This window comes from Longimicrobium sp. (assembly GCA_036389135.1).
Lineage (GTDB): Bacteria > Gemmatimonadota > Gemmatimonadetes > Longimicrobiales > Longimicrobiaceae > Longimicrobium.
In genome coordinates, this window is the sequence record DASVQP010000030.1 from 1 (window position 1) to 56,341 (window position 56,341).

The following is a 56,341-nucleotide window of genomic DNA, read 5'->3' on the forward strand; positions in this document are numbered from 1 at the left end:
TGGAGGACCGTTGTCCGGACGGCTCGGTGTCTCCCGTCGCCGGTCGCCACCCGCCCGTAGCTACGGAGGTGTACCGTCAACTCCTCCGGCGGGACTTTCACCCGCAAGAACACGCCGCCTTTGCACGGCGCACCACAGAGGAACCAGCAAGAAAAAACGAAAACTCCGATTCCCTCCTCTGTGCCCTCTCTTTTTCCTCTGCGTCTCTGTGTGAAACAGCAGTTCCGCCGTCGCTGGCATCAGCTTCCGGGCGACCACGCGGTGCCGTGGCGGTCGCGGGGCCAGAGGGTGATGGTCTGCTCGAGGGCGCTCGTGCCGTCATCCGTGTAGCGCGATGGAAAGACGACGCGCACGGTGAACTCCGCCATCGGCCCGGAGCCTGCGCCGCACCCGGCCTGCATGCTGGGCGCGGTGGCGTTGTCGCGCACCTCGCCGCCGCCCAGGCAGCGGATTTCGCGGGAGACGGTCACCGCCTGCGAGCCGGGCTCCGCCGCCGCGATCTGGTTTCCCGCGCGATCGGTGAAGAAGCTGACCGGGAACATCCCCGACGCGGGACTGGCCATCGGGTCCGACGCGCGCAGCCGCTGCACCTCGTTGCGCAGGGTGCGGTGCGCCACCAGCCGCGCCGCCCGGTCCGCGTCGGCGCGCGTGTTGTCGGCCGAATGCTGCACCAGCGTCAGGAGCGAGATCCCCAGCAGCGCCAGCGCCAGGACCACCTCGAAAAAGGTGAAGCCCTCCTGGCCACACCGAGTCCGACGAACGCTCGCCCACCTCATCGCGGCGCCTCCGTGCTCCACGCGGCGCCGTTGGGGATGTAGCGGTACAGGTGGGCGATTCCGTCCGGCGTCAGCACCACGGCGGCGACGGCGGATGCGTCGCGGGCGTGCGTCAGGTAGTATGTGACCGAGCCTCCCACGCCCACGTTGCACCCGCGTCCCGCCGAGCATCGCACCAGCCGGGGAACGGGTCCGCCGTTCGTGGCCTCGCCCAGCGGTCCGGCCACGGCGGAGCCGGCGCCCCACTGCACCCCGGCGTTCAGGCTCGTCCGCTCGCGGTCCAGCACGTCCGCCTCCCGCATGCCCATCGTGTCCGCCGTCGCCAGGAAGGACCCGCCGACCCTGCTTCTCACCGTGGCGTTCGCCACCAGCAGCGCGTCTCCGCCGCGGGCCTCGGAGGTAGAGACGGCTTCGGTGACGTCCGCGCGGATCTGCTGCGCCTCGTGATAGACCAGGCGGTGCGGGTTCTCGCGGTTGGAGGCGAGCGCCACCGAGGTCAGCGCGACGATGATCATCGCCACCATCATCACCTCGATCAGTGTGAAGCCGGCGCGGGGGTCCCGCGTGGGGGGAGCTTTCATGGGCCGGGGAAGCGGGTCGTGAACCGGATCGGCGGATGCTCGGTATCTGTAGATACCCCGGGCCGCGAAGCGCGGTTTCCGAAACGGGCAAACAGCTCCATCACCTCGCCGCAGAGCCGCCGTGTTCACCGACAGGATCCGCTCCCTCCTCCCCACGCGCCGGGGCAACGCCCGCGCATCCGTCTTCATGGGCGTGGACCTGGGCGAGCGCCGCACCAAGCTGGTGGGCGTCGCGCGCGGCGATGAAGGGGTGTGGGTGACGCACGCCGCCGACGAGCCCACCCCCGCCGGCCTCTTCCGCGACCGCCGCATCGCCGATCCGGCCGCGGCGGGCGCCTTCCTGGGCGGGCTGGTGCGCGCCCGCGGAATCACCGGCGCCTCCGCCGCCCTGGCCGTCTGCGCGGGCGACGCGCGTGTGCAGCGGCAGCAGCTCCCGCGCATGGAGGAGCCGGCGCTGCGCAACGCGGTGGAGGCAGACCCGGCTCTGCGGCTGGGGGGGATGGAATCGGTCGCGGCCCGCTACGCCTTCGCCGAGGTGGAGCCCGACGCGCGCCGCGGAGACCCGGCGCTGGTGTCGCTCCTCACCGTGTCCGCGCGCGAGGAGACGATCCGCGCGCTGCAGACGGCGGCGGAGCTGGCCGGGCTCGCCCCCGGGCCGGTGACGGTGGCTCCCGTGGCGCTGGCCAACGCGTGGACGGCGGCCTTCCCGGAGCGGGTGATGGCCGGGTCGCGCTCCGTTCTCCTGCACGGCGGCTTCGGCGGGATGCTGATCGCGGTGTTGGACGGCGGCTTGCCCGTGACAGCGTACGAGGCCAACCTGGGCGTCGACTACCTGGCCGAGCGCTCCGGGCGCGGCGGTGAGGGGCTCCTCTTCGAGCCGGGCGGGATGGACGAGCTGGTGCTGGAGGAATGGGTGCGCCGCGTGGTGGGCGACGCTCGCCGGGCCGCCGGCGCCACGTCCGCCGGCTACGGCGTCCTGGGCGACGCGGACGGCAGCGGCGCCGTGTGGATCTCCGGCGGAGTCGCGCGCCTTCCCGGCATCGCGGAGCGCTTCCGCGCCGCGCTGGGGGTGCCGGTGCACCTCTTCGACCCGCTCGCCCCCTTCCCCGCCACCGGCGACGCCCCCCTCCCCTTCGCGCCCGCTCTGGCCGTGGCCGCGGGGCTGGCGCTGGAGAACCTCACGCTCGCACCGGTGCACCCGTGATCCACCTCGACCTGCGGATCCACAACGCGGGGCGCGCCGAAGGCCCCGTCACCCCCCGCGAATCGCTCCACGCCGCCGCGCGCGACCCCCTCCTGATCGGCGCCATCCTGGCCGCGCTCGCCGCGCTCGCCGGGGTCAAGATGGGGAACGCCCGCCTGGATGCCCACGAGGCGCGCGTGGAGGAGGAATCGGCGGCGGCGGCGCGCGACGCGGTGCGGCTGCGCGGGTCGCTGAAGCGGGTGGCGGCGCTGACGCGCGAGCAGGCGCGCCTGGCCTCCACCGTGAGCGCCATCCGCGCGCTGGACCCGGAGCGCTTCGCGTGGGTGCGGCTGATGGACCGCGTGGGGAGCGCCGCGCCGGAGAACGTGTGGGTGGACCGCATGGAGATGACCTCGCAGGACCACACCACCGGCGGCCTCGGCTTCCGCGTGACCGGCTTCGCGCCCTCCGTGGAGCTGGCCGCCGCCTTCCAGCGCCGCCTGGGCGCTTCGGCGGGAGTGCGGGACGCGGTGCTCTCCGGCACCACCAGCACGCAGATCGCCTCCTTTCCGGTGGTGCGCTACGAGATCACGGGCACCGCCGGGGACGGCACGTCCGACCCGGGGTATCCCGAAGAGCAGACCGCCGCAGCCACCCCGGAGCCCACGCCGTGACCCTCTCACCCTGCCTGCGCTCGCGAATCGCGCTGGGAGTCTTCCTCGCCGCCGCGGTCCTTTCGGGGATGTGGTTCTGGAAGACGTACCGCCCGCGCGCCGCCGAGCTGGCCGAGCGCGAAGCGGCGCTCGCCGAGATGCGCACCGCCAACCGCGACGCCCGCGCCCGCGAGATGGCGATGGGCGCGGACAGCGTGGAAGCGCTCCGCCGCCGCTCCCGCGGCGAGGCCGACCAGCTCGCCATGCGCGTTCCGCCGCTGGGCGGAAACGCGGGGAGCACGCAGCCCTTCGTGGAAGCGCTCTCCGAGGCGGCCCGCCGGCTGGGCGTGCGCGTGCACAACTACCAGCCGCTCCAGCCTGCAACCGAGGGGCAGTTCCAGGTGGATGGGCTCAAGGTGCTGGTGGCCGGCCGCTACCACGACGTGGGCGCGCTCATGGCCGAGCTCCTCTCGCAGCCGCGCCTCACGCAGATCCGCGGCGCACGGCTGGCCGTCGTGCCGGACTCGCTGATGAACGCCTCCGTCGAGGCGCCGCGCCCCGGTGCCGGCCCCGCCTTCGCCACGGCGCCCACCGACTCGGTGCTCACCATCCCATCCGGCGAAGCTCCGTTCAACGTGGTCGCCGCCTTCTCGCTGCACTGGTTCTCCGTAGTTGGCGCCACGAGCCCCGCGGCCGACTCCACCGCACCCGAGCCCGCCGCGCCGGCCCTGGTGCAGCAGGTGGGCGAAGAGGTGACCGTCCCCCTCTCCGGAGCCACCCGCTGATGCGCGCCCTCCTCGTTCTCGCCGCGCTGGCGGTGCTCCCAGCGGCCCATGCGCACGCGCAGGGACCCGGCCCCGCCGAGTGGAGCTACCCGCGCTCCGCCACCCGGCGCGACCCCGTAATCCCCCCGGAGGCGCTGTACACCGGCGAAGGATTTCCCGAGCTGCGTGTGCACAGCATCGTGCACGACCCGCGAGACCCGCGCGACTCGCGGGCGCTGGTGGTGCTCACCGGCAGGAACGGCGGGCGCTCCGTGGTGCGCGCCGGCGACCGCGTGGGCCAGTACCAGGTGGTGGCGGTGCAGCGCGGCTGCATCACCGCACGCCAGAACGTCCTCGGCAGCACCCGGAACGTCGTGCTCTGCCTCCCCCGCCCGGGCGAAGCGGCCCGGCCGTGAACCTCCTGCGCAACACGCCCATGCCCACCCAACTCGCCCCCGCGCCGCACCTCCGCGCCGCCCTCGCCGCACTGGCCCTGGCCGTCGTGGCGGGCGCCTGCGCGTCGGCGGCTCCCCGCCAGGGGACGTTCGTGACGCTCGACCAGATGCGCGCCCGCGCCGCCGCGGATTCGTCCGTGGTGGCCCCCGTGGCGCCCCCGCCGCGCGCCTCCGAGCGCCGCGCCGCCGAAGAGGTGGAGCTGGAGCTGCCCTCCGCCGCCCCCGCGCCGCGCAACCCGCCGCGCCGCGACAGGCAGGCGCAGCAGGAGGCGCCGCGGCAGGAGCGTCCCCAGCGTGGCCGCTGGATCACCCCCCCGCCGGGGCGCGAGCCGCCGGTGGTGGACCTCTCCGTCTACGAGCGCCCGCTGGCCGACGTCATCTCGCTGATCTCGGCGCGCGCCGGAGTGGCCATCGTCCCCTCGGACGAGAAGGCCGTGCGCGAAAAGGTCGTGACGGCCGAGATCCCCGGGTACCCGTGGCACATCGCGCTGGAGGCGCTCCTCTCCGCCCATGGGCTGCGCGCGGTGCAGGAGCCGTCGGGGATCATCAAGGTGGTGACGGAGGGGCGCGCGGAGGTGGAGCGCACCCCCATGCCGGTGCGCCTCAAGTTCCTGTACGCGCGCGACTTTCTCCCCTCGCTGGAGCGGGTGGTGGCGGCGGGGGACAGCAGCGAGAACAGCGTGGAGGTCTTCGGCGACCCGGAGAACAGCCGCGACCTGATCGTCTACGCCTCGCCCGACCGGCTGGACAAGGTGCGCGCGCTGGTGGACTCCATGGACCGGCGCCCGGCCACCATCACCGTGGAGGCGCGGCTGGTGAGCGTGAACCGCTCGCGGCTGCACAAGCTGGGGTTCAGCTACTCCTTTGTCCCCTTCAGCAACGACAGCACCGGCCGCCTCACCACCGGGGTGGACGTGCGCCAGAGCAGCCAGTCGCCGCGCGGCGGGCTCAGCAGCGAGGGCGGCCCCGCCTTCCGCGTCCTGCGCCGCCTGGCCGGGCTTGGAACGCTGCGCCTGGACGCCTTCGTGGACGCGCTGGACGACAACGGCATCGCCGAGACGGAGACGACCCCCATCATCACCGCCACCTCGGGACGCACCTCCGAGATCCTGGTCGGCGACCAGATCATCCTCCCCAACCCGGGCTACGGGGTGTTCGCGGGCGTGGGCGGCGGGGCGGTCCCCTTCCAGGGTCCCGCGCAGGGCGGCGGCCAGAGCGGCTACCCCGGTGGCGGGCAGACGGGCGGGCTCGGCGGCTCGGCCGGCACCCCGGCGGGAACGCAGCTCGGCGGCAGCGGGGGCGGCGGCGGGTTCAGCCAGTTCGAGACGGGCACGCGCCTCAAGGTCACCCCGCACTACCTGGGCGACGACATGGTGCGCGTCAACATCGAGCTGGTCCGCGACGGCGGGCAGCTGGACCCGGCGGGCCGCTCCATCACCGGCGGCAAGCAGACGGCCTTCACCGAGGTCACCGTGCGCAACGACGAGCCCATCGTCATCGGCGGGCTCACGGTGAACGGGCGGTCGCAGACCGCCAGCGGCTTCCCCCTCCTGTCGCAGCTTCCCGTGGTCGGCCGCGCCTTCCGCAACGAGTCGACCAGCGAGAACCACAACGACCTGGTCATCATCATCACCCCCCACGTGCACGCGGACGGTGCGGTCACCGTCACTGGGGCGAGGGAACAACGATGAATGATGTGGATTGAGGTTGAATGACGCGCCCGGTGGAGTGAGCTGCTCCTTCCGCGCGAGATCCAACCCGGGTGCGTCTACATCTCCTGGTCCCTGCATCGCTTCCGGCTTTCTGGATGGGCTCAGATCACGCCAGGCAGCGATAGTAATTCCATAGATCGTACAACGGCATCATCGGATCGACGGCAAATACTGGCATGCCTTCATGGGAGCCCGCGTCCTCCTGGACGCGGGCTCCATCCACTGCGGGAGACTTCCACAAGCCGGCCCAGTGAACGAGCATGACCGGAGCGGGACGTCCCTCGAACGTCAGCCTGCCTCCTTCTACGCGGATGCCTTCCTGGATGTTGCCGGCCCAGTGCTCCAGCAGCGCCTGCGGATTGCGGGTCTCCCGCCAGATTTCCAGCAGGCTGCTGTAGCGCTTCCCCGACGTGACTATCAGGAAGTTGAGCACGGGTTGTTCGACGCAGTAGAACTCCATGTGGTCCGCGAGGGCGACGGCCCCGGCGAGCTGCGCGTCCAGCTCCCTGATCGAGAGGACGCCCCTCCGAGAGCCCAGGAACCCGGTGTTCGCGGAGTAGGCGATCTGCGGCTCCGACAGCGCGCCCGCCCCTCTGATGGAAGGTTTCCAAACCCATCGGACCAGCTCGGGGAGCCGCGAATGGGAAGCCAGGAAGTCCAGGCCGGACAGGAAATCGAACGCGAAGCCGAGGTCCGCAAGCACAACCGTGTCGACGTCGATGTAGAAGAACTCGTCGAACTCGCCCTCCCATGCTGCCAGCTTCCGGTAGTGACCCATGGTCCGTTCGTGGAACCGGCGGCTGATCGTATCGCATTGGCGGAGCGTGTCCTGGTTCGAAAAGACACTGAACGCGTATCGCGGCTGCAGCGACATCAGCTTCGACACATGGTCGTCGAACGGGATGAGGCAGACCGGGAGGTGCGGGTTATGGGCACGCACGCTGTTCAGGAAGGCCACTGCAAGCTCATACGTACCATCGTTGGCGAGAAAATAGAGCCCTCTGGACATCTCTTCGGCCCGGTTGTACTGTGATGATCGTGATCCAACAGTTTGCCCCACCGGTGAGAACGCGGACCGGGCCCTCTCCTCAGGCGCGGTGCGACCGGGGAGACTTGCCGCCCTGGTTCTTCGCTCCTGCTCCGCCGTGCCGACGCCGAGTATCATAACCAGGCAGGAGACCGCCGGATATTGCTCGCACCCCCTGCTATAGGGACCGTCTGGAGGAGGTGCGCACTGGGTGGTGTGTGGCGGGCTCCGTTGATCCAGGCCGCTGGAGCCGCCGCGGCCCGGCCGCGCGGCACTTGAAGCTCCTCCTGTGCCCGGGCAAGCGCTCGGTAGCTCCCGGCTCCGCGCTCCGAACACTTACTGACATATTATCAGGTGGGCGCCGGTCCTGCCGCGGACAGTGAAGTTTCTGTACCGACCGGCTACAAGGAGTTTGCACCTGGCTCCAGCCGTTCTCCGGTGAGAGCTCCGATCACCCACCCAATCGTTACGCCGAGCGTTCGTCGTATGCGCCGCACCAACATCGAGCCGGAGCGAAGTGGCGGCGGTGAGCCACGCACTCCCCACTCCAGAACCGATGCGCCGTCCGACATCCCTTCCCTACGTATCGCGTTCTCTCAGTTCTGGCGCCTGACGCTGCTGATCCATCCGTACTGGGGGAAGCTGGCCAAGGGAATGGTGGTGGGGCTGGCGATCGGGCTGCTCGGCATGGTTGGGCCCTACCTCACCAAGCTGCTCATCGACCACGTCTACCCGACCCAGGACGTGGAGCTGATGCACTTGCTGGTGGGCGGGGTACTCGCGATCAGCATCACCACCGGACTCCTGTCGGGCGTGCAGAGCTATTACAGCCTCTGGGTGACGTCCCGTCTGAACAACGCCACCACGCTGCTGTTCTTCAACCACCTGCAGCACCTCCCCATGCGCTTCTTTGAAGAGCAGCGCGTGGGCGAGCTCATGAGCCGGTTCGGCGACCTTCGCATGGCGCTGCAGAACGTCGCGCGCGTGTTCCAGACCCTGTTCGTGCAGGGCGTCTACCTGTTCCTGGTTCCTCCGTTCCTCCTGATCCTGGAGTGGCGCCTGGGCCTGATGGTGCTGGTCACGGTTCCGCTCTCCACCATTCTTGTAGCGCTCGCGGGCCGGCCCCTGCGCGACCGCTGGAAGCAGTCCGCCGAAGCCTACGGCAGCCTGAGCGCCCTGCAGGTCGAGACGCTGAGCCAGATCCGGACGTTCAAGTCCATGGGGATGGAGGCGGAGGTTTTCGAGCGCGCCCGGTCGCGCACCACGGAAGCCATGGAGGTGGAGCTCAAGGCGGGCGTGGTCGGCCAGCTCGTGGGCACGGGGAACGGGATTCTCAACGCGCTGAACATCGCCCTGATCACCTGGTACGGCTGGCGGCTGATCCTGTTCGGCGAAATGTCGCTTGGGGATTACATCGCGTTCACCATGTACATGGGCTTCTTCCATGGTCCGCTGACCCAGTTCGTCGCACTGTACTCGGAGTTCCAGCAAACATCGGTGAACCTGCACCGGATCTTCGAGTACCTGGACCTCCGTCCCGAGCAGGACCCCACCCTGGCGTACGACCCCGCGGCCGTGCCGTTGCGCACGACGATCGAAGCGGGGGAGGTGCAGATGGAGCACGTCGCGTTCGGCTACAGCGCGGACGAGCTCGTGCTGCACGACGTTTCGCTGGAGATCCCGGGGGGGAGCACGCTCGCGGTCGTGGGGGCGAGCGGCTCGGGAAAGACGACGCTGCTCCGCCTCCTATCCGGCCTGGAAGAGCCGGGCGCCGGCCTCATCAGCATCGACGGGCATCCGATCGAGGAAATCTCCCTGCGCGATCTGCGGAGGCAGGTGGGTACCATCTGGCAGGAATACAGCCTGCTCTCTGGAACCATCCGGGACAACCTGACGATGGGCGCGGAGAACGTCCCTGGCGCGCTCATCACGCAGGCCGTGCGCGTGGCCCAGCTGGAGGAGTTCATCCGCTCCCTCCCCGACGGCCTCGATACGCCGGTCGCGGAGTTCGGGGCGAGCGTTTCTGGAGGCCAGCGGCAGCGGATCGCCATCGCCCGGGCCCTGCTGCGGCAGCCGCAGCTGCTGCTGCTGGACGAGGCCACGGCGAACATCGACCCGGAAACCGAATGGAGCCTGCTGCGGGACCTGCTCTCGCTGCGGCGGGGGCTCACCACCGTGTGGGTGACGCACCGCGTCAACACGGCGCACCTCGCCGACCGGATCTGCGTCATGGAGCACGGCCGGGTGGTGGGGCTGGGCAGCCACGACGAGATGCTGCAGAGGTGCGAGGCATACCGGGGACTGTGGCACGCCTCCGGGGGGAGGCTTTCCGAGCTCCAGGGCGGTTTCCGAGTCTCCCCAGCCGGAGTGTAGCGCGCGATGCGAACGGTTCGTGACCCGAATGCGAAGATCCCGGCCGCCCCCGTTCATGGACGCCGCTCCCGGGCGGATCTGGAGCGGTTCTCCGAGGTACGGCTCCCCGAGCTGCCGGAGTCGCGCGGGTGGGGTCCCCGTGCCGTGCGCAGGATCGTCAGCACGACGATTCTCCTGTTCGCGGTGCTGGGGGGTGGGGCGGTGCTGGTGGTTCTGCTGGCCCGGGCCGACCTGACGGTGCGCGGAGCCGGCGAGCTCAAGCCGGGGCGGATCTGGCCCGTGCGCACGCTGGAGCCCGGAGTCGTTTCCCAGGTGCTCGTCAACAGCGGCGACACCGTGCAGCAGGGCGCCTTGCTGGTCCGGATCGATTCCCTCCAGGCTACCGGGATGCTCAAGCAGCTGCGCGTGGACCTTCAGGCCCGCGAGCTCGCCCTGCTGCGCAGCGCCCGCTCGATCCCGGTGCAGGCGCTTCGGTCTCGGGCCGCGCGGGACGAGGCGGAAGCGCAGCTGGCGCGCGCCCGGGCCGCTCTGAGCGTCCAGGCCGCGGACTTCGGACTCTCCGGCAGCCTCGACTCCCTCGTTCGCAACCACCGGCCAGGGACGAACGCCCTCATCGACCGTGCCATGGCGGACCTGCGCATGACGGAGGCGGCGCTTCGCACCGCCGCGCTTCAGGACCAGGTGAACCAGCTGGAAACGATCGAGGTGTCCCGCCTGCGCACGGACATGGACCGCCTGCGGGCCGAGATCCAGATGCGCGAGGCGCAGATGGAGCGGCTGAGCATCCGCGCGCCCGCTGCAGGAATCGTGAAGACCGAGAACCTGGAGCGGCTGCCAGGCGCGGCGGTCGACGCCGGCGACCAGCTGCTCGAGATCTCGGAGCGGGAGCTCTGGAAGGCCGATCTCTTCGTCTCCGAGCAGCACGTGTACGAGGTGAAGGTCGGAGATCCCGCACGGGTGGAGGTCGCCGCGTTCAGGACGGCACGCCGCGACGCGGTCTCGGGAAAGGTCCTTTCCGTGGCTTCCGAGCCGCTTCCGCAGGAGGGAGGCGCCAAGGGCGGGGGCCGGCTGCTGTACCGGGTCACCATCGCCCTGGACGCGGCAGACGTGGAGCGGCTGGGCGTGGAGCGGCTGCGGGCGGGATACCAGGTCGAGGGATGGGTGATCACGGGATCCGGACGGATCATCGAGCACATCATCCGATACCTCCGCAAGTAGATGTAGCGGGGGCTCCGACGAGCACGACGCCGCCCGTGCTACGCATCCGTGGCTATGAGGACCCTATGCTGGCACCAGGACCGAGCCTGGCCACCCTCCTGCAGCCCGCTTCGTATTCGCCGCGCTTCCGGGAACGGATCGGGCCGGCGACGGGGCGGGGAGTTCGGATCGCGGTGATCGACAGCGGGTGGGACCGGGGGCTGGCCGGCACGTCCGCCAGAGTGACGGATGGGATCTGCCTGGCGTGGACGGGGTCGGCCATGGAGTTCAGCAGCGACGTTCAGGACCGGATCGGGCATGGGACGGCCTGTATCACCCTGCTCTCCCGGGTCGCGCCGGAGGCGGAGATCTATCCGGTTCGCGTGTTCGCGCGCGAGCTGTCTTCCTCCGTCGCGGCCCTGTGCGACGCGATCCGTTGGTCGGTGCACCGGGGGTGCGATGTCGTCAACCTGAGTCTCGGCTCGTTCAGCCCCGATTCCGCCCTGCCCCTCTACGCCGCGTGCGAGGAGGCGCGAAGCGCCGGGGCCATCGTGGTCGCCGCGTCATCGGGAGACGGCAGCCCCTGCTACCCCGCCGACTTCGACAACGTGCTGAGCGTGGGCGTGGGCACGTTCTCCACGCCTTTCGATTTCGCGTACCAGGCCGACGCGGCGGTGGAGTGCCTTGCCGCCCCCGGCGCCCTGGGCCACGCGGTCTGGCTGGAAGGCCGGATCCTCCCGACGGACGAGCCGAGCTTCGCGGCACCGAACATCGCCGGGGTGGTCGCCCTGATCCGTGAGCGTAATCCCGGGGCGGGGCTCGACGAGGTTCGCTGCCAGCTCCGGCATCTTGCCGTGTCCGTATCTGCTTGAGAGAGGCGGTGCAGGGAAGGGCTCCGTTCAGCCGGCGTCAAACCCGCGGTCGTACAGCACCAGCACGCGGCGGCCGGACGGGATCACACGGGCTCCGAGACCCGGACCCCCGCGGCGCGCAGGCTGTACGCCGCCTCCACGATGTCCGGCCATGCGGCCAGGAGATCCCCGTACCGGGCCAGCAGCACCTGGAACCGCCGCTGCCGGCTCCCCGCGTCGCCGGGAAAGTCCACCGGGCTGGCCGGGTCTGCGCCGGCGACCAGGGCGGTCACTTCGCGCTGGTACTCCGCCATGCGGGCGTGCCAGAACGCCGGCGCCTTCGCCCGGGTGTTGCGGAGGTCCTCCAGGGCACGCGAGTGGGGAGCGAACAGCGCCACCACCGCGGTCCGCGCGTAGTCGGCGAACGCCGGAGCCGGCAGCGCCGCGACCTCCTGGAAGAAGCTGCCGATGGCCCGCAGCGTGGAGTTCCCCCCGGCGGCCGGCCAGACCTGGAGAAACGCGGCCGACAGGTGGCGAATAACGTCGTTCGCCGTGAACTCCAGCGGAACGTGGCCCTGGCAGTTCGGCCGGAAGCTGGTGGGGTCGTGAAGGGTGCAGAACGGCAGGAACGCATCGTAGGAATACGGCTGCATAACGGTGCGCAGGACCCCAAAGAACGTGTCCTCGCCCGTGTGGACAGGCGGGTAGGGCGGCAGGAGGACACGGTTGTCGAACCCCATGTTCGCCGTGATGCAGAAGCCGCCCTCGGTCAGGGTGAGCGCCGGCGCACAGCGGATGAGCTGGCGGGAGAAGTACACGGAGTCGAACTCCTCCGCGTCTCGCACCAGGCGCTCGAACGACTCGTCGCGGAGGAGGAGCTTGTACTGCGGGATCCCCTTGCCGCCACAGTCTCCGAGCAGCCCTCCGTAGCTCACGATGATCCTCGACTCCGGGTGCTCCGCGTTGGTCACTGCGCGGCTCGTGACCACCGCGTCGAACACCGGCGTCGCCCCGCTCCCGGCGAGGACCTCCGCCGGCCGCTTTCCCAGCACGCGCTCGTGCAGCCCGAGCAGGTCGCCGTCGAACTCCGCGCCGGCGGACACCGCCTGCGCGAGGTCCGGGTAGTACCAGTACTCGTGAACGTCCGGCCGCGAGGAAATGCGCGCCTCCTGCCGCACCGTGGGAGGCCGAAAGAGCTGGCACACCGTGTCGTCGTCCACCTGCACCACGAGCTCCCCGAGCGTGTCGAGCAGCAGGGTGTTGCGCGTCGCCCCGAACCGGGCCTCGCACTCGCCGTCGCCAACGAGAGCGAAGGCGCAGACCTCCGGCGGGAGCCCCGCGTGCTCCGCCAGCTCTCGCGCGTAGCTCTTTCGCCGCTCCGGAGAGATGATCCGGGTCTGCTTCCCGAAGCGCTGTGCCGCGGCGCGGGCGCTGGCCAGGTTCTCGCGGCGGATCTCCGGGTCGTCACTGTCGTCGGACAGGACGAACTCGGTCTGGCGTCCGACGCGCACGTCGGCGTGCATGTAGCTTTCCAGCGCGCGCCGCAGGACGGCGGGCCGGTTCCGGGTGGGGATGCAGATGGTCCCGATGGCCGGGGGCTGGTCCTCCGCGCCGGATGCGCCCCCGTGCAGCAGGATATCCATCAGCTCCGCTTCCGGCCGGAGCAGCCCGTCCGCCACCAGGAGCGAGAGCAGCTCGGCCACGAGCGCTTCGTGGCTCTGCTCGTGGGGGCTGCTCACGGCCGGGTCGTGCGGCGGGCGCAGCTGCTGGATTACCGAGATCGGCATCTGGCGGATGATCTCCTGGACGTGCTCCCCGAGCTCCCGCGGGACGGCGCAGGCAAGGAGCACCTGCGACTGGGTCGTGCTCAGAACCCTGGTCCCGGCAGATCGCGCGGAGCTCACCAGCACGGAGCCGTCCGCGATGGGGGCGTGCTTCAGGTCGAAGGCCATGTACCGCACGGGTCCGGCTCTCCAGTGGTAAAGTGAAAGACGATCCGCGGGCTGCCGCGCGGCACCCCGCGGGTCACATCGCCATGGTGAGGACGCTCGGGTATTTCCGGGGGTCCGTCAGCCGCAGGAGGGTGTAGACGATGCCGCTCTTGCCCTGCCACATACCCGGCTGCATGTGCCGCCCATCGTTGGGGTAGCTGGCGATCCGGAACTCGCCGCTCTGCGCCACCTGCTCCAGCCGCTGCCCCATGAGGGCGCGCGCACGGGCCGCCAGCCCCGGGTTGCCAAGGCGTTCGCCGGCCTCCAGCAGGAAGTCTATCCTCCCGCAGAGCCCGCAGCAGAGGTGGTCGGGGATCCCGTGCCGGAGGTTCAGCGTCGCGCTGATGGCCCGGAACAGGTCCTGGGCCACCAGCTCGTCGTCCTCACCGCTGACCATCTCCACCGCCGACAGCCGGCAGAGCCCCACGCCCGTCGCGCCGTGGCACCAGCTGCACATCAGGTCGTCCGTGCCCTGGCCGTGCAGGTCGCGCCAGTTCGCGGACGCCTCGTCGAACAGAGTGGACTCGAAGTGGAACGTCTCGATGGCGGCGTCGTACAGCTCCGCCGAGGGCGCCACGCGGTGGAGCTGGAGCAGCGCGTGGGCGATCCCGCTGCTGCCGTGTGCGAAGCCGCACTCCGGCTCCCCCCGCGCGAGCGACCAGGTCTGCCGGCCGCTCACCGGGTCGACGAGCCGGTGTGACAGCAGGTGCTCCGCGCAGCGCACGGCCGCCTCCTTCATACCCGGAGCGCCCTCCGCGTGCAGCGCGAGCAGCCCAGGTATGGTGCCCGCGACCCCCCAGAAGAGCTCGAGCTGAGTGTCTGCGGCGATCACGGAGTCGGTCACTTCGCTCGCGAGCGCGGCCGCCGCCTCGAACGCCTGCGGCCACTGCGTCCACCTGCCGATCTGGACCAGTCCGTACATCAGTGAGCCGATCCCGACCAGCCCGAGCCCGATCTCGTCGACCAGGTTCGCGGCGTGCGGGGCCGCTCGCTTCCGGGCCGCGAGGGAGTCCACGACGCTCCGCGCGCTGTCGCCGAACGCGCGCTCGCCCGTCGAATGATACAGGGCGGCCAGCGCCAGGGCGTCCCCCAGCCGGCCGTTGAACAGCCCGGAGTCCCGTACCGGGACGAACCCACGGCCGTACCCCGCACCCCAGGTCGGACTGTCGTCCTCCAGACGCTCCGCCTCGTCGAGACGGCTGTACGCCAGGCGAGTCGCGGCCTGGGTCAGTATCGCCAGTTCCGTGTTCATGATCGGGTGCGCTCGGGTGTTCGGGGGCAAGGTGCGGGAGCGGGGACGGGGCCTCCCCGCACGTCACCCCGCATCGGGCCAGGGCGAGCCCAGGGCCCGCGCGGCGATGTGCATCACGTAGCACTCGTCCAGAGGGGCGACGCCGAGACGATTGTGCGTCATGTGCGAGTAGCTCCAGAGGAACGCCTCGGCGATCGCGGAGGGCCGACGTACCGGGACTTCCTCATAGGTGAGCCTCCCCTCGCGCGAGAGCCGGGTCAGGGCATCCCGGGCCTGGAGCAGGGCTTCGTGGTAGCGGCCCAGCGCCGGCGGAAGGTCCGTGGAGTCGCCGCTCCCCGCCGCCTCCCACAGGGCCTGCACCAGCGGGCACAGGGCCGGGCCCTGCGCGGCGTAGGCCCTGTCGAACGAAGCCAGGACCGGCGCGGCCGGCTGGTCCCAGGCGGTCGCGGCCAGGAAGTGGTCCCGGTGCTGGCGTGCACGCTCGATGGCCTCGTCGGCGCGGTCGCAGAACGCGCGCAGCCCGACGACCGCCGCCGACAGCGAGACGCCGAGACGCGACTCCCTGTCCTGGGGCGCCCGCAGCAGCTCCGCGCACACGGCGCTCGACACGTGGAACAGCCGCTCGGCGACCCGCACCCCATCGGGGCCTCCGTACCGGGCGCTCTCGGGCTCGTAGGGGATCCAGCGCACCGACGGGTGCGTGTTCGGCAGGTCGACGGCCGCGGGCTCCGGAGCGGGGCTCCCCGCCAATCCCTCGGGGAGCCGATCCATGACGTGGCGCTCGAAGCGCGGGGCCACCTCCCCGCGGAGCCTGGCCAGGTCGCCGTGGAAGCGGACCCGCAGGTGCGGGCCGAGCTCGCCGTAGCGGATGTAGAAGTAGCGGCCGATGGAGCCGTCCCGGTACTCGCGCTCCACGAACGGGTAGACGACCTCCGCGAGCATCCGGTCTCCGTCCGCGCCCATCACCACGCCCTTCATGAAGACGTGCGCGGCCAGCCATCCGCGGCCCCGTTCCCCGCCAGAGACGTCTTCCGCCGTCAAGCTTCCTCCGCCGGGCGCGAATCGAACTGCACCACGTACTCGGTAGCGCGGGGCCGGCCGCCGAGCTGGGCGCCGCGGGGCGCGTCCGGATACCGCTCCTCGAGGATGGCGTGGAACTGGGGAAGCCCGGCCGCGGCGTGCCCGAACAGGTCCACGAAGAGCGGGTTCCGGAAATCGATGTACTGCGGCTTGAACAGGTTCAGGGTTTGCCGGTCGTTGAGCTCGCCGGCGAACCGCTTCGCCTCCTTCCTGGCGGACTCCCCCGTGGGCCGGGCCGCATACGCGTACAGGCGCAGGTAGACCTCGGCAGGGATGGCGAACTCTTCCCGCCACTGCTGTATGCGAAGGAAGTAGTCCGCGCCGGACTCGCCGTCGTGCGGCTGCGGATACTGGTGCGCGTGCAGCAGCCATTGCTCACGAGCGAGCACCACCGTCCCGTCGAAGACGATCCGCGGCCGGCGGACGGGCCCCGGACCGGCCTCTGGCCTGGACCGCGCCGGCATCTCCTCGCGGTCGTGGAGCGAGGGAGGCAGCAGGTCGGGAAAGCTCGGCAGGACCTGGTCGAAGATTCCCGGTGGGGTGAACGCCATCAGGAGCCGGTAGAGCGGCGGCCGGGATTGCTCGATGAGGAAGCCGAGGTCGACGGGGATCACGCGCCGTCCCGACCGGCGCTCTCGCAGGCACAGCCCGTGTGGGTCGTCCGGGTGGCGCTCCACCAGGATTTCCCCGGTGGAGATCTCCACTCCCTTGCCGGCGGCCTGCCCGGTCGGATAGCTCAGCTCCCAAGGAAGGAGGGGCGGGTGCAGGTTGGCGTTGTGCTGCCCGTCGCCGCAGATCTCGGCGAGGATGTGCGGGGTGCGGCGGCGGTTGGCGGTGCGGATCTCGTCCGTGAGCGAGTCGTCGAAAAGATGGAGGAAGCGCGACATCATCTTGCCGAACCCGGGGCGGTACCCCTTGGTCAGCACCACCTGCAGCGGCGCCCCCGGCGCGGCAGGCGCCACCTGGTCGATGTACGTATTGACCGAGGCAGGGTCGCGGTTCAGCGGCGGCACGGCCGAGAAGCAGGCTTCCAGCTCCGCCCGTGAAATCTCCAGCACCTTGCGGCCCGGCTCGCCGCGCCACTTCCGCATGATCAGCTTCGCGAACTCGGCGCGGGCCTGCCGGAGCAGGTCTATGAACCGGAGCCCGAAGGGGTTCTCCAGGTTGTAGCCCGGGTCCCGCTCGGCCCCCTTCTCGGCGGCGTGTTCGCGGGCCAGGTGCTGCTTGAGGTGGGCGCGGTGGTACTCCTCGTAGAACTGCAGAAGGAAGACCTGCCGGGAGGCCGGGAAGTGCTCGTCGAAGAAGTGGCGCATCGCCGCCTGGTCCTCCCGGGGGCGCGCCACGGTGCGGGTCGCCTGGATGTAGACCGCCAGGTCCGCCATGGCCGCGCGTAGCGGCTCCGTGAGGGCCATGTCGCACGACTCGTCGAGCGCGGCGTCCTCCAGAATCGGCAGCGCCGGCTGAACGGGCACGTTCAGGGTTCCGAGCGCCCGGGTGAGAGTGGCGCGAAGCCGGGCCAGCGCCTCCACGCGCAGCCCCAGGGCCGCGGGCGGGTACGCCCGCACGTCCGCGTCCAGCGCCTCCAGGCACTCCGCCAGCTCGTGGAGCGCCGGGTCGTCGGCCTGCCGCACGAGATCCCGCAGGCCGAGATGCCACTCGGCCTCCTGCTCGGGGATGCCGGTGCGGAAGCGCAGCAGCCCGAGGGTCACCAGGCGCTGGATGAACTGCTCCGCCTCCTCCAGCGTCGTCTCGAACTCGGGAGACGACGCCACGGCCGCGGCGAGGTCGCGGAACCGGACGGCGCCCGCCGGGCGGACGAGCTCGACGATGGCGCTCACCGCGCCGCCGCCGGAGAGCCGCTGGAACACCTCCTTCCCCGCGACCCCCGTCAGGAAGACGTGCTCACCCCCGCCCTCGGCCAGGGTCGGGTTCAGCTCGACGGGGACCTGCCTGTAAAAGGCGGGGCGGATCAGTAGCGCGGACAGCATGGGTCCAAAGAACTGCTTGTTCAGGCGGACCGAGCTCCTGGGCGCTGGCGGTTCCCCCGCGGCGCGCCCGACGGGGGTGCCGCCTCCGTCCCTGAACCTGCCCGCGGCGAGGATCCCCAGCGTGCTGAAGGGCGTGGCCTTCATCGCCGCGCGGGCCACGTAGCGCAGGAGGCCGCGCTCCGTCTTGCCGTCCCGCGCCGAGGACGGCCGCTCCGCCTGCAGGTATCTGGACTGGGCGTCGAAGAGCGAGGCGCTGGAGAGCAGCAGGCCCTGCTGGAAGAGCGGTTCGGCCAGTACAGGCCTGAGACAGCGCCGGGCGAGGTCCGCACCCCGCTCGTACGCCTCCTGGTAGCGCCGCCGGCAGGCGCGGAGCTCCTCCTGCGCCTGGACGTACCGCTCAAAGAGGAGGGCGTGCGCGGGGCAGTAGACCCCGGTGGCCGCCTTCACGTCGTCAGCGCGCAGGCTCCTCCCGTTGTGAACGTCGCGCTTGAGGCGGAGGAGCACGCGCCGCGCCTCGGGGTCCTGGTGGACCCCCACCGTCTCGAACAACACGTCCACGAGCCGGGCGCTCAGCCCCTGCAACCTCCCGCTCGTTTCCTCCAGGTCGTCCAGCGCCCGCTCCAGTTCGGGGGAGCGCGCGTGCTCGAAGGTGTCGGACGGCAGCCCCGAGTATCGCGCGATGAAGAAGCCGGCGAGCTCGAGTTCCCCGCCCTCTCCGGCTGCAGGGCGAGGACGGAGGTCCGTCGTCGCTGGGGCGGCATCCGGTTCCTGCAAGGTCTTGCACTCGACGCGCATGCTGGCTCAGCGGCTACGGTAAGTTGCGGACGGGCCTGTGCCACACCTGAGACGCTCCTGCAGTCGACCACGTGTCTGGGCGCGGCAATGCGAGCGGCCGGAGCCGGGCAGCCAGCCGGTACGATTCAGGGATGGCCGACGTGTCGAGAGCGCGAAACTGCGGATGCCGGCCGATGGCCGCACACGAGCGGGTCCCGCCGGGAACAAACTGGCACTACCAACGGGACCACGCCATGCGCTTCGCCGACAGGCCAGGCTTCTCGGGAGCCCTGGCTCCTGGCGTTGCTGCTGCCAGGAATTTTCTCGGTGCGGGGTCGGTCTTAGTAGGTCAGATAGCAGGGCGGAATGTACCAGTACGTGCTGGAGCAGCTGGTGCAGCCCGAGCAGCTGGTGCAGCCCGAGCAGCTGGAGCAGCCGGAGCAGCCGGAGCAGCCCGAGCAGCTGGTGCAGCTGGTGCAGCTGCTACAGTCGCCGCACGACAGCGCCGCGACCGCCGCGTCGCCGCCGGTGGTCTGGAACGACTCCACGCGCAAGTCGTCCAGGTTGAGTTTGAGCTTCGCCATAGCATACCTCCCGTCGAGTGGGAGCCCATTGGGCTCGAAGCCGCAGCGAGGCGAAGTCCCCGCTGCCAAACTGCCAGTGCAGCGCTGGCAGCTCTAAGATGATTGCGCTTTTGGGCGACCCACTTACCCGCACGGCGGGCGACAGGTGAGGGCACTGCCGCAACAGGGCGTGCTCCGAGCAAGCTACGAATACGTGGGAAGCAGGCTAAACGCCCTCGCCTGCCCTGTGCTGGCTTGTTGCGGGCCTGCATCTCACGCACTCAGGGGCCGGTAGGGCATGGATAGCCCATGTTATGCGCGGGAGTGTACCGTGTCAAGCATACTTTGGCTGTAACCGTGTCGCCGCGCCCCTGCCGGGTTCTCTCGCTGCCCACCGTAAGCAGGCAGGCAGAGGATCTCGATCCGCGGGTGCTCGAGCAGCCAGGCAAGCAGGGCGCGGGAGCCCGTGGGCACTCGCGTGGTCGAGCACCAGAATCAGTGTGGTGTCGTCAATCATGCGGGGCGCAAACCGGAAGAGGGTCCTCTTCCGGATACCAGTGTTTGTCGGGACCCGGTATTCACCCCCCGACCAGTCACTCCACTTCGCCTGGGGAGCTTCGCCCGGCTGCTCCCGGGATCGTCGGGCTACCCGCACCCCCCCGAACTGCCGCGTGGGAACACCCGCCCGAGCGTGCACCGGCTTCGCCGATGATCCAACCCAAGTCACCTCGGCGGCAACCTCCGTGAACCGCGGATCGCGACCCTGGGTATTTCTTTTTGAACCCGTCGTGTGCCAGGCGTCGGGCGGACCGCCCGTTCCCAAGCAAATACAAGCGGTTCATCATCAGCTTCAATACCGAGCGCCAGTCACCCAGACCGCCGGCCCTCGCGCTGACTGAAGGCGGGCACCCGAGCCCGGGCGCCCCCCGCACCCTCGCCGAACCCGAGCCATGCATCGCAACATCTTTCCGCCCGCGTGCCGCGCGCTGGCCGCGGGGGCGCTCGCCCTGGCGCTGGCCGCCTGCGTGGACCAGCCGGGGCTCTTCGACCCCGACACCGAGACCCCGGTCTCCGCCGACGCGCCGATCCTGCGCCTGGGCACCGACACGCTGGCGTTGCGCGAGGGCGACCGCCTCTCCTTTCCCGTGAACGCGCGCGGTGGGAAGGGCGTGCAGGCGGAGATCTTTTTGGTGGACAGCGCCCGCAACGTCCTCTGGCGCTCCGGCACGGGGCCGGCGGTGCGCGACAGTGCCTCCGTCTCCTTCACCGGGCTCCCCGCCGACGTGGCGCGCGGCCGACGCGTATTCCTGACCGGCGCGCTGGTGGACGACCAGGGGAAGCGCGTGTACGCCACCCGCGACACGGTCCCAGCAGCGTCTCTGGCGCTGGCGGCGCTGCAGCCGACCATCGTGTACGAGGGACACCTGCTGACGGTGGAGGGGCGGGTGGTGGCGCTCGCCGCCGCACGCGACCTGGGGCGGGTGTACTTCGCGGACCAAGTGAAGGGGACGATCGGGGTGGTGGACCTCGCTACGCTGGCGCTGCGCCCCGCCTTCCCGGTCGGCGCGCACCCGGAGGCGCTGGCGTACATGCGCGGCCGCCTGGGTGTGCTCTCGGATGCGGGGGTGGAGGTCGCCGCATTCGACGTGGCGGCGGGGAACCGGCTTCTTTCCAAAACGATCATCCCCCCGCTGCTCGCCAGGATGCGCGTCCCTACCGACCAGCTGGACGAAAGCGGGAAGCCCTCCTTCCAGAACTTCCGGTACCAGGTACGCCCCTACGCCCGCAACCTGGCGCTGGTGTGCGCGGGCTCGAGCCCCGATTGCCCGGAGGTGGCCGCCTTCGGATCCAGCGAGATGGTGGACCCCGGCGGGGGGAGCCAGGGAGTGGGGCTGCGCGAGATCGGCTTCGCCGGGCGCACGGCGTTCCCGTTTCTCGCCCCGCCGCAGTTCAACCCGGAGACGGTCGCCAACGACTCGATCCCGGCGGAGCTGACCACGCTGGACGCCTCCGTCCCCACCGGCCGCGACAGCATCGTCTACCAGGCGGGGAGCGTGGGCCGCTGCAACGTGCTGAACGCGGGCGGCACCGCCATCGCCGGCTCGCCTTACCCCAACGGCTCCGTGTACGTGGGGCTGGATCCAAAGGTCTCGGACTGCAAGCTGGACGTGCCGCTGATCCGCCTGGACCGGCCGGATGGGCCCACCGCGCAGGGTACGCAGCCCCCGGTCGTCTCGCTGCTCGCCTTCCGCAACCTGCTGGGCGAGAACCGCATCACCGAGACGCGCGCGCTGGACGTGTCCGAGGACGGCGCGCGCGTGCTGGTGCTGGACCGCGACCGCATCCACGTCCTGGACGACGCGCTGCGCCTCCGCGAGACGCTGGCGGTTCCGGGAGTGCAGGCCATTGCCTGGCTGCGGGAGGAGGGTGCCGTCAGCCGCTTCGCCGTGGTGACGGAGGATGCGGTGGAGATCTACGGCGCGCGCGACATGGTGCGGCAGGGGAGGATCGTGCTGGGCAAGCTCTCCGGGCTGGCGGCTTTCGCGCGCGTGAACGGCGAGACCGTGGTGGTCGTGGTTCCCCGGGACGCAAAGGGCGTCCTGGTGGCGCGAATCCCCCTTCCCTGACAGGGGCCGGCTGATGAGCAGCCTTGCGAATCTGATGGAGGCGCACGGGCGGGCCGTGCGCGAGTTCGAGGAGCGGTTCGCGATCCGCGCCGGCGGCGGCGAGGTGCTGGAGCTGCGCCCCGACGCGCAGGAGCCCGGCGTGCTGCTGGTGCGGATGCGCCTCTCCGCCGAAGCGCCCGCGCAGCGCCCGGCCCCGGTCGCGGTGCCGGTCCCCGCCGTGCCCCCGGCAGCCGCCCCGGCCGTGTGGCGCGAGCCGGCGGACGAGGCGTTCCCCGTGCGCTCCACGCCGGGGGAGATGGAGGAGGCCACCGTGCTGATCTCGCGCGAGGACGCCGGCCTGCGCCTGCCCGGGCGCGGCGGCTTCGGGCTCCCGCTGCTGGAGCCGGAGGAGCGCGCGCGGCTCCTGGCCTACGGGCTGATCGGCGACGTGCTGGGCGGGCTCCAGACCCGCCAGATCGCACTCGACTCCCCCGTCTGCGTGGCCGACCTGCGCGCGGCGGAGCAGGCGTTCGCCGACGAGACGGCGCGGCTGGGGCTGGCCGCGCAGCCGCGGCTATTCCGCGAGGCCATCGCGCAGCAGGCCCCGCCGGCCGCGGTGCGGGCCTTCACCTCCCACGCCTGAGGGGCGACGATGCCGGACTACAACAACGCGCGCCGCGAGGCCCGCGCCACCGTCGTGTACGCCGGGCCCGGCCTTTCGGGAAAGACCACCAACCTGGAGTACATCCAGGCGGCGATGGGGCGCGGCGAGCTCGTGGGGATCAACACCGAGGGGGAGCGCACCGTCTTCTACGACCTGCTCCCGGTGAGGCTGGGCGAGCTGCCGGAAGGGTGGCGGCTGACCATCAACCTCAAGACGGTGCCGGGGCAGATCCAGTACATTGGCGCGCGCAAGCTGGTGCTGCGCAAGCCGGACGCGGTGGTGTTCGTGGCGGACAGCTCGGCGCGGCGCCTGGAGGCCAACCGCTACGCCCTCGACGACCTGCAGCGCATCCTGATCGACAACTCCAACGACCTGCGCCGCGTGCCGCTGGTGATGCAGTACAACAAGCGCGACCTCCCCAACCGCGTGCCGCTGGACCAGATGCAGGGAATCCTGAATCCCGGCGGCGCGCCGGCGTGGGCTTCCAGGGCGGTGGACGGCGTGGGGGTCTTCGGCACGCTGGGCGAGGCCGTCTCCCTCGTCCGCCAGCGCGTGGTAGCCGAGCTCGCGGCACGCATGGGCGTGGGGCTCGCGAAGGTGTGATTCGCGGCCGTTTGCCGTACCAGGCAAATCTGTTTGCGATTTCGGGAACCCGCCTTGCGGACCCGCGGTATCTACCTGCAGACGCCGTCGTGGCGCCGCGGGGAAGGCCCCTGGCTCCGCTCCCCACCACTGAACCACCCACTCCCCCTCAGAGGCACCATGATGCACCACACCCTCCGCCGTACCGCGCGCCGTGCCCGGCGTGGATTCACCATGATCGAGCTGATCGCCGTGGTGGCGGTGATCGCGATCCTCGTCGGCGTCGCGCAGATGAACTTCGGCGAGACCAAGCTGGACGCGTACGAGCGCGCCATGGAGAGCGACGCCAAGAACTTCTTGACCGCGCAGGAGCAGCACTACAACCGGCACGACCGGTACATGACCGGGGTGCAGGCCTCGGGCACGGTGGCCTCGCCGTTCACCACTGGGAACTTCCGCCTCACGGACGACGTGGGCATCCAGATCACGGGCGTCACCCAGAGCCAGTACACGGCTAACTTCGTGCACCGGAAGTTCAAGACCCGCACCTGCCAGGTCCTGTACACCACCACCGCGGGCTCGCGCGTCACCTGCGCCAACGTCACGGAAGCGGCGTGGCCCGGCGGCACCGGCTTCACCTACCAGGACAGCTGAGCCGCCTCGCCGGAACGCGACGGCGACCCGCCACGAGATCCTGGCGGGCCGCTGTGGTTGGGGGGGGAGCGCTGGCTCCCGCGGGGACCGGGGGCTGAAGCCCCCGGCTGGAACGACGGGAAGGCGGCTGAAGCCGGCTCGCGGGCCGCGGGATCAGACCCGGAGTCCGCGCAGGCGGACGTCGCATGGTCCAGTGGCAAACCCACCGGAGCGGGTGAAGCCGGAGCGGGGCCACGCAAGGGCACCCAGAAGAAGGATGGCGGCGATAGGCGGGCTCCACAGGGGCCGGTTGAAAGAGAAACGCGAAATTGGCGCACGAGAGCGGCGGCGCACATGTTGAGTGCCTGATCACCACGCCACTTCAACGAGAGTACCAGGGTGGCCACGGGATATTGCACCGACCCCACCTCTCTTCCTGTTGCGCCTATGTCCGACGTTGACCTCTCCTTCGCACACCTGGATGATCGGGCGCTCGCTGAGCACATCAGCAATCTCTTCATCGAGCTCAACCTTGCCGAGCGGGAGCTGTACCGTCGCAAGGCCGTCCTGATCACGAAGTTCCCGCGCGGGTGGAGAGAGCCGCCCAAAGGTGCAGTCCTCTCTGCCGAGGAGCACCACTGGTATGTAGATGCGCTGGAGAACTACATCGAGAGTGCGCTTGCGAACCTGAAGTGCCGCCCCGGCGACGGCACATTCCCATGGGCCGAGGTCTGGGGACTACCGGGCAGCTTAGGGCCCATCCCGCTACGCACCATCCGCGATCTGGTCCGCAGCGCACACGAACACGCGCATTCCACGCTTGCCACGCGTGCTGCTGAAAGAAGGGAGCCGGAACGATAGGCGGCGGCTCTCGTCGTGGCGCTCCTGAGCCGGCTGCGGCGCATTCCATGGCACGGGCAGCCACGTGGGGCGGCCCCTACGAGGTTCCGGTGCGGAATGCGGGGTTCGAGGCGGGGCGAGGGTGGGCGCGATGAATCGCGCCCCTACGACGGATCGGGTTGGCGCGAGTCTACTGGCTTGGCTGCGCCTCCAGGCGATTGCAGGCGGCAAGGAGGTGCTCGCGGACGGTGCCCTCCGCCTGGGCGGCCTGGGTGCGGCAGAGGGCGACCTGGTCCTGCTTCGTTTCCCTGTGAGGCACCGGCTTCGTCTCCACGCCGCGGACGGCGCGGGTGATGGAGTCGCTGTACGCGGCGCGCTTCTGGACCACCGCCGCCGACTCGGCGGGGGTGAGCTGCGGCTGCGGCACATCCAGCACCGTCTCCTGGTCCTCGGCGGGGGCGGGGGCGCTCTGCTGCGGGTCGTCGTCGCCACGGCAGGCGGCCAGGCCGGCGATCGTCAGCAGGGCGGCGGCGGTGATGCGGATCGGCATATGGGGTGGCTGGGCGTGTGGGGAAAACGGAAAACGGCGAGAGGCCGCCCACGAGCACGTCGTGGGCGGCCTCGGCTACGGTCAGGGGCGGGTCAGGGCTTGGGCTGCTGCCCGATCAGCGCTTCCAGGCGGGCGAGACGCGCCTCGAGCTCGGCGTTGCGGGCGCGCAGCGCCTCGATCTCGGCGGCCTGGCGGGTGGTGCGCTCGTCGAGCGCCTTGACGCCGGCGAAGTTCACCCCGTCGATGTCCAGGTGGCCGATGGCGAGCGGCTCCGTCCCCAGCTTGAACTCGCGCCAGAAGTCCTCGGCGAACGGCCCCAGGTGCCGCGAGTTCCGCCCCTCGTCGATGTAGTTCCAGCTGTTCACCGGGACGCGGCGCATGCGGGTGAGGACGTCCTCGCCGTCGACCTCGTTGAAGTTCTCCTTGAGCGTCATGCTGGACGAGCAGACGATGGAGGCGCCGCCCGCCGCGATGTTGCACCCGTTGGTGAGCGTCGCGTTGCTGCGGAAGCGGAAGCCGCCCGCGGCGCGCACGGCGAACTCGTTGTTGGCCACGGCTTCGATCGAGTCCGTGGTCGACGCGTCGCCGAAGACCTTGGCGCCCGTGTGGCCGTTGGTGCTGGCGCGGTAGCCGAACGCCATCGAGTAGTCCGCGTCGGCCGTGGTGGTGTAGCCGATCGCCACCGCCGCGTCACCGTCGCTGGTGTTGTTGTTCCCGATCGCCACGCCCGAGTGGTCCTTGACATCATTGTTGAGCCCCAGCGCGACGCCGAAGTAGCCCAGTTCGGTCCCCGAGCCCCACACCTTGTTGCCGCTGCCCAACGCGATCCCCGCCTGTGCGGAGGCCTCGACGGTGTTCTGGTTGCCCATGGCGAAGGAGTAGATCCCCGCCGCCGTGGTCAGGGCGCCGCCGGCCCAGGAGTAGTAGCCGATGTTGGACTCATCCCACTGCCCGCCCACGTCCACGTAGCCGGCGCGGAACGCCACCTTCTGCGGGTGCCACATCATCCGCCAGCCGGCGCCGGAGGCGGGGATGATTCCGTAGCCGATCTGCCCCAGCGCCACCACTCCGCCGGCGCTGTCCACGCGGAAGCGGTCGCCGGCGGGAGAGCCCGAGCGGAGCTGCAGGAGGATGTCCGACTGCGCGGCGGCGGGAACCCCGGTGGTGGCGAGCGCCGCGGCAGCGAGCAGAGTCTTCAGGATGCGCTGCATCTGGATACCGTTGGGTAAGGGGTGGAGGCTGGAGGATGGTCTACGAGGGTCGGACGCGGATGCGGTAGCCTGCACTCCGGAGCCTCCCGCCCTGCACCACGATGCGGCCGCCCGACACGTTGATGTTGCTGGTGACGGTGTACGTTCCCAGCACGCGGAGGTTGCGCACGTTGAAGTTGCTGAGCCCGCCGCCCACCGTGGTCGCGGTTCCGCTCAGGATGAGACGGCCCGTTCCCAGGAACTGCCCGTTGTTCCCGATCTGCACCGGTCCGTTCACCGTGAGGTCGAACGGACCGAGGTTGATGTTCGGGGGCACCCCGCTGCCATCCGTCATCGTGACGCCCGCGATCGTCTGGTTGGCCACGAGCAGCGGATAGTTCGGGCGGTCGCCGGGAATGATCACGGAGTCCTGCACGCCGGTGGTCATGTTCTGCACCCAGTTGCCGTTCTCCGGCCACCCGGTGTTCACGTTCCCCGTCCAGGTGCGCGTCATCCCGTTCACCAACACCGTTGTCTGCCCCTGCAGCCGCCGCCCGCGGGCGAAAAGGGTGGAGGTGCCATACGTGGTGTAGGTGGGAACCTGCGTCGCGGACCCCCCGGTGAGCCCGGCGGGCGCCGGCATCGTGGCGGTCCCGTCGCTGGAGGTAAGCGTCGCCGTATCGGCCGAAAGCGCGTTCACGTTGCCGTAGCGGTCCATGGAGCGCACGACCACGGAGTACGGCATCCCGTAGTTCGCGACTGCCGCATCACCCGCGGTGAAGTAGGCGTTGCAGGGGTCCAGCGTCTCGCCGGGGCGGAAGATCGCCAGCCGGGTGTACCCGGCGGGCGAGGTCATCGTCGTGACGGGCGAGCCCGACGGGCCCGCGGTGCGGACGGTGCAGATGCCGCGTTGGCCGGGGTAGTCGGTCACGAAGGGCGACCGCGCCGGGCTGCCGGGAAGGACCGTCACCGTGGTGGCGCCGAGCGCGGCGGCACGGTCCCTCAGGAGCCGCACCGCCGTCGTGTCGGTGCTCTCCTCGATCGACTCCGTCATGCGGGTTTCGCTGTCCTGCACCACCAGCATCTGCACGACCACGGTGAACACGTCGGCCGTGTTCCCCGCCGGGGCCAGGGGGAGGCGGAAATTGAGCGTCACCACTCCCGAGTAGTCGTTGGCCGATGCCGCGGCCGGCAGGGTGCGGCTGGTGGCGCTGGAGGGGTTCCGCACGACGAAGCCGTACGGGAAGATCCCGGTGATCCCCGCGGGGAGGGGGATGGCCGCGACTTCGGCCTCCTCGAACACCTGCAGCGCGTCCGGGTAGAGGCCGCGCATCTTGCCGTCCGCCCCCATCGCCACGGCGCCGGTGGGAACGATCTTGGGCGGCACCTGGTCAGACGCGTTGGTGCCGTCGAACAGCCTCACCTGCGAGTAGGGCGTGCCCGGCCTCGTCGCCGCCGTCATCACCGGGATCAGCGTCACGTTGGTGAGCGGCCCCCCCGTGGAGTTGCGCAGCCGGTACATGAAGGAAATGTACCGTTGCCCGCCCTCCACGCGGCTTCCCTCGATGAAGGAGCTCGCGGAGATCTGCTCGATGCTGATGCCGCTGCTCACGGGAGTGAGCGCCATGCTCGCGCCGTCGGGCGTGAGCCGGACCGCGTTGGCGCTTCCCGACGGCGTGGGGCCGCCGATTCCCGTCATCGTGAACTCGAACACCCCAACCGGAAGCGGAGCCGGAGGGCCGGGCTCCTTCTCCACGGGTGGGGCGGTGGGCTGGTCCGCGCAGGCGCTGAGTGCTACGAGGAGCGCCATGCCGCATATGGCACGATGATACGACAAGGGGTACCCTGGCCCTGCGGGGAAGGTGAACTCGGTTTGGCGGGAGTTGGGTCGGGCCGGAGCCGGCGGCGATGATGCGGGTGGGGCGACCTGCTACAGCCCGCCGCCGCCGCTGAGCTGCAGCGTGATCTCCGTAAGCCGACCGGCATTCTCCACCCTGGGCGCCACGAACGGCTGCCTCGGCGCGGGGGCCGGCTGCGGCGTGGGCGACGACGGGGAGTTGAGTTGCTCAGCCATGTGTCTCGTTTGGGGGATGCGCGTGTGAATCAGGAATGAAGAACGGCGGAGTGGGTGCCGCGAAGGATATATTTACCTGCTCAGTGCCATTTGTCAACCCACTTTCTCGTTCTTGCGCAAACTGCCACATCGCCTACGGAACAATGGCTTTAGCGGGGTAATGCCGCGAAAAGGGCTGCCAGGCGAGCCGGATCGTTTAGGGTGTCGCGTCCCAGGCGGGCGTCGCGGGCGGGGAGCCTTGCGATGCGCGCGAGGAGGGCCAGGAGGGGGCGGGCGGACGACGGGACCGCCGCCAGCCAGGGTGAGTTGCGCAGGAGCCGGGTGAGCGCGTCCGCGGCGCTGGCGCGTTCCAGGCGGGTGGGCTCGCCCGCCTCCACGCGCGGGAAGAGGATCCCCGCCAGCGGGGCCGCCGCGCGCCGGCTTCCGGGGCCGAACAGTTCGTCTGGATCTACGGGGGAGCGCAGGCCGAGCGACTCTCCGCGGGCGAAGCCGTCGTCCAGGGTGAAGCGGCGGGGCAGGCCGGTGGCGACCAGCGTGCCCGCGTCGTCCGCGTGGACCACCACCTGGTCGTCCGCCAGGTAGCTATGCCCGGCGCGGACCAGGTTGGCGCACGTCGTGGTCTTGCCGCTGTGCGTATCGCCCACCAGCACCCACGCCCCTCCGCCCGGCGCCACGACCGCCGCGCCGTGCAGCAGCGCCCGGTGCTGGCGCGCGAGCAGGAGCGCCGCCGCTATCGACAGCGCCTCGCGTATTCTGAGCCTGCCCTCGGGCGAGTTCTGCGCCCCCGCGGCTACTTCGACGCGGGCACGCTGCGCATCCAGCTCCACCACCCCTCCGACCTCCCCGCCGGCTCTGGCCAGGACGACGCGCTCCCCCTCGATCCACCCCTCCATCCCTGGCGCGCGTATGGATGGCGTGCCGCTCGGGCGCGGAGGTGCACGACCTTCCACCAGCTCGATCAGCGCGCGCACCGGCGTCGCGCCCGCGGACGGAAGCGGATACACCCAGTCCTCGGCGGCGCCCTCCAGCGAGGGCGCCACCCGCAGGCCCAGCGCGCCGTCGCCAAGGATGTCGCGACAATCAGTGTGCATTCAAGGAACGGTTGGCCTCACACAGAGACACAGAGGAAACGGCAAGAAGAAGGAGAGTCCACCCTCCGCGTCTTGCTTTTTCCCTCTGCGTCTCTGTGTGAGATCGCTGTTCAGAGGCCGAGCACGTCCGTGCCCTGTTCGAAGACCACGTCGACGGGGATGCCGGCGCGGCTGACGCGGTCGAGGTCGGCGCGGAGCTGCGGGTCCACGACGCCGTAGCGCTCCATGAAGGCGCGGACCGCGGCGTGGTCCCCGTTGCCCTGCATGCGCAGGATCTCGGCGGAGAGCGCGTCCATGGCGGCCTGCATCTTCGGCAGATCGACGCGGTACGTGCCGGTGGCGTCGCGGGTGAAGGCGCCGCGCTCCTGCAGGAAGTGGAACGTCGCCATGTTCGCGCGCCCGTGCGCCGACGTCGCGCCGAAGCGAACCGAGCGAAAGATTCCCGCCAGGAAGGTAACGTAGTTGTTCTGGATGGCCGCGCCGCTCATCTCGCCGCGGCGGGAGAGCTGCGTGACCATGTAGAGGCCCAGCACGTCCGCCTTCTCCTCTTCTAGCCCGCCCGCCTGCTCGCGCAGCGCCTCGCGCACGGTGCCGCGGCCGTTGATGGTGTTCTTGATCCCCAGCCCGTGCGCCACCTCGTGGAACATGGTGTTCTCGAAGAAGGCGTCGAACGTCACGTTCGCCACCTGGTCCGGCGCGATCAGCAGCCGCGCGATGGGCGCCATGATGGCGTCGAACTTGACGCGCATCGCGTTCTTGAGCTGCAGGCGCCGCGTCCCCTTTCGGAGCTGCACCTCCTCGTCGTTGGGGAGGTTGATGGCGATCGTCTTGGCGCCGGAGTTGGCCTGCCCCGCGTAGTAGACCGCGTCGTACGCGTTCAGGTCGCTGTCGGTGCCCGGCGTCTCGCGCTTGTACTCCGCGGGGACGGGGAGGCCGCGCTGCAGCTCCGGGAGGAAGGCGGCGTAGCGCGCCAGGCGGCGGCTCCACTCCAGGTCCTTGACCAGCACGTACGCCTCCGCGGCGGCCTTGTAGCCGAAGAGGGCGTCCTCGTACGTCTCGATGGGGCCGATCACCACGTCCAGCGTGTTGTCCTTCATGTCCAGCCACGCCAGGTCGCTGGGCTGGTACTGGTCGTTGAGGAGGGCGTCCGCGCGCAGCTCCAGGTAGCGGCGCAGCGACGCCTGCGGAGCCAGCGCCGCGGCCTGGCGCAGGAGCGCGGATGCGCGGCGCATCTGCGGCGCGTAGGCCACGTGGAAGGGCACCGCCGTCAGCCGCCCGCCCTCGCGGCGGACCAGCGTGTACAGGCTGCGCAGCGAGTCCGCGCGCGCGCCGCCGCCGGCCACCGCGCGCTCGAACTCCTCCTTGGTCATGTCTGAGGGATAGAAACGCGCTCCTTGCGGCTTGGCGCCCGCGCCCGCCACGAACGGCGCATCTCCTTGCAGGCGGTCCCACGGGCCGTAATTGATCTCGGCGAAGCGGCGCGTGCTGGGGTCGCGCAGCGATGCGAGGAGCGAATCGCGGCTCCCGTACGCCTGCATCCAGAAGATGTCGTCCATCTCGCGCGACGCCGCGATCAGGAGCGGGATCATCCTGCGCTCGGCGGGCGTGAGGGCGCTCAGCTCCGCGGTCAGGCGCACCGTGCGGTAGGCGGCCACGCGCGCCGCCATCGAGTCCTGCGCGGGCGCGGCGGCGGGCATGGGCGCGGGCTGTGGATCGGCCACGGGCCCGCATGCGGCGGCCAGGAGAAGCGCTGTGCCCAGCAGTGGGCGTCGGATCGTCATCGGATCTCGCATCGTTGAAAAGTCCCATTCGGCTGAACCCGCTGAGAATGGAGCCGCCGCGGCGAAACGGCAATCTCACGCGAAGGCGCAAAGACGCAAAGTAAGGACGGCGGAAGTACTTTCTTTGCGACTTCGCGTCTTTGCGTGAGACTATTTGGATGCCGGAACCAGCGCGTCCACTTCGGCGCGCTCGGCATCGGTCAGCCGCCAGGCGGATGCGGAGGCGTTGGAGCGGATCTGATCGGCGGAGGTGGCGCCGGCGATGACGGAGACGACCTCGCGACGTGCCAGGAGCCAGGCGAAGGCGAGCTCCAGCAACGTGTGGCCGCGCTCCTCGGCGTATCGCGCCAGCCGCTCCACGCGCTCCAGGTTCTCGTCCGAGAGCAGCTCCGCGTAGCGCCCCCCCACGGTGATGCGCGTGCCCTGCGGGGGAGCCTGGCCGCGCCGGTACTTCCCCGTCAGCAGCCCGCTGGCGAGGGGGAAGTAGGGGACGAACGCCAGCCCCTGCCGCGCGCACTCGTCCAGCACGCCCCGCTCGGGATCGCGGTGGAAGAGGGAGTACTCGTTCTGCACGCTTTTGAAGCGCGCTCCGGGGGCCACGTCGCGTGCCTCGCGGAGCTGCTCCACCGAGAAGTTGCTGCACCCGATCTCGCGCACCTTGCCGGCCCTCACCAGCTCGTCCAGCGCGCCCAGCGTGTCGGCGATGGGCACGGAGGTGTCGGGCGTGTGGATCTGGTACAGGTCGATGCGGTCGGTGCCCAGGCGGCGCAGGCTGTCCTCCACGGCGCGGCGGATGTAGCCGGGGTGCGCGCCGCGGCGCTCGGGGTCCATCTCCATCCCGAACTTGGTGGCGAGCACCACCTCGCCGCGGCGCGGGCCGAGGGCGCGGCCCACGTACTCCTCGCTGAGTCCCTTGCCGTAGATGTCCGCCGTGTCGAAGAAGTTGACGCCCGCGTCCAGCGCGGCGTGCACCACGGCGCGGGTGGCCTCGGCGTCCAGCCGCGGGCCAAAGTTGTTGCATCCGAGCCCGACCACCGAAACGGTGAGCGAGCCGAGGGTCCGGGTATCCATCAGTGCTGCCTCCAGCGCGATTGTGAGGGTGCGCCGCGCCTCTGCAAATCGCACTCCCCAGGATGCTGTTCCCCTGCGTACCGCTCCGCTATCATGCCCGCCAGGAACAACCATCACACAGAGCCACAGAGGGGGACGGCAAGGGCGCGGAGGCATTCACGGAGTTCTCTTCTTCCTCGCCGTTTCCTCTGTGTCTCTGTGTGAGGCGCTTTTCCCCTCCGCATGCACGCGAATGCCTGACGCACAGGAGTTCCGCCGCGATGCGTACCGCGTGCTGTTCGTGCTCGCCGGCGCGTACAACCTGGCGTTCGGGGCATGGGCGGGGCTCTTTCCCGGCGCGTTCTTTCGGTGGTTTGAGATGGAGGCGCCGCGCTACCCCTCCATCTGGGGGTGCCTGGGGATGGTCGTGGGGGTGTACGGCCTCCTCTACCTGCACGCGGCGCGGCGCCTGGACGAGGCGTGGCCCATCATCGCGGTCGGGCTGCTGGGGAAGGTGCTGGGCCCGGTCGGGCTGGCGCTGACCGCGGCGCGTGGCGGCGACCTGCCGCTGCGCATGCTCGCGCTGCTGGCGCTCAACGACCTGGTCTGGTGGGTCCCCTTCGGCGCGTTCCTGCTGGAGGGGAAGCGTGCGGGTGAGCGGGTGCGCGCCGCGGCGCCGTACCTGTGCGCGGCGCTCCACGCGGCGGCGGGGCTGGCGATGCTCTTCGTGCTGCGCGGCGGCACCGAGGCGGAGGCGGACCCGGCGGCGCGCGCGGCGTACGTGGCCGCCCACGCCGGTCTCTGGCGCGCGGGCTTCTCCGTGTGGATGGCGGCGGGGATGAGCGTGCTGGCGTTCTACGCATGGTGGGCCCCCGCCGTGCGCAGCCGCCGCCTGGGCATCGCGGCGCTCGTGGTGGCAGGCGCCGGCCTGGCCTGCGACCTGTTGGGCGAGGCGCTGTACGTCGGCTGGCTTCCGTGGCTGGCGAGCGACGTGGCGCGCTTCGTCGCGGTGCAGCGGACCGGGACGGTGCTCACGGCGGTCTTCGCGAACGGCTTCTACACGGTGGCGGGGATCATGCTGACGCTCGGCACGCCGGGGCTCCCGCGACACGTGCGCGCGCTGGCGTGGATCGTCTGGACGGCGGGGATCGTGCTCAGCATCTGCGGAGCGACGGGGTCGGCGGCGGGGCTGGTGGCGAGCTCGGGCGTCCTCTTCCCCGCCCTGGTGCTCCTCGCGCTCGCGGCCGGGCGGACGCTGCGGTGAGGCGGGTCATGGTGCTGGGCGGCACCGGCTTCTTTGGCCGCGCCGCGGTGGGGCTCCTGCGCGCCGCCGGCATTCCGGCGCTCGCCGCCGCTCGCCGCTCCGCCGAACTCGCGCTGGATGCCGAGGACCCCGCATCGCTGCGCCGAGCTCTCCGCCCCGGCGACGTGGTGCTGGACGCGGCGGGCCCCTATCAGGCGCGCACCCCCGCGCTCGCCGAGGCCGCCATCGAGCTGGGGTGCGACGTGGTCGACATCGCGGACGCATCGGCCTACGTGCGCTCGGTCCTGGCGCTCGGCGACCGTGCGGCCGAGGCCGGGGTGCGCCTCCTTCCCGGGTGCAGCACCTGCTCCGCCGTGTCGTCCGCGATGGTTGCGTGGAGCGGACTGCCACATCCCGTCCGCCTCACCGCCTTCCTCGTCCCCACCTCGCGCTTCACCGCCGTCGCAGCGACGGCCGCCTCGCTGCTGGCGGGCCTGGGGCGCCCAATCCCCGTGCTGCGCGATGGTGCGGTGCGCCAGCTCCGCGGCTTCACCGAATCGCGGCGCTGGCCGGCGGGCGCCCCGCTGGGCGCGCGCCGCGGCTGGATCTTCGACACGCCGGACGGCGACCTCCTCCCGCTCTCGCACCCAACGATCGCTACGGCGGAGGCGTTCGTGGATCCGAACGTCCCCGGCCTCGCGGGCGCGCTGGCGCTGGCGGCGCGTGTCCCCCCGCTGCGCGCCGCCATGACGCGCACGATGCCCGCCGCGCTCCCCCTGGTGCGGCTGCTGGGGCGGGAGCACGGCGGGTTCGGGTGCGAGGTGGAGGATGCATCGGGCGCCGTCGTCCGGCTGGTGCTCACCGCCCCGCGCGATGCGTACCGGCTCGCCGCCATCCCCGCCGTCCTCGCCGTCCGCACGATCCTGGAGGGGCGGATGAGCGGCGCGGGCGTCATCCCGCCGCACGGCCAGGTGGATGCCGGAGAGCTGCTCGAAACGCTGCGAGCGAGCGGGTTCGAGCTCTCCCGATCTTCCTGAAAGCTACCGCCGCACCTGCCCCGATACGTGCCGGTCCGCGATGCCCAGGTGCCGCTCCACCTCCTGCTCGATGTACATCGCCTGGTCGCGCTGCGGAAGGCCGGTGACGAGCTTGACCATGCGGCCATCCCTGCCCCGTGCCCGCACCGAGTACGTGACCGTGGTGCCGTTGCGGGTGCGGCTGACGTGCTCCTCGCAGTAGAGCTGCTCCAGCGAATCGGTGGCGATCTGGCGGTTCCCGAACCAGGGGAGCGGCCCGTGGCGCACCGTCAGGACTCCGTCCGCCACCACGACCTCGGTGGCGTTGACGAACATCGCGGCCGTGAAGTAGGCCAGGAACAGCCCCACCGCCACGTGCAGCAGCGGAAACAGCATCAGCATCCAGGCCCCGGTACTGAACGCCATCAGGTACCAGAAGCCGAGTATCCCGAACCAGATCACGCAAAAGAACACCAGGAAGACGGCCGTCCACGCGTACCACCGCCGCTCGATGCGCAGCCCGCCCCCGGCCGTGTACACGGTGAGGCGCTCGGGGAGCGGCACCGGGAGCGGCGGGGCCGGCGCGAGCGATCCGTCCGGCATCAGCACGGCGCCGTCGATGCTGTCGCGCGGGACGGGCGCGGCGTTCGCGGCCTCCAGGTCCACGAGCGACTGGCACTCGCGGCAGCGCGCGTACATCGTGCTCAGGTTCATGTCGGCGGCCTGGATCTGCGCTCCGCAGGTCGGGCACTTGAGCGTGCGGCTGGTGGGCATGGGGATTGGGGGTCGCTGGCGGAAGGCGTTACTTCGCGGATGATCGGGCGAGGAACAGCGTGTGAGGTCCGCCGGCGGTGGCGTGCGCCCGCACCCGGACGACTTCGACGCTGAGCCCCGCGGCGCGCAGCACGGCCTCGAAGCGCGGATCGTCCTCGGCGGACCAGTAGGCGAGCCGCCCGCCGGGGCGCAGCGCCTCCGCCGCAACCCGCACGCCGCGGCTCCGGTAGAGATCCGCGTTGCCGCCGGTGGTCAGCGCATCGGCGCCGTTGTCCACGTCCAGCATGATGGCATCGTACGCGCCACGGCCCTCGCGCAGCACGTCGGCCACGTCGGCGTGCCGCAGCTCCACGCGCGAGTCGGCCAGCGCATCGGCGGCGAGCGGGTACTCCGGGTCGCGGTTCCACTCGATGATTTCGCCCACGATCTCCGCGACCACCACCCGCGCGTCCGCGGGGAGCACGCGCAGCGCGGCCCTGAGCGTGAACCCGAACCCCAACCCGCCGATCAGTACACTCGCCCCGCGGCTCATCTCCAGCTGCCTGCAGACCCGCTCCGCGAGCTGCTCCTCCGAATGGTAGCGCCGCGTGGACATCAGCTCCACACCGGCCACGCGGATGGAGTAGTCACGGTCGTGCCGGTACAGTGTCAGCACCGTGCCATCCGGCGCCGTCGCCTCGCCGAGTTTTTCGAGTCGCTTCAAACTGCCGCCTCACACAGAGATACGGACGGCGGGTGACTGCTCCTAAGGGCGCACATTTCGATCACCTCCGTTCGCCCGGTGGCGGGGTACTGGCGCAGGGTAGACGCGTTTCTCGGGCGCGTTAGATTGGGAGAGAGGCACATTCAACGGAGGCCGAGATGGCGACCAAAAAACCGTGGCGCACGGTGCTCACCGGCACCTCCACGGGGCGCTTCACGCGCGAACAGATCCGGGAAGCAATGGATTCCGTCTCTGGTGCGTCGAAGAGCGATGGCTCCGCACGACGGAAGCCTGCCGGCGGCGGAGCCAAGGGGCAGAGCGTGGGCTCGATCGCTCGCGAGGGTTCGCCAAATGCCGGCGCGGCGGCATCGGACAACGAAAAACCCGCGAAGGCGCGTAACCGAACGTCCGGCTGATGCCGGCGGCGTACGACCGGAGCGTCTTCATCAACTGCCCGTTCGACGACCGCTACCGCCCACTCTTCCACGCGATCGTCTTCGCGGTGCACGACTGCGGATTCCTTGCCCGCTGCGCGCTCGAATTGGAGGACAGCGGGGAAGAGAGGATCCGCAAGATCAAGAGGATCATACGCGAATGCCAGTACGGTGTGCACGACATCTCGCGTGTCCAGCTCGACTCCGGCACCGGTCTCCCTCGCTTCAACATGCCGCTGGAGCTGGGTCTCTTTCTGGGCGCCCAGGAATACGGGGACGCGGAACAGACGGAGAAACGCTCGCTGATCCTCGACGCGGAGCAGTACCGGTACCAGGCATTCTGTTCTGACATCGCCGGGCAGGACATCCGTGCTCACGGGAACGAGCCGAAGCGGGCGGTGAGCGCCGTCCGCGGTATGCTCGCCACGGCGCTTGCGGGAACCGCTCGTGTGCCCGGCGAAGCGAAAATCCTGTCACGCTTCAACTCATTTCGGAAGGCGCTCCCCGGGTTCTGTGAGGCTCTGCACGTAAGGGTCAAAGAGCTGCAGTTTGCGGAGACTCGCTCATTCGTTGAGGAGTGGATCACGCGTCATCCACTTTGAGGCGTGCGCGGCGAGAGCGGCGGTACAGGTACGCGGCGGAGAGGAGGTACCCGCCGACCGCGCCCGCGACGGCCATGAGCGGATCGAGGCCGGAAAGCAGGAGTCCCAGCGTCCCGCCCGCGGCGGTGCCGATCGACGCGCCTGCGAAGACGAGGCCGAACGGGACCCGGCGCAGCAGCGTCCACGCGCTGACGGGGACGAGCACGCCGCCCAGCACTCCGCCGACCGCCGCCGCGAGGGCGTACGCCTCCACGATGTACGGGAACCCGCCGCGACCATCCACCACCAGGCTGAGGACCGCGAGAAGGCCCACGCCGAGCATCGCGCCCACCGCTCCGCCCGCGAGACAGAGCGCGGCGGTGACCCCGAGGGCGCGTGCGGGGCTGACGCGCTTCGCTACGGTCGGAGGCATCCCCTTAACGTCAGGCAGCGGTCGGCCTAAGATTCAGGACGCGCTGCGAGAACACGCGCGCGAAGCTGAACCCCGCCACCTGCCAGAACCAGACACTCGTCACCAGGAAACCCACACCGAAGGCCAGCAGGCCCAGGAACGAGAGGAGGAGCGCGGAAATCGTGATGCACCACGCCTTCCAGTACGCGCGCCCTCCCTGGAAGGTGCGGCCGAGCGCACGGGCGGGATTGTAGATCTCCGCGGGATCGAAGGTGCGGCAGTAGTGCGTCATGTACCCCGGGATCGCGATGGTGGCGAGCGCGAGCAGCACGGCGGCGCAAGCTCCCAGAGCCATGCTGGCGGCGGACCACGCGAAGTACGCCAGCACGAGGCCGGGCGCGTAGTAGTACAGCATCCCGACGAAAGTAATCAACCCGTGCTTCAGGAGCTGGGGGAAATCACGCCAGGAGGGCCACGCCGTCTGCCCCTGCTGCATGCGGTGCACCATCATGATGCGGTGCCCCATGTTCAGCAGCCATCCGAAGACCGGGATCAGCAGCAGCGCAGCCCCCACCAGCACCTCGCGCCGGGCGAGGCGGTTCTGGAGGGGGAACGCGTACGAGGTGCGGAAGCTGAGAGGCGTGTGCAGATCGATCATAAAGGCCGCCGCGGGGGTGAGCGCTCCATCCAAGATGGTGCCGGACCGCGGACGACACAAATCTTATCTCACACAGATTGTTCAAAAGGGAAGCGCGCAAAGCAGAGCCCCGCCGATGCTCCGGCGGGGCTCCCAAAAACATGCTCCGTCAGAAGCCGTGGGCCGTGAGCGCGTCGTAGTACACACCCGCGCCGCCCGAGCTGGGATCCTGCCAGCCGAAGAAGTTGTAGTTCGGGAGCCAGTAGCACTCCCAGCGGCCCCACGGCTGCCCTTCGCGGCTCAGGACGCAGTTCTTGAAGCCGGCCTGATCGTTGTACCAGGAGTTCCCGAGGTTCGCGTCGGCGAGGATCTCCACCGCGTAATACGGATTGGTGGTGCTGGACCAGTTCGTGTCGCAGTTGTCAGCCCACCACGCACCCGAGTCGCAGGCGCTCAGGCTCTTGTAGTTGGCGTGTTTGTTCCGCGCGGCCCATGAGCGCAGACGCCCACGGTAGACGCCATCCGGGTACTGCAGGTCGTCGTAGCTGACTGTCTCGGTGGAGTTGGTCCACGCGCCCCAGTGGGCGGAGAGCTTGGCACGGTCCACGCGCCACTTGCCGCCGTGGTAGTCCACCTGGAGGACGATCCACTCCGAGTCGCCCTGGTGCGAGTAGGAGCCCATCGTCTCGGGATCGCCCCCGTCGTTGTAGTACGAAAGAGCGTAGAAGATCTGGACCGCGTACGCGTTGTCGCCCTTTTTGCCGGCCCAGTACTCCTCGCGGCGCGTGTCGAAGTCGTTGTACGCGAGCGTCAGGTAGGGACGAAAGGCGTACGCGATCTCGTGCTCGCAACTGTCGAGCACTCCGTCGCCGTCGTTGTCGCCGGGGGAGTACCCCGCGACCATGCACTGGTACGTGAAGCCGCTCGGAAGCGTGATCCCGCCCGGCAACGGGCCGCCGCTGCCCCCTTCAGTGTCGCATTCGCGCTTGGCCGTTCTGGGATCGCAGTCGGAGAACTCGTCGGACATGATGCTGATGGAGTTGCGGTCCCTGCGCGGCGCCCGCTGCCGCGCGGCTTCAGGCTCGGGGCCGAAATCGTACTCGGTGGGCCAGATGGCGATGAGCGGCTCCTTCAGCCGGGCGGTTGCGGGAAGGCTCACCGCCCGCCCGTCGGTGGTGTAGCCGTGGAGAATGCCTCGAAGCCCGATCTCGCGGCGGGGAAGCGCGGAGCCCGCGACCATCACGTCCGCGCTCCCGCTCCAGCGAAGCCGGTGAAGCTCAACCGGCACGACGATCTCCATGGGCGGAAGCGCGCGGAGCAACTCCATCAGTTCGGCCTGCGACTGCCCGGTCGCGCGGGCGCCGGCCCCGAGCACGATCTGGCCGCTGGCGCCGCGCAGATAGCTCTGCAGGGGGAGGCGGTGATCGCGGAACGGGCTGTCGCGCAGATCCTCCAGAACCCGCCGGCGCACCGCGGGATCGGCGAGCGCCCGGGCGAAGGCGCGAACCAGCGGCTCCGCGGTGTCGGGCTGGTCGGCGGTGCGGGCGGCGGCGGGCGCCGGGCGTGCCGCGGCGGGATCGAGGGGCGCGTCGGAGCACGCCTGTGCGCCCAGCAGGCACGCGGCGAGTGCGAGGGCTCCGGTACGGGTACGACGGAACATGACAGCCTCCAGGTGGGATTGGGTGTGGGGGACCTGCGGCCCGCGGTGGAGGTCCCGTGGGCGGACAGCGACCCGAGTGGCTTGCGTGCGAACGAGGGTGAGCCGAAAGGACCGGCTCACGGCGCTGCCGATGAGATGCGACGGCTACTGCGGCGGGTGGAGCGAGAAAACGGATTCCGCTCCTGGCAGTGCTGGACGTACACCAGCAATGTCAATCTGTAAAGGACGGCAACTACGTGCAATGCCCCTGCGTTTGGCCGGCCACCTGTCGTGCCACACTTCACCCCGCTACCATACGCCGGCACCCATGCCATCCTCCACATCCACCGGCACCCCGATGAAACGCCGCACACCCTGGCCCGCGCTCCTGACCGTCCTGCTACCCGCGGCGCTCGCGGGGCAACGGCCGGACCCGGTGCGGGCGTACGTCGATGCGCACCAGCCGCAGGTGATCGGCGAGCTGGTTCGCTTTCTCGCCATACCGAACGTCGCGAGCGACAGCGCCAACATCCGCCGCAACGCCACGGCGCTGTTGGAGATGATGGGGCGGCGCGGGATCAGGACGCGGCTGCTGGAGGGGGGCGGGCCGCCGATGGTCTTCGGCGAGCTTCCGGCGCCCGGCGCGCGCACCACGCTCCTCATCTACGCGCACTACGACGGCCAGCCGGTGGACACCGCCCGCTGGGTGGGGCACGGCCCGTGGCAGCCCGTGCTGCGCGACCGGGCGCTGGAGCGCGGCGGGCACATCATCCCCATCCCCGCGCGCGGGCCGTTCGACCCGGAGTGGCGCCTCTACGCCCGCTCGTCGTCCGACGACAAGGGGCCGATCGTGGCGATGATGGCCGCGCTCGATGCCCTGCGCGCCTCCGGACGGGCGCCGCGCGTGAACCTGAAGTTCCTCTTCGAGGGCGACGAGGAGGCCGGCTCGCCGCAGCTCGAGCGCATCGTACGCGAGCACGGCGCGCTTCTGCGCAGCGACCTGGTGGTGATGGCGGACGGGCCGCAGGACCCCTCGGGCCGCCCCACGCTGGTATTCGGCGCGCGGGGAATCACGTCGGCGCAGATCACCGTGTACGGGCCGAACCGCCCCCTGCACAGCGGCCACTACGGCAACTGGGCGCCCAACCCGGCCATGGAGCTGGCGCGCCTCCTGGCTTCCATGAAGAACGACTCGGGGCGGGTCGCCATCCGCGGCTGGTACGACGACGTCCTGCCGCTGTCGCCAGAGGAGCGCGCGGCCATCGCGGCGCTCCCCGACGACGAGCCGGCCGCGTTCGGGTTCGCGGTGCCGGAGGGCGGGCGCGGCGTGCGGCGGCTGGAGAGCATCGCGGAGCCGTCGCTGAACGTGCGCGGCCTGTCGTCGCTGTACGTTGGCGCGCAGGCGCGCACGCTCGTCCCCGACCGCGCGGTGGCGGAGCTGGACATGCGCCTGGTGCCGGCCGTGGCGCCGGCGCGGCAGGTGGAGCGGCTGATGGCGCACGTCCGCGCGCAGGGCTTCCACGTGGTGAGCGAGGACCCCGACTCCGCCACCCGCGCCGCGCACCCCCGCATCGCCCGCGTGGTGGCGCGCGAGGGCGGTTACGCCGGCATCCGCACCCCGTTCGGCCACCCCGTGGCGCGACGCGTGGTGGAGGCCGTCCGCGCCGGATCCGCGCAGCCGCCGGTGTTGATCCCCACGATGGGCGGCAGCATCCCGGCGGCGTGGTTCCCGGAGGTGCTGGGGACGCAGGTGATCCTCCTCCCCACCGTCAACCCGGACAACAACCAGCACGCCGAGAACGAGAACCTGCGCCTGGGCAACCTGTGGGAATCCATCCGCACCTTTGCGGCGGTTATGGAAGGCACGCGATAGACTGCTGTTTCACGCAGAGCCGCGGAGGGGCACGGAAAGGAAACGGAGGAAACCGCGAGACGCTCCTCCTCTCGTGGTTTCCTCCGTTTCTCCGTGCGAGGCGTGTTCGGAGATCAGCTCGCGGCGGGCGGCTCCACGCGGGGCATGGTGCTCAGGTACATCCACATGGCGCGCAGCTCGTCGTCGCTCATCATGCCGACGGCCTTCCAGGGCATCGGGTCCTTGATGGCCGACCCGTCCGGGCGCTTGCCGGTGCGCATCGCGCGGATCCAATCCGCCTCGCGCCACGACGCGACCACGCCGGCGGGGGTGACGTTGGGCGCCGCGGGGCCGTGGCCAGAGGAGCCGCCCAGGTTGGCGCCGTGGCACCCCGTGCAGCCGCCGACGCTCACCAGGTACTGGCCGTACTCGCGCGTGACGCCGGCGGGGGGCGCGCGGCGGGCGCGGGGCCGGTGGTCGATGATCTCGGCCGGCATCAGGGGAAGCTGGCCGGTCGCGAAGAGGACGTGCCCCAGCGGACCCACCCTGGATTCGGCGAGCTGCCGGTCGACCGGCGGCACCGAGCGGATGTACGCGATGATGGCGGCGGCGTCCTCGTCGCTCAGGTGCTGGAACTCCTCGGCGGGCATGATGAGCAGCCCGCGCTTGTCCGGCCGCACGCCGTGGCGGATGGCGGCATCGAGCTGGGCGTCGCTGTAGCGCGAAAGCACGCCACCCTTCCCCGCGGTCAGGTTGCTGGCGATCAGCACGCCCATCGGCATTCCGTCGATGAACATCTTGCCGCCCAGGTCGGCTCCGTGGCACTCGGCGCACTTGGAGACGGCGGTCGCCAGGTGCCTGCCGCGCGCGATCTGCGCCGGGTCGCGCGTGACGTTCAGCGCGGTGGCGGGCACCTCCCACTCCCGGTTCAGCTTCCGCCGGCTCACCCCATACGCCACCGCCACCAGCAGCAGCACCACCACCAGCAGCCCGCCGATGCCGATGCCCAAACGCCGGATCCACTTCTTCATTGGAGTCCTCCAGAGGGGTGCCGCGGGAAGGGTGCTGCGGAGGCCGGCGGGGGGAGTGCGTGCCGCGCGTGGGGTGCGGCTGCCGGCGCGCACAGGGTAGTCGCGGCCACGAGCCGGGTCAAGGAAAATCTCAGGGGGGCGCAAGGGCTTACTACGGCGGGATTACAGCGCGAGCTCCCACGTCTGCGCGATGAGCGGCTTGCCGAAGCTCTCGTGCGGCTCCTGGTGCACCAGCCGGTACCCTTCCGCTTCGTAGATGCGGCGGGCGCCCACCAGCACGTGGTTGGTCCAGAGGGAAAGGGTGTGGTATCCGGCCTCACGCGCAAAGAGGGTGCACTCCCGCACCAGGCGCTGGCCGATCCCTAGCCCCCGCGCGGAGGGCTCCACCAGGAGGAGGCGCAGCCGGGCGACTCCTTCGCGCTCCGGGTCGCGCACCAGGAAGACGGAGCCCACGATCTCGCCCTCGCGCTCGGCCATCCAGCAGCGCTCGCGCGCCGGATCGAGCTCACGGACGAAGCGGGCGACGATCTCCGCGATCAGCGCCTCGAAGCGCTCGTCCCACCCGTACTCCTGCCAATAGAGCACGCCGTGGCGGTGCACCACCCATCCCATGTCGCCGGGACGGTGCGGGCGGAGGGTGAAGGGCTGGGGATCGATGGAGTCGCTCATGGATGTACGATCCGGGTCGCGCCGCGTGGTTGTCAAACCAGGAAGCCCCGGCCGAGCGGCCGGGGCTTCAGATCAGCTCACTGGCCGCGGTGGGCCAGGCGCGACGGATCGCGCGCGAGCACGTCGTACGGATTGACGTTCGTCCCCTCCCACCAGCGGGACGGGTGGTGCAGGATGGCGATGGAGAAGTGCAGGTGATAGTCGCCAGGCTGCGCGTTCCCCGTATCGCCCACGTAGCCGATCACCTCGCCACGGCGCACGCGTCGTCCCTCGGTCATCCCGTCCGCGTACTGGTCGAGGTGGGCGTAGTAGTAGCGCGTGCGGCCGTCGTCGTCCATCTGGTAGAGCGAATGGCCGCCCCTGTCGCTCGAGTGCAGCTTGCGGATGGTGCCATCGGCGGTCGCGCGCACGGGGGTGCCGCGGGGGGCGTGGATGTCGATGGCGTCGTGCACGCGGCCGCCCGAGCGCGCGGAGTTGTACGTGTCGCGCAGCTGCGCCGCAGTGACTCCCTCCACGGGAATCAGCAGGCGGCGGGCGCGCAGCTCGTCCGCCGGGTCCCCGATCGAGGACGCGAACGTGTGGGTGCCCTGCGCCGCCGCGGGGAGCGCGAGCAGCATCGCGGCGATGACGGCGAGCGGGTGCCACCGGAGGCGGAGGCGGTGTGTGTGGGTTGGGTACATGGTGGGGTGTCTCGATCGGCGGCTCGACTGGCGTGGCGGGCGGGGAGCCCGCGGTAGCCTCGTAGCTTTGCGTCACCGGCTTTCGCCGGGTTTGCCGTTTCGTGGAGTTCCCGGATGCATTCCGGGCGTGAGGGAACTGCGGGGCCTGCGCTCCGCCGCGCGTCTGGCGGCGGGGGGAAACGCGCGCCTACACGCCGGAGGTGCGGCGGGGCGCGAATGTGGACCGAGTTGTCGCTGGAACGCAAGCAAGGTAGGCCGCTCCGGAGAGGTCCGCCAGAGTCTTGTTGGAAGCTGTTGCGGGGGTTGGATTTGGGGGCGTAGGGGCGCGATTCATCGCGCCCACCCTCCGCCCTCTCTCGACCATCGCCTCACGCCCAGAACCGGTAGGGGCAGACCTGCGTGTCTGCCCGCTCCTGCCCCCACCTCGATCCGCGCCCTCCGCACCGAACCGGTAGGGGCCGCCCCACGTGGCTGCCCGTGCCATCCCCCGCGCCGCCGCGTGCCACCCGCCCCGACGTTCCTCTTGACATCTAGAAGAGAATACCGCATCTCTTCCTCTAGCCGTCTAGAAGAAAGCATCCACACCGGCACGCCATGGCACCTACCTCACAGTCAGACGTACTGCGCGGCACGATCGACCTCCTCGTGCTCAAGACGCTCGCCCTGCGGACGATGCACGGGTGGGGAATCGGGCAGCGCATCCAGCAGGTGACCGGGGGCGAGCTGGAGGTCAACCAGGGGTCGCTGTATCCGGCGCTTCAGCGGCTGGAGCACAGCGGGCTGATCGAAAGCGAGTGGGGGAGCACCGAGAACAACCGGCGCGCCCGCTTCTACTCGCTCACCCCCGCCGGCCGCGGCGCGCTCGGCGACGAGACCGAGAGCTGGCGCCGCTTCGCCGCCGCGGTCGAAGTCGTCCTCCGCACCTCCTGAACACTCCGCACCCACGGTGAAGCCATGAGCTGGATGAAAGGAGCGGCCGCGCGCCTGCGGTCACTGGCACGCCCCGGCGGCAGCGAGGCGCGGATGGACGAGGAGTTCCGCTTCCACATCGAGATGGAGACGGAGAAGAACGTGCGCGCCGGGATGAGCCCGCGCGAGGCACGGCGGCGGGCGATGGTCGCGTTCGGCGGGGTGGAGAGGCACCGCGAGGGGATGCGCGACGGGCGCGGGCTGTCGTGGCTGCGCGATGCGGGGCGGGACGCGGGCTACGCCGTGAGGACGCTGGCGCGCAGCCCGGGGTTCACGCTCGTCGCGGTGCTCACGGTATCGCTGGGCGTGGGGGCTACGACGGCGCTGTTCAGCGTCGTCAACGCCCTTCTGCTGAAGCCGCTCCCCGTGCACGAGCCCGGGCGGCTCTTCACCGTGCAGGAGGAGCGGGTGGGGCGGGTGCACAGCGGCGCGGAGGGGACCTCCATGCCGTACGAGCGCTACCTGGCCTACCGGGCGGCGACCCCCGCGCTCTTCAGCGGGCTGGCGGCCCACCGGTACCTGAACCTGTCGGTGCGCACCGGGAGCGGCGCGGTGCCGGCGGGGGCCATGGTCGCGTCGGCGAACTACTTCCAGGTGCTGGGGCTGCGGCCGGCGGCGGGGCGCCTCTTCACGGCGGACAGCGAGCCGGTGGCGGTGTTGAGCCACCGCTTCTGGCGGGAGCGGTTCGCCAGCGATCCCGCGGTGATTGGCGGGGTGGTGGTGCTGAACGGGACGCCCTTCACCATCGCGGGGGTGGCGCCGCGCGGCTTCGACGGCACCATCACCGGGATGGTGACCGAGGTGTGGGTGCCGTTCGAGGCGTACCGCGCCGCCGCGCGCGCCGGCTCGCTGGAGGACTGGGTGGTGCCCTTTGGTCGGCTGGCGGCCGGGGTGGAGCCGGGGGCCGCGGCGGCGCGCGTGCAGGCGATGGCGAAGTCCATCCCGCCCGAGGAGCCACATACGAAGGTGTCCGGCGCTGCCCTGGAGCAGATGACGGGGCTCCCCGGCAACGCGCGGCGTCCGCTCGCCGGCTTCCTGGGGATGCTGCTGGCGACGGGCGCGCTGGTGCTCCTCATCGCCAGCGCCAACATCGCGGGGATGCTGCTGGCGCGCGCCGTGGCCCGCCGGCGCGAGGTGGCGGTGCGGCTGGCGATCGGTGCCGGGCGCGGAAGGCTGGTTCGGCAGCTGGTGACGGAGAGCCTGGTGCTCTTTCTGGCGGGCGGCGTGGGCGGGATGCTGCTGGCCTTCGCCGTGACGCGCGCGTTCGGGCGCATCGATTTTCCGGTGGCGGAGCGCATCGTCTTCGAGGTCACGCCCGACCTGCGCGTGCTCGCGTTCTCGCTGGCCATCGCGGCGGCGACGGGGATCGGGTTCGGGCTGGTGCCGGCGCTGCAGGCCACCCGCCCCGAGCCTCTTCCCGGGCTGAAGGAGGGGGCCTCGCACCTGGTGACGGGGCGCGTGCGCGGGCGAAGCCTGTTCGTGGCGGCGCAGCTCGCGATGGCGGTGCTGCTGATGGTGATTGCCGGGCTGTTCGCGCGCACGCTGCGGCACGGGCTGGCCGTCGACCCCGGCTTCCGGCCCGAGGGCGTGCTGGTCTCGACCACCGACCTGGGCCCGCACGGCTACGACGAGGCGCGCGGCGGTGACTTCTACCGGCAGCTCACCGAGCGCGTGCGCGCCCTTCCCGGCGTGGCGGGCGCGGGGCTCACCGACCTGGCGCTCCTCGCCGGCTCCAGCCGCGGCGAGGACGTGGAGGCGGTCATCCCCGGCGCCGCGGAGCCCCGGCGCGTGAACGTCTCGATGGCGGTGGTGGACGCGGGCTACTTCCCCACCCTGCGCATTCCGCTGGCTACGGGGCGCGCGTTCACGGATGCGGACCGGCCCGGCTCGCCGCGCGTGGTGGTGGTGAACCAGCGTCTCGCGGAGCGGCTCTGGCCCGGCGAGAACCCGCTGGGGAAGCGGCTGCGCAGGGGCAGCGAGGAGTGGGAGGTGGTGGGTGTGGCGCGCGACGGCAAGTACGTCTCGGTGAGCGAGGAGCCGCGCGCGTTCGCCTTCTTCCCCTTTGCGCAGTCGTACTCGCCGCGGATGATGCTGCACGTGCGCGGCGATGGCGCGGGGCTGCACGAGATGATCCGCCGCGAGGTGCGCGCGCTCGATCCCGACGTCGCGGTGGAGAACCAGACGGCGCTCGCCGCGATGGTGGGCCTCACCCTCCTTCCGCAGCGGGTGGCGGCGATCCTGGTGGGGGTGCTCGGGGTGCTGGGGCTGGCGCTGGCGGGGATCGGGGTGTACGGCGTGCTGGCGTACCAGGTGGCGCAGCGCACGCGCGAGTTCGGCATCCGGCTGGCGCTGGGCGCGTCCGCTCGCGACGTGATGCGGCTGGTGGTGGGCCGCGGCGCGCTGCTGGCGGCGGGCGGCGCCGCGACCGGCCTCCTGATGGCGGCGGGGATCACGCGCTTCCTGCGGAGCTTCCTGATCGGCGTCAGCCCCCTCGACCCGCTCACCTTCACCGGCGTGGCGGTCACCCTGGCGGTGGTTGCGCTCCTGGCCAGCTATCTCCCCGCCCGCCGCGCCGTCCGCGTCGATCCCATGCAGGCGCTGCGCGCGGACTGATCAGCGGGACCAAGGCGGATCGGGCGTTCAGAGCAGAGTTGTGCTCTGGGCCCTCTTGATATTTGACGGGGTATCCAGCCAACCCAGACTTGTCAGGCGATCCCACGCGGTGGCGACGTGACGCGGCTTTAAGATCCGCTGCTTCCGCGGATTCCAGGCGTGGACGATCGCCACCGCCTGCGCAGCGTCCCTGGCTGGTGCTCCGCCTTCGCGGCCGCCGTGCACCCCGGCCCAATGCACGGTGGCCAGCAGCTCCATTCCGTACGGCGTCTCGAACCCCTCGATCAGCGCCACCACGCGCTCCAGGCGGCGCCGCGAATCGGAATCAACGTCAAGGTATGCCTCCGCGGCTTCCACCGCGTCGGGGAGGAGCTCGATCTCGGCATCCGGGCGCTGGCTGTCGCCATAGCCGCGGACGTAGTGGCCCTCCATCGCCTCGAGCACCTTGTTCAGGTTGTGGGCGTAGGGTCCGTATATGCCCGGCTCGTACTTCAGCCGAAGCGGCTCGCCGGCGGCCTGCAGAAAGTACGCTAGCTTCTGCACCTCGAGCAGCGTCCTGCTGTAGTCCAGCGCCTCGTAGCTCTCCATCAGCTTGATGAAGAGCGCCCTGGAGGCGGTCATCTTCGGCTTTTCGGTACGCACCGGCATCGCCTTCGCGGCAGGCGCGCCGGACGGTTCGTACAGGAGCACCTCGACGTCCGGAAGAGCGGTGAAGGCGGCCTCGATCTTCGGCCTCACCTCTGCCCAGTCGAGCCCGCCGAGCCCGCACCCGAGCGGCGGCACCGCGATGCTCCGGATGCCGCGCTCCCGGACCTCCTCCACCAGCGCGGTGAGCCCGGTCTCGATGTCCTCCATGCGCGAGTCGCCCCGCCAGTGCCGCTTCGTGGGGAAGTTGATGACGTAGCGGGGATGGATGAGCATCCCATGGTCGTGTACCAGCATGCGTCCCGGCGCGACCATGTTCGCGTTGCACGCAGCCTCGTACGCCTTGTAGTTGGCGGGGAACGCCTGCTTGAACTGGAGCGCGATCCCCTTACCCATGACGCCGACACAGTTCACCGTGTTGACCAGGGCTTCGACCGGAGCCTCCAGCAAGTTCCCATGCGCAGTCCGAATCACGTCGCCGGCTCCTCGTCAGTAGTACCAGTTCCGCTTGGTCAGCACCCGCGGCGCATGCGCACCCGGGTAGTTGCCGAGCGTCTCCTCGACCTGCCCCTTCACCCTCCCATTCAACACCGCGATACCGCGGATCGCACTCCACGGCAGGTGCTCCCATACCAGGAACTCGGCCTGCTTCCGCCGCATGCGGTCATTGTCGTCTGGCGTGTCCCTCCAGTACCGCTCGCCCACCAGGCTCCAGTCCACTTCGCTGAGCTTCGCCAGGTCATCGTACCAGCTGGTCATCGCGGCCAACCCATGCCCGTCGGCAAACACCCAGGGGCGCCGCGCCTCCAACACTCGCTCGACCGTGGTGACCAGATACACCAGCGGAGCCTGTCCCTGTTCGTACCCCGCAACCCGGCTCGTGTGCAGGTTGAGCTGCATCACCGAGAGCGGACCAAAGTAGAACGGCACGTAGTCGTGGATCGTCCCGCCGGGGCCACACGGCACTCGCCGCACGCTTCGGTTCGACTGCACCGCGGTGTTGTGGATCGTACGGTACGGCAGGCCGTCCGCGGGCGTGGAGTTGGGAGCGTGCAGCGCACCGCGCTGGATCAGCGTCGGAAGGTTGTCCACATGCACGATGCGGTACAACCGGGTCGGTTTGGGCACCTCGCTCGATCCAGTCACCTCCCGCGTCCCCCTGGATGTGAGCCCCCGCGCGCACGCCCGCCGATCACGTGCCGGCGCGAAGATGAGCCGCTCGCCCGACGTGACGCAAGGGCGGTGCGAAGGCATCACACAGAGGGCGCAGAGGGGAACTACAAGCCGCGGAGAAACCTCTTCTCGGTTCTCTCCGTACCCTCTGTGTCTCTGTGTGAGGCCATGCAGTTCTTGACCTGAGCGCGAAGCCGCGGCCATACTGCGGAAGCGGCCGTATAAACCTTTTGCGCGTTCCAGGTATCATACGAGTTGTGGACGCCGCGCACTCCCATTTTCTACATTGTAGAAACCCTCCGATGCCCCGTATCGATTCCGATCTCCCGCGCGTTCCCGCCGCGCTGCTGCGCCTGCTGCTGCCGTACGCGGAGCGGCAGGAGGTGCTGGGCGACCTGGCGGCGGAGCACCGGGAGCGCGTGCAGTCGCAGGGGCGGCGGGCGGCGGGGCGGTGGGTGTGGCGGCAGGTGCTGGCCTCCGCGCCGGAGCTGGCGGGGCGGGGATGGTGGCGCGGCTGGAACGGGTTCGAGCCGCGGGCGAACTGGGATCAACCGAGGGGAGCCATGTTCCAGGACTGGGGTCAAGACGTGAAGTTCTCGCTGCGCCGCCTGCGGAAGCGCCCCACCTACACGGCGCTCACGGTGCTCACGCTCGCGCTGGGCGTGGCGGGCACGGCGGCGGTGTACGGCATCGCCAAGCGGCTGCTGCTGGAGCCGCTCCCCGTGAAGGCGGAGCAGGAGGTAGCGGTGTTCTGGGCCGAGGGCGGCTGGTCCGAGGCCGAGTTCCTCCAGCTGCGCCCCACCATCCAGGGCTTCCAGCACCTCGCCGCCTTCCGCGCGCGCGACGTGCCGATGCAGCTCGGCGACGCGCCCGCTCAGCTGGTGAAGGGGGTCGCCGGGACGGCGGAGCTCTTCCAGGTGCTGGGCGTCAGGCCATCGGTCGGGCCGGGCTTCCGGCCGGGCGACGACCGCAACACGGCTGAGCCGGTGGCGGTGCTCAGCCATTCGCTCTGGCGGGAGCTGGGCGCGAACCCGTCCATCGTCGGCGAGCAGATCGAGCTGGGCGGGGTCAAGCGTACCGTCGTGGGGGTGATGCCGCGCGGCTTCTGGTTTCCCGATCCCACCGTTCGCGTCTGGCTCGCGGAGCAGCTCGATCCGGAGGATGGGAGCGGCAACTGGGGGCTGATCGGCCGGATGCGCCCCGGCACGCGGATGGACCGGATGGGCCCCGAGCTCGCGCGCGTCATGAAGCTGATGCACGCCCAGTTCGACTATCCCGAGGGGGAGTGGGACAAGCGGGCGAACCCCACGCTGACCCCGCTGCGCGACCGGCTCGTCGGCGACATCCGGCCGGCGGTGCTGGCGACGTTCGCGGCGATGGCGGTCATCCTCCTCATCGCCAGCGTCAACGTGGCGGCGCTGATGCTGGGGCAGGTGGACAGCCGCGGGACTGAGCTGGCGGTGCGCAGCGCGCTGGGCGCGGGCCGGCGGCGGCTGCTGATCCAGCTCGTAGTGGAGTCGCTGGTGATCGGGGCGATGGCGGGGGTGATGGGTGCGCTGATGGCGCTGGCGGGCTTCAATTTCCTGGCGGCCGCCCTCCCGCTCGGCGCGCTGGCCGAGGCCGCCACCATCGACTGGGCGCTGCTCGCTGCGGCCATCGGCATCGCGCTGGCGGCGGCGACGGCGGTGGCGATGGTGCCCGGCTTCTCGGTCGCGCGCAGCGACCTGCAGTCGCGGCTGACGAGGACACGGACGGGCGGGATCGGCGGGCGGGGCGGGCGCGTGGAGAGCGGGCTGGTGGTGGCGCAGGTGGCGCTCGTGCTGCTGATGGTGGCCGGCGCCGGCCTGCTGATCCGCAGCGTGCGGAACCTGCGCGCCATCGATCCCGGCATTCGGGTGGAGGGGCTCGCCGTGCTGGACGTGGTGATGCCCTCCGCCACCGAGCCGGCGCGCCGGCCGCAGGTGATGCGCGAGCTGCTGGACGCGCTGCGCGCCCTCCCCGGCGTGGAGGCAGCGGCGGCGACGCAGCGGCTCCCCCTGCGCGGCTCCAGCGACAACTGGGGGCTCACCATCCAGCGGCAACCGGAGCTGGAGGACGCCAACACCGCCTTCCGCGTGGTCTCGCCGGACTACTTCCGCACGATGGGTATCCCCATCCGCAGCGGGCGCGGGCTGCTGGAGACGGACCGGGACGCCGCCGCAACCGAGGGCGCGGTGGTCATCAACCAGGCGCTGGCCGACAAGTTCTTCCCCGGGCGCGACCCCATCGGGGAGATGATCGGCTTCAGCGAGCGCTGGGACCGCGTGGTGGGCGTGGTGGGGAACGCGGCCGAAGCGGATCTCAAGCCGGAGCCGGTGCCCGCGCGCTACATGTCGTACGAACAGGCGCTCTGGCTCCTTCCCGGCCAGACGGTGGTCATCCGCATGCGCGACGGGCGCGATCCGGCCGCCATCCTGGACCCCGCGCGCCGCGCCATCCAGCGCGCCCTGCCGCAGGTCGCCATCCAGGACCAGACGACGATGGCGAACGTCTTCGATCGCGCCATCGGCCCCGCGCGGCAGGTGATGTCGCTGCTCACCCTGCTCGGGATGGTGGCGCTGGCGCTGGGGACGATCGGGGTGTACGGCGTCGTCTCGCACCTGGTGACGCGCCGCAAGCGGGACTGGGGGATCCGCATCGCGCTGGGGATGCAGCCGGCGCACGTGGTGCGGCACATCGTGGGGCGCGGCGGCACGCTGGTGGGCGCCGGCATCGTGCTGGGGCTGATCGGCTTCCTGGTGATGGCGCGCCTCCTCGGCAGCCTGCTGTACGGCGTCGGCACCGCGGACCCGCTCTCGCTCCTCGGCGCGACGGCGATCCTGCTGGGGGCCGGGCTGTTGGCGGCCTTTCTCCCCGCGCGCCGCGCGAGCCGGATCGACCCCGCGCACGTGCTGCGGGAGCAATGATGGAAAGAAGTGCTAAGTGCTAAGTGCCAAGTGCTAAGTGCTAAGTGCTAAGTGCCAAGTGCTAAGTGCTGAACGGAAGTGCGTGAGTGCGTTAGTGCGTTTTTACTTAGCACTTGGCACTCAGGACTCAGGACTTTCCCTTCTTTTTGGAGCCGGATCGTGAGCGCAGACTCGCCGCTTGGGACCTTTGAGGAGCACGTGATGCTCGCCGTCGTCCGCACGCGCGACGATGCGTATGGGATGGCGGTGCGCCGCGAGATCGAGCGGGTGACGGACCGCGAAGTGACGATCGGGGCGGTGTACGCCACGCTCGACAGGCTGGAGGCGAAGGGGTTGCTGGGCTCCGGCCGCACCCCGGGCGAAGGGTCGCGCCGCGTCTTCACGGTCACCATGCGCGGCGCATCGGCCCTGGCCGAGACGCGCGCCATGCGCGAGCGGCTCTGGCAGGGGGTGGACCTGAGCCGGCTGCTGGCGGGGGCGGGCTGAGCGGAGCACGAAACAGAGCGCGGGGCCGCACCGGCTCCACCGAACCATTCTGAAGGATCGATCCATGACCCGACACATGGCCGCGCTGGCGGTCCTCGCTCTCGCCGCGGCGGAGCCTGCCACGGCGCAGGCGCCCAGCGACGTCACCTGGATGATCGCACCCGGCGGCCGCCCGGCCGCCACGGACACGCGCCAGATCATCATCCGGTATCGCAAGCCGGATGGCAAGCGCACCAGCACCGGCTCTTCGCGCCCGCTCGAGGATCTGCAGGGGCTCGATCAGGCGCTGCTGGCCTCCGCGGATGGCGGGCCGGTGAGCTTCCGCCTCGCCAGCGATCCCGGCACGCTTGAGTGCAGCGGCGTCGTCGCCCGGGGGAGCGGAACAGGGACGTGCGCGTATACGCCCGGCGCGGGCTTCGCGGACGCGCTGGCGCGGGAGGGTTTCGTGCGGCCCACAGCGGAGGAGCAGCTCCATCTGCTGGTGCACGGCGCCAGCCTGGCGTACGCACGGGAGTTCCGCGGCCTGGGCTACGCCGGACTCACGCCAGAGCAGCTCGTGTCGCTGCGCATCTTCTACGTGGCTCCGAACGACGTGCGCGAGCTGCGGCGGCTGGGCTACACGGACCTGTCGGTGGAACAGCTCGTCGCGCGCCGCATCTTCAGCGTGCCGATGGCGTACGCGCGAGCGCTCGGCGGCCTGGGCTACACGCAGCTCACCATCGCACAGCTCGTCGACCTGCGCAGGGCGGGGGTCACCCCGGACTTCATCCGCCTCGCGAACCAGGGCGGCCGGCGCCTTTCGCCCTACGAGCTCCTCCAGTTGCGCGACCGTGTGCGCAGGCAGGTACCATGAGCCCCCGATCGATCGCCGCCGCGCTCCTCTTCTTCGCCCTTCCCGCCGCTGCCCAGCCGCCCCTGGCGGGCGACTGGGTGATGCGCGCCGCCACGCATTCCGAGGCGAGCATGCCGGAGCTGGAGGGCGTCAGGGGCGTGCACCTCGCGTTGCACACTCCTGGGCTCAACACCCGCTACGTGCCGCTGGCCGATTTTGCGGGGCTCGGGCCGGAGCAACTCGCCTCCAGCGCGCCGGCACGATTCCATCTGCGCCAGGACCCGGGCACCTTTGAGTTCGCGGGGAGCTTCGCGGGAGGACGCGGCAGGGGCCGCTTCACCTTCACCCCCGATCCCGCCTTTGCCGCGGAGCTGGAGCGGCGCGGGATGCAGCGGCCCACGCCGGCGCAGCAGTTCTCGATGGCGCGGCACGGCGTCGCCCTCGCCTACCTGGACGAGCTGGCGGCGCAGGGGTACGCCCGCCCCACCACCGCCGCGCTGGACCGCGCGGGGATGAGCGGCGCGGATCTCCTCTACCTGCGTCAGATGGGCGCGCTGGGCTACCGGCTCGGCACCCTGGAAGCACTCATGCGGCTGAGCAACAGCGGCGTGAACCCGGGCTACCTGCGGGAGATGCGCACGCTCGGTTACGGCGGCCTCTCCGCCGAGCTCCTGATCCGGCTGCGCAACCACGGCGTCACCGCATCGTTCGCGGAGCGGATGAACGCCCGCGCCGGCCGCCGCCTCGCCGTCGAAGAGCTCGTGCGGACCCGCTCGCGCGGCGAACGGTAGCATCCAACCCTTTACCTGGAAAACGGAATCATGCGGCGCTTTGCACTCGTCCTGATCCTCCTCTTTGCGGCGGTCCTTCCCGCGCGCGCGCAGCAGTCCACCGACCGCGAGCAGGTGCGCCGGGCGGCGCTGGACTACGTCGAGGGCTTCTACGAAGGAGACAGCACCAAGCTGGTGCGCAGCGTGTCGCCGAACGTGCGCAAGAACGGTTATGCGCGCGGGCCCAACGAGGCGGCGTATCGGGCTTCCGCCATGCCGTACGAGGGGTTCATGCGCTACGCCGCCGGGGTGAGGGCCGGCCGCGGCGGGCCGCCCCCGAACGCGCCGCGCGACATTGTCATCTACGACGTGCAGGACCAGACTGCGAGCGTCAAGGTGACCGCGTGGTGGGGGACGGACTACCTGCTGCTGGGCAAGGAAAACGGCCGCTGGATGATCACGCACGTGCTATGGCAGAGCTCGCCGCGAACAGAAGTCCGTTAGGCACTTCAGGCGGCGAGCAATCTGCCGATTACGTAGCTGTGAGTCCGACCTCGAACCGCCGCTTCACACAGAGACAAGCAGTTGCAGTTCAGATCAGCGCGCCATCGAGAAAAAGCTCGCCGCGCTCGAAGCGGTCCACCGCCAGCGGCGCGATGTCGAACGTGGGGCGGTCGCCTGCGATGAGCTCCGCGACGGCGAGGCCGACGGCGGGCGCCAGCATGAGGCCGTGGCCACTGAAGCCCGCCGCGACCACGAAGCCGGGAAGCGACGGGTGCTCGCCGAGCAGCGCGTTGTGGTCGTGCGTCATCTCGTACAACCCGGCCCACGCCTCCGCCACCGACCGCACCCGCGCTACCGGGTAGCGGCTCCGGAGCGTCTGGAGCATATCGTCGAGCCGGCCTTCGTCGCAGGCAAAGTTCTCGCCCGGCGGCTCGGATGGGCGCGAGCGGCCGATCACCAGGCGGTCCGGCGCGCCGGGGGAGCGCGCGTCGTCCAGCCGCCAGTGCGTCCCGTCCAGGTCGAAGATCATGGGGATGGACGACGGCAGCCCCTCCTCCAGATCCAGCCGAAAGAGGTGCTGCCGGACCGGGGTGACTGGGACCTCCACCCCCGCCGCACGCCCCACCGAAGCGGCCCAGGCGCCGGCCGCGTTCACCACGACGGGCGCCTCGATGCGCCGCTCGCCCCCGGCCGTCTTCAGCCTCACCCCAGAGACCCGCCCGCCGCTCCGCTCCACCTCCACCACCTCGCCGTGCACGTACTCGGCGCCGGCGTGCTCCGCCAGCGCGCGGAGGCCGGCCAGCACCTCGCGCGGATCGAGGTAGCCGTCCTCCGGTCCGAAGATGCCGAGCACGATGTCGTCCACCCGCAGCCCCGGCACCTCGGCGCGGATGCGGTCCGGCGTCCACAGCTCGCACGCTGCGCCACTCTCGCGCTGCGCCTTGAATCGCCGCTCCATCCCGGGCGCGCCCTCCGCGTCGGCCAGAAAGAGGTAGCCGCGCTCGCGGAACCAGGCGCGCGTCGGGCGTGGCGTGGCGGCGGTGAGCTCGTCGAAGCGCCTGTAGAAGCCGACGCTGTGCCGCGCCAGCGCGACGTTGAGCGGCGATCCGTACTGCTGGCGTATCCCCCCCGTCGCCAGGCGCGACGACGCGCGAGTGTAGGCCGGATCGCGCTCGGCCACCACCACGCGCGCGCCGCCGAGCCGCTCCCGCAGGTGCAGCGCGATGCTGGAGCCGATCACGCCACCCCCCACGACCACTACCGCCGCGGCGTCACTCATCCGCACCTCCCGCGCGGGACCGGCGTCATCCCCCGGCCCCGCGGGTGGCGAGGCTCACGACGATGAGCCCGAGCTCCGCGTGCTCTTCTTCGCGCCACCAGACGTCTTCTTCGCCGCGCCCGAAGTGCTCTTCCTGGCACCGGACGAGCTCTTCTTCGCGCTGTCCGAACTGC

52 protein-coding genes and 1 riboswitch (1 of these 53 cut by a window edge) are annotated in these 56,341 nt (G+C 70.7%); of the genes, 26 read left to right on the top strand and 26 right to left on the bottom strand.

The window, feature by feature from the left end; all coding sequences use genetic code 11:
* Nucleotides 1-239: 239 nt before the first annotated feature.
* Both VF584_07305 and VF584_07310 read right to left on the bottom strand, forming a co-directional pair.
* Complete coding sequence (locus VF584_07305; protein HEX8209977.1) at nt 240-776, bottom strand: type II secretion system protein; 537 nt, start codon at nt 774-776, stop codon at nt 240-242.
* Nucleotides 773-1,357, bottom strand: coding sequence for a prepilin-type N-terminal cleavage/methylation domain-containing protein (locus tag VF584_07310; GenBank protein ID HEX8209978.1), 585 nt, complete (start codon nt 1,355-1,357; stop codon nt 773-775). Before VF584_07310 ends, VF584_07305 begins: the two co-directional genes overlap by 4 nt.
* Nucleotides 1,358-1,478: 121 nt before the next feature.
* On the opposite strand from VF584_07310, the gene pilM reads away from it, so the two are divergent.
* The 5 genes from pilM to VF584_07335 are packed head-to-tail and all read left to right on the top strand — an operon-like array spanning nt 1,479 to nt 6,103.
* The gene (gene pilM / locus VF584_07315; GenBank protein ID HEX8209979.1) at nt 1,479-2,561 is read left to right on the top strand and encodes a pilus assembly protein PilM; all 1,083 of its coding nucleotides are present in this window, start codon (nt 1,479-1,481) and stop codon (nt 2,559-2,561) included.
* A complete protein-coding gene (locus VF584_07320; GenBank protein ID HEX8209980.1) occupies nt 2,558-3,214 on the top strand; it encodes a PilN domain-containing protein in 657 nt (218 codons plus the stop codon). The genes pilM and VF584_07320 overlap by 4 nt, the downstream gene beginning before the upstream one ends.
* Entirely contained in the window at nt 3,211-3,978 is a 768-nt protein-coding gene (locus VF584_07325; GenBank protein ID HEX8209981.1) for a hypothetical protein, read from the top strand. The genes VF584_07320 and VF584_07325 overlap by 4 nt, the downstream gene beginning before the upstream one ends.
* Complete coding sequence (locus tag VF584_07330) at nt 3,978-4,373, top strand: hypothetical protein (protein ID HEX8209982.1); 396 nt, start codon at nt 3,978-3,980, stop codon at nt 4,371-4,373. The genes VF584_07325 and VF584_07330 overlap by 1 nt, the downstream gene beginning before the upstream one ends.
* Before the next feature lie 20 nt (nt 4,374-4,393).
* Nucleotides 4,394-6,103 carry a hypothetical protein gene (locus VF584_07335; protein ID HEX8209983.1) on the top strand — a complete coding sequence of 570 codons (1,710 nt, stop codon included), beginning with the start codon at nt 4,394-4,396 and terminating at the stop codon, nt 6,101-6,103.
* Between the two features lie 127 nt (nt 6,104-6,230).
* On the opposite strand, the gene VF584_07340 is transcribed toward VF584_07335, so the two are convergent.
* Nucleotides 6,231-7,082 (bottom strand): hypothetical protein, encoded by an 852-nt coding sequence (locus tag VF584_07340; protein HEX8209984.1) that lies wholly within the window; start codon nt 7,080-7,082, stop codon nt 6,231-6,233.
* A gap of 555 nt (nt 7,083-7,637) precedes the next feature.
* On the opposite strand from VF584_07340, the gene VF584_07345 reads away from it, so the two are divergent.
* The 3 genes from VF584_07345 (at nt 7,638) to VF584_07355 (ending at nt 11,593) form a co-directional block, all read left to right on the top strand.
* A complete protein-coding gene (locus tag VF584_07345) occupies nt 7,638-9,524 on the top strand; it encodes a peptidase domain-containing ABC transporter (GenBank protein ID HEX8209985.1) in 1,887 nt (628 codons plus the stop codon).
* A gap of 6 nt (nt 9,525-9,530) precedes the next feature.
* Nucleotides 9,531-10,742: an HlyD family efflux transporter periplasmic adaptor subunit gene (locus tag VF584_07350; protein ID HEX8209986.1), complete on the top strand. Its 1,212-nt coding sequence runs from the start codon at nt 9,531-9,533 to the stop codon at nt 10,740-10,742.
* Between the two features lie 65 nt (nt 10,743-10,807).
* Entirely contained in the window at nt 10,808-11,593 is a 786-nt protein-coding gene (locus tag VF584_07355; GenBank protein ID HEX8209987.1) for a S8 family serine peptidase, read from the top strand.
* An 83-nt stretch (nt 11,594-11,676) separates the two neighbouring features.
* Here the strand turns inward: VF584_07355 and VF584_07360 are convergent, their stop codons facing one another.
* The 4 genes from VF584_07360 to VF584_07375 all read right to left on the bottom strand — a co-directional run bounded on the left by VF584_07360 (nt 11,677) and on the right by VF584_07375 (nt 18,657).
* Nucleotides 11,677-13,524 carry a glycosyltransferase family A protein gene (locus VF584_07360; GenBank protein HEX8209988.1) on the bottom strand — a complete coding sequence of 616 codons (1,848 nt, stop codon included), beginning with the start codon at nt 13,522-13,524 and terminating at the stop codon, nt 11,677-11,679.
* Nucleotides 13,525-13,597: 73 nt separating this feature from the next.
* Nucleotides 13,598-14,815: a lanthionine synthetase LanC family protein gene (locus VF584_07365; protein ID HEX8209989.1), complete on the bottom strand. Its 1,218-nt coding sequence runs from the start codon at nt 14,813-14,815 to the stop codon at nt 13,598-13,600.
* Nucleotides 14,816-14,878: 63 nt separating this feature from the next.
* Nucleotides 14,879-15,856: a thiopeptide-type bacteriocin biosynthesis protein gene (locus VF584_07370; protein HEX8209990.1), complete on the bottom strand. Its 978-nt coding sequence runs from the start codon at nt 15,854-15,856 to the stop codon at nt 14,879-14,881.
* Nucleotides 15,853-18,657: a lantibiotic dehydratase gene (locus VF584_07375; GenBank protein ID HEX8209991.1), complete on the bottom strand. Its 2,805-nt coding sequence runs from the start codon at nt 18,655-18,657 to the stop codon at nt 15,853-15,855. The genes VF584_07370 and VF584_07375 overlap by 4 nt, the downstream gene beginning before the upstream one ends.
* A gap of 366 nt (nt 18,658-19,023) precedes the next feature.
* On the opposite strand from VF584_07375, the gene VF584_07380 reads away from it, so the two are divergent.
* From VF584_07380 to VF584_07405, 6 genes are all read left to right on the top strand, one after another.
* The gene (locus tag VF584_07380; GenBank protein HEX8209992.1) at nt 19,024-19,338 is read left to right on the top strand and encodes a hypothetical protein; all 315 of its coding nucleotides are present in this window, start codon (nt 19,024-19,026) and stop codon (nt 19,336-19,338) included.
* Nucleotides 19,339-20,170: 832 nt separating this feature from the next.
* Nucleotides 20,171-21,847: a hypothetical protein gene (locus tag VF584_07385; protein ID HEX8209993.1), complete on the top strand. Its 1,677-nt coding sequence runs from the start codon at nt 20,171-20,173 to the stop codon at nt 21,845-21,847.
* A 13-nt stretch (nt 21,848-21,860) separates the two neighbouring features.
* Nucleotides 21,861-22,469 (top strand): hypothetical protein, encoded by a 609-nt coding sequence (locus VF584_07390; protein ID HEX8209994.1) that lies wholly within the window; start codon nt 21,861-21,863, stop codon nt 22,467-22,469.
* Nucleotides 22,470-22,478: 9 nt separating this feature from the next.
* On the top strand, nt 22,479-23,093 hold the full coding sequence (locus VF584_07395; protein ID HEX8209995.1) for a GTPase domain-containing protein: 615 nt from the start codon (nt 22,479-22,481) through the stop codon (nt 23,091-23,093).
* 162 nt (nt 23,094-23,255) lie between these two features.
* On the top strand, nt 23,256-23,726 hold the full coding sequence (locus VF584_07400; protein HEX8209996.1) for a type II secretion system protein: 471 nt from the start codon (nt 23,256-23,258) through the stop codon (nt 23,724-23,726).
* A 426-nt stretch (nt 23,727-24,152) separates the two neighbouring features.
* Entirely contained in the window at nt 24,153-24,566 is a 414-nt protein-coding gene (locus VF584_07405) for a hypothetical protein (GenBank protein ID HEX8209997.1), read from the top strand.
* Between the two features lie 169 nt (nt 24,567-24,735).
* Here the strand turns inward: VF584_07405 and VF584_07410 are convergent, their stop codons facing one another.
* The 7 genes from VF584_07410 to VF584_07440 form a co-directional block, all read right to left on the bottom strand.
* Nucleotides 24,736-25,095, bottom strand: coding sequence for a hypothetical protein (locus VF584_07410; GenBank protein ID HEX8209998.1), 360 nt, complete (start codon nt 25,093-25,095; stop codon nt 24,736-24,738).
* A 92-nt stretch (nt 25,096-25,187) separates the two neighbouring features.
* Nucleotides 25,188-26,306 carry a tail fiber domain-containing protein gene (locus VF584_07415; protein ID HEX8209999.1) on the bottom strand — a complete coding sequence of 373 codons (1,119 nt, stop codon included), beginning with the start codon at nt 26,304-26,306 and terminating at the stop codon, nt 25,188-25,190.
* A gap of 40 nt (nt 26,307-26,346) precedes the next feature.
* Nucleotides 26,347-28,095 carry a hypothetical protein gene (locus tag VF584_07420; GenBank protein HEX8210000.1) on the bottom strand — a complete coding sequence of 583 codons (1,749 nt, stop codon included), beginning with the start codon at nt 28,093-28,095 and terminating at the stop codon, nt 26,347-26,349.
* A 120-nt stretch (nt 28,096-28,215) separates the two neighbouring features.
* Complete coding sequence (locus VF584_07425; GenBank protein HEX8210001.1) at nt 28,216-28,359, bottom strand: hypothetical protein; 144 nt, start codon at nt 28,357-28,359, stop codon at nt 28,216-28,218.
* 149 nt (nt 28,360-28,508) lie between these two features.
* Nucleotides 28,509-29,450: a hypothetical protein gene (locus VF584_07430; GenBank protein ID HEX8210002.1), complete on the bottom strand. Its 942-nt coding sequence runs from the start codon at nt 29,448-29,450 to the stop codon at nt 28,509-28,511.
* Between the two features lie 110 nt (nt 29,451-29,560).
* Nucleotides 29,561-31,231 (bottom strand): hypothetical protein, encoded by a 1,671-nt coding sequence (locus VF584_07435; protein HEX8210003.1) that lies wholly within the window; start codon nt 31,229-31,231, stop codon nt 29,561-29,563.
* A 150-nt stretch (nt 31,232-31,381) separates the two neighbouring features.
* A complete protein-coding gene (locus tag VF584_07440) occupies nt 31,382-32,302 on the bottom strand; it encodes an aldo/keto reductase (protein HEX8210004.1) in 921 nt (306 codons plus the stop codon).
* A 232-nt stretch (nt 32,303-32,534) separates the two neighbouring features.
* On the opposite strand from VF584_07440, the gene VF584_07445 reads away from it, so the two are divergent.
* A complete protein-coding gene (locus VF584_07445; protein ID HEX8210005.1) occupies nt 32,535-33,545 on the top strand; it encodes a hypothetical protein in 1,011 nt (336 codons plus the stop codon).
* Nucleotides 33,542-34,561: a saccharopine dehydrogenase NADP-binding domain-containing protein gene (locus VF584_07450; GenBank protein ID HEX8210006.1), complete on the top strand. Its 1,020-nt coding sequence runs from the start codon at nt 33,542-33,544 to the stop codon at nt 34,559-34,561. The genes VF584_07445 and VF584_07450 overlap by 4 nt, the downstream gene beginning before the upstream one ends.
* Nucleotides 34,562-34,564: 3 nt before the next feature.
* On the opposite strand, the gene VF584_07455 is transcribed toward VF584_07450, so the two are convergent.
* Nucleotides 34,565-35,314, bottom strand: coding sequence for a hypothetical protein (locus VF584_07455; protein ID HEX8210007.1), 750 nt, complete (start codon nt 35,312-35,314; stop codon nt 34,565-34,567).
* Nucleotides 35,315-35,342: 28 nt separating this feature from the next.
* Nucleotides 35,343-36,017, bottom strand: coding sequence for a hypothetical protein (locus VF584_07460; protein HEX8210008.1), 675 nt, complete (start codon nt 36,015-36,017; stop codon nt 35,343-35,345).
* A gap of 158 nt (nt 36,018-36,175) precedes the next feature.
* Here VF584_07460 and VF584_07465 point away from each other — a divergent pair, with 158 nt between their 5' ends.
* Both VF584_07465 and VF584_07470 read left to right on the top strand, forming a co-directional pair.
* Complete coding sequence (locus VF584_07465; protein ID HEX8210009.1) at nt 36,176-36,433, top strand: hypothetical protein; 258 nt, start codon at nt 36,176-36,178, stop codon at nt 36,431-36,433.
* Nucleotides 36,433-37,053 (top strand): hypothetical protein, encoded by a 621-nt coding sequence (locus VF584_07470; GenBank protein HEX8210010.1) that lies wholly within the window; start codon nt 36,433-36,435, stop codon nt 37,051-37,053. Before VF584_07465 ends, VF584_07470 begins: the two co-directional genes overlap by 1 nt.
* On the opposite strand, the gene VF584_07475 is transcribed toward VF584_07470, so the two are convergent.
* From VF584_07475 to VF584_07485, 3 genes are all read right to left on the bottom strand, one after another.
* Nucleotides 37,034-37,465, bottom strand: coding sequence for a hypothetical protein (locus VF584_07475; GenBank protein ID HEX8210011.1), 432 nt, complete (start codon nt 37,463-37,465; stop codon nt 37,034-37,036). The two genes, VF584_07470 and VF584_07475, sit on opposite strands and share 20 nt — an antisense overlap.
* A 10-nt stretch (nt 37,466-37,475) precedes the next feature.
* Nucleotides 37,476-38,102, bottom strand: a complete 627-nt coding sequence (locus tag VF584_07480) for a hypothetical protein (protein HEX8210012.1) — start codon at nt 38,100-38,102, stop codon at nt 37,476-37,478.
* 148 nt (nt 38,103-38,250) lie between these two features.
* Entirely contained in the window at nt 38,251-39,741 is a 1,491-nt protein-coding gene (locus VF584_07485; protein HEX8210013.1) for a hypothetical protein, read from the bottom strand.
* Nucleotides 39,742-40,078: 337 nt separating this feature from the next.
* On the opposite strand from VF584_07485, the gene VF584_07490 reads away from it, so the two are divergent.
* Nucleotides 40,079-41,593, top strand: a complete 1,515-nt coding sequence (locus VF584_07490) for a M20/M25/M40 family metallo-hydrolase (protein ID HEX8210014.1) — start codon at nt 40,079-40,081, stop codon at nt 41,591-41,593.
* 113 nt (nt 41,594-41,706) lie between these two features.
* Here the strand turns inward: VF584_07490 and VF584_07495 are convergent, their stop codons facing one another.
* The 3 genes from VF584_07495 to VF584_07505 all read right to left on the bottom strand — a co-directional run bounded on the left by VF584_07495 (nt 41,707) and on the right by VF584_07505 (nt 43,952).
* Nucleotides 41,707-42,603, bottom strand: a complete 897-nt coding sequence (locus VF584_07495; GenBank protein ID HEX8210015.1) for a c-type cytochrome — start codon at nt 42,601-42,603, stop codon at nt 41,707-41,709.
* A gap of 162 nt (nt 42,604-42,765) precedes the next feature.
* Nucleotides 42,766-43,272 (bottom strand): GNAT family N-acetyltransferase, encoded by a 507-nt coding sequence (locus VF584_07500; GenBank protein HEX8210016.1) that lies wholly within the window; start codon nt 43,270-43,272, stop codon nt 42,766-42,768.
* Between the two features lie 77 nt (nt 43,273-43,349).
* Nucleotides 43,350-43,952 (bottom strand): M23 family metallopeptidase, encoded by a 603-nt coding sequence (locus VF584_07505; GenBank protein HEX8210017.1) that lies wholly within the window; start codon nt 43,950-43,952, stop codon nt 43,350-43,352.
* Nucleotides 43,953-43,966: 14 nt separating this feature from the next.
* Nucleotides 43,967-44,058: riboswitch (cyclic di-GMP riboswitch) on the bottom strand.
* A 488-nt stretch (nt 44,059-44,546) separates the two neighbouring features.
* Between VF584_07505 and VF584_07510 the strand changes: the two genes are divergently transcribed.
* Together VF584_07510 and VF584_07515 are read left to right on the top strand one after the other, a co-directional pair.
* Nucleotides 44,547-44,882: a PadR family transcriptional regulator gene (locus tag VF584_07510; protein HEX8210018.1), complete on the top strand. Its 336-nt coding sequence runs from the start codon at nt 44,547-44,549 to the stop codon at nt 44,880-44,882.
* Nucleotides 44,883-44,906: 24 nt separating this feature from the next.
* On the top strand, nt 44,907-47,534 hold the full coding sequence (locus tag VF584_07515) for an ABC transporter permease (protein HEX8210019.1): 2,628 nt from the start codon (nt 44,907-44,909) through the stop codon (nt 47,532-47,534).
* Between the two features lie 27 nt (nt 47,535-47,561).
* On the opposite strand, the gene VF584_07520 is transcribed toward VF584_07515, so the two are convergent.
* Nucleotides 47,562-48,653: a macro domain-containing protein gene (locus tag VF584_07520; GenBank protein HEX8210020.1), complete on the bottom strand. Its 1,092-nt coding sequence runs from the start codon at nt 48,651-48,653 to the stop codon at nt 47,562-47,564.
* Between the two features lie 15 nt (nt 48,654-48,668).
* Nucleotides 48,669-49,325 (bottom strand): DUF4433 domain-containing protein, encoded by a 657-nt coding sequence (locus tag VF584_07525; protein HEX8210021.1) that lies wholly within the window; start codon nt 49,323-49,325, stop codon nt 48,669-48,671.
* Between the two features lie 329 nt (nt 49,326-49,654).
* On the opposite strand from VF584_07525, the gene VF584_07530 reads away from it, so the two are divergent.
* From VF584_07530 to VF584_07550, 5 genes are all read left to right on the top strand, one after another.
* Complete coding sequence (locus tag VF584_07530) at nt 49,655-52,297, top strand: ADOP family duplicated permease (GenBank protein ID HEX8210022.1); 2,643 nt, start codon at nt 49,655-49,657, stop codon at nt 52,295-52,297.
* A 159-nt stretch (nt 52,298-52,456) separates the two neighbouring features.
* On the top strand, nt 52,457-52,783 hold the full coding sequence (locus tag VF584_07535) for a helix-turn-helix transcriptional regulator (GenBank protein HEX8210023.1): 327 nt from the start codon (nt 52,457-52,459) through the stop codon (nt 52,781-52,783).
* Nucleotides 52,784-52,847: 64 nt separating this feature from the next.
* The gene (locus VF584_07540) at nt 52,848-53,636 is read left to right on the top strand and encodes a hypothetical protein (protein ID HEX8210024.1); all 789 of its coding nucleotides are present in this window, start codon (nt 52,848-52,850) and stop codon (nt 53,634-53,636) included.
* Nucleotides 53,633-54,406, top strand: a complete 774-nt coding sequence (locus VF584_07545; protein HEX8210025.1) for a hypothetical protein — start codon at nt 53,633-53,635, stop codon at nt 54,404-54,406. The genes VF584_07540 and VF584_07545 overlap by 4 nt, the downstream gene beginning before the upstream one ends.
* A gap of 30 nt (nt 54,407-54,436) precedes the next feature.
* Entirely contained in the window at nt 54,437-54,889 is a 453-nt protein-coding gene (locus VF584_07550; protein HEX8210026.1) for a nuclear transport factor 2 family protein, read from the top strand.
* Between the two features lie 88 nt (nt 54,890-54,977).
* Here the strand turns inward: VF584_07550 and VF584_07555 are convergent, their stop codons facing one another.
* Both VF584_07555 and VF584_07560 read right to left on the bottom strand, forming a co-directional pair.
* The gene (locus tag VF584_07555; GenBank protein ID HEX8210027.1) at nt 54,978-56,168 is read right to left on the bottom strand and encodes an FAD-binding oxidoreductase; all 1,191 of its coding nucleotides are present in this window, start codon (nt 56,166-56,168) and stop codon (nt 54,978-54,980) included.
* A 54-nt stretch (nt 56,169-56,222) separates the two neighbouring features.
* Nucleotides 56,223-56,341, bottom strand: partial view of a ferritin-like domain-containing protein gene (locus tag VF584_07560; GenBank protein HEX8210028.1) — the end only. Its footprint extends 682 nt past the window's final position; 119 of the gene's 801 nt are visible here — the last part of the coding sequence; its start codon lies beyond the right edge, outside the window; it ends in the stop codon at nt 56,223-56,225.

What these genes read in the sequence shown, in the direction of transcription:
- VF584_07345 (HEX8209985.1), top strand. Translation starts at nt 7,638, where the DNA reads ATGCGCCGCACCAACATCGAGCCGGAGCGAAGTGGCGGCGGTGAGCCA.
- VF584_07360 (HEX8209988.1), bottom strand. Translation starts at nt 13,524, where the DNA reads ATGGCCTTCGACCTGAAGCACGCCCCCATCGCGGACGGCTCCGTGCTG.
- VF584_07335 (HEX8209983.1), top strand. Translation starts at nt 4,394, where the DNA reads ATGCCCACCCAACTCGCCCCCGCGCCGCACCTCCGCGCCGCCCTCGCC.
- VF584_07550 (HEX8210026.1), top strand. Translation starts at nt 54,437, where the DNA reads ATGCGGCGCTTTGCACTCGTCCTGATCCTCCTCTTTGCGGCGGTCCTT.
- VF584_07355 (HEX8209987.1), top strand. Translation starts at nt 10,808, where the DNA reads ATGCTGGCACCAGGACCGAGCCTGGCCACCCTCCTGCAGCCCGCTTCG.
- VF584_07310 (HEX8209978.1), bottom strand. Translation starts at nt 1,357, where the DNA reads ATGAAAGCTCCCCCCACGCGGGACCCCCGCGCCGGCTTCACACTGATC.
- VF584_07530 (HEX8210022.1), top strand. Translation starts at nt 49,655, where the DNA reads ATGCCCCGTATCGATTCCGATCTCCCGCGCGTTCCCGCCGCGCTGCTG.
- VF584_07490 (HEX8210014.1), top strand. Translation starts at nt 40,079, where the DNA reads ATGAAACGCCGCACACCCTGGCCCGCGCTCCTGACCGTCCTGCTACCC.
- VF584_07380 (HEX8209992.1), top strand. Translation starts at nt 19,024, where the DNA reads ATGTACCAGTACGTGCTGGAGCAGCTGGTGCAGCCCGAGCAGCTGGTG.
- VF584_07510 (HEX8210018.1), top strand. Translation starts at nt 44,547, where the DNA reads ATGGCACCTACCTCACAGTCAGACGTACTGCGCGGCACGATCGACCTC.
- VF584_07395 (HEX8209995.1), top strand. Translation starts at nt 22,479, where the DNA reads ATGCCGGACTACAACAACGCGCGCCGCGAGGCCCGCGCCACCGTCGTG.
- VF584_07440 (HEX8210004.1), bottom strand. Translation starts at nt 32,302, where the DNA reads ATGGATACCCGGACCCTCGGCTCGCTCACCGTTTCGGTGGTCGGGCTC.
- VF584_07545 (HEX8210025.1), top strand. Translation starts at nt 53,633, where the DNA reads ATGAGCCCCCGATCGATCGCCGCCGCGCTCCTCTTCTTCGCCCTTCCC.
- VF584_07425 (HEX8210001.1), bottom strand. Translation starts at nt 28,359, where the DNA reads ATGGCTGAGCAACTCAACTCCCCGTCGTCGCCCACGCCGCAGCCGGCC.
- VF584_07350 (HEX8209986.1), top strand. Translation starts at nt 9,531, where the DNA reads ATGCGAACGGTTCGTGACCCGAATGCGAAGATCCCGGCCGCCCCCGTT.
- VF584_07330 (HEX8209982.1), top strand. Translation starts at nt 3,978, where the DNA reads ATGCGCGCCCTCCTCGTTCTCGCCGCGCTGGCGGTGCTCCCAGCGGCC.
- VF584_07420 (HEX8210000.1), bottom strand. Translation starts at nt 28,095, where the DNA reads ATGGCGCTCCTCGTAGCACTCAGCGCCTGCGCGGACCAGCCCACCGCC.
- VF584_07515 (HEX8210019.1), top strand. Translation starts at nt 44,907, where the DNA reads ATGAGCTGGATGAAAGGAGCGGCCGCGCGCCTGCGGTCACTGGCACGC.
- VF584_07500 (HEX8210016.1), bottom strand. Translation starts at nt 43,272, where the DNA reads ATGAGCGACTCCATCGATCCCCAGCCCTTCACCCTCCGCCCGCACCGT.
- VF584_07465 (HEX8210009.1), top strand. Translation starts at nt 36,176, where the DNA reads ATGGCGACCAAAAAACCGTGGCGCACGGTGCTCACCGGCACCTCCACG.
- VF584_07470 (HEX8210010.1), top strand. Translation starts at nt 36,433, where the DNA reads ATGCCGGCGGCGTACGACCGGAGCGTCTTCATCAACTGCCCGTTCGAC.
- VF584_07305 (HEX8209977.1), bottom strand. Translation starts at nt 776, where the DNA reads ATGAGGTGGGCGAGCGTTCGTCGGACTCGGTGTGGCCAGGAGGGCTTC.
- VF584_07540 (HEX8210024.1), top strand. Translation starts at nt 52,848, where the DNA reads ATGACCCGACACATGGCCGCGCTGGCGGTCCTCGCTCTCGCCGCGGCG.
- VF584_07480 (HEX8210012.1), bottom strand. Translation starts at nt 38,102, where the DNA reads ATGATCGATCTGCACACGCCTCTCAGCTTCCGCACCTCGTACGCGTTC.
- VF584_07435 (HEX8210003.1), bottom strand. Translation starts at nt 31,231, where the DNA reads ATGACGATCCGACGCCCACTGCTGGGCACAGCGCTTCTCCTGGCCGCC.
- VF584_07415 (HEX8209999.1), bottom strand. Translation starts at nt 26,306, where the DNA reads ATGCAGCGCATCCTGAAGACTCTGCTCGCTGCCGCGGCGCTCGCCACC.
- VF584_07495 (HEX8210015.1), bottom strand. Translation starts at nt 42,603, where the DNA reads ATGAAGAAGTGGATCCGGCGTTTGGGCATCGGCATCGGCGGGCTGCTG.
- VF584_07455 (HEX8210007.1), bottom strand. Translation starts at nt 35,314, where the DNA reads ATGCCCACCAGCCGCACGCTCAAGTGCCCGACCTGCGGAGCGCAGATC.
- VF584_07385 (HEX8209993.1), top strand. Translation starts at nt 20,171, where the DNA reads ATGCATCGCAACATCTTTCCGCCCGCGTGCCGCGCGCTGGCCGCGGGG.
- VF584_07555 (HEX8210027.1), bottom strand. Translation starts at nt 56,168, where the DNA reads ATGAGTGACGCCGCGGCGGTAGTGGTCGTGGGGGGTGGCGTGATCGGC.
- VF584_07430 (HEX8210002.1), bottom strand. Translation starts at nt 29,450, where the DNA reads ATGCACACTGATTGTCGCGACATCCTTGGCGACGGCGCGCTGGGCCTG.
- VF584_07400 (HEX8209996.1), top strand. Translation starts at nt 23,256, where the DNA reads ATGCACCACACCCTCCGCCGTACCGCGCGCCGTGCCCGGCGTGGATTC.
- VF584_07475 (HEX8210011.1), bottom strand. Translation starts at nt 37,465, where the DNA reads ATGCCTCCGACCGTAGCGAAGCGCGTCAGCCCCGCACGCGCCCTCGGG.
- VF584_07485 (HEX8210013.1), bottom strand. Translation starts at nt 39,741, where the DNA reads ATGTTCCGTCGTACCCGTACCGGAGCCCTCGCACTCGCCGCGTGCCTG.
- VF584_07410 (HEX8209998.1), bottom strand. Translation starts at nt 25,095, where the DNA reads ATGCCGATCCGCATCACCGCCGCCGCCCTGCTGACGATCGCCGGCCTG.
- VF584_07390 (HEX8209994.1), top strand. Translation starts at nt 21,861, where the DNA reads ATGAGCAGCCTTGCGAATCTGATGGAGGCGCACGGGCGGGCCGTGCGC.
- VF584_07405 (HEX8209997.1), top strand. Translation starts at nt 24,153, where the DNA reads ATGTCCGACGTTGACCTCTCCTTCGCACACCTGGATGATCGGGCGCTC.
- VF584_07365 (HEX8209989.1), bottom strand. Translation starts at nt 14,815, where the DNA reads ATGAACACGGAACTGGCGATACTGACCCAGGCCGCGACTCGCCTGGCG.
- VF584_07445 (HEX8210005.1), top strand. Translation starts at nt 32,535, where the DNA reads ATGCCTGACGCACAGGAGTTCCGCCGCGATGCGTACCGCGTGCTGTTC.
- VF584_07505 (HEX8210017.1), bottom strand. Translation starts at nt 43,952, where the DNA reads ATGTACCCAACCCACACACACCGCCTCCGCCTCCGGTGGCACCCGCTC.